General features: G+C 60.8%; 58 protein-coding genes and 1 tRNA gene (1 of these 59 cut by a window edge). 38 read left to right on the top strand and 21 right to left on the bottom strand.

Annotated features, from left to right (window positions below):
• A protein-coding gene (locus tag FEF26_RS05670) for a threonine/serine exporter family protein (RefSeq protein WP_166432927.1) crosses the window boundary here: on the top strand, positions 1 to 1,214 show its 3' portion. 772 nt of this gene lie to the left of the window's left edge; only the last 1,214 of its 1,986 coding nucleotides appear in the window; its start codon lies off the left edge, out of view; it ends in the stop codon at positions 1,212 to 1,214.
• A 19-nt stretch (positions 1,215 to 1,233) separates the two neighbouring features.
• Here the strand turns inward: FEF26_RS05670 and FEF26_RS05665 are convergent, their stop codons facing one another.
• A complete protein-coding gene (locus FEF26_RS05665) occupies positions 1,234 to 1,932 on the bottom strand; it encodes a uracil-DNA glycosylase (protein ID WP_243730435.1) in 699 nt (232 codons plus the stop codon).
• Positions 1,933 to 2,016: 84 nt separating this feature from the next.
• Between FEF26_RS05665 and FEF26_RS05660 the strand changes: the two genes are divergently transcribed.
• On the top strand, positions 2,017 to 2,670 hold the full coding sequence (locus FEF26_RS05660) for a LytR C-terminal domain-containing protein (RefSeq protein ID WP_138252567.1): 654 nt from the start codon (positions 2,017 to 2,019) through the stop codon (positions 2,668 to 2,670).
• A gap of 279 nt (positions 2,671 to 2,949) precedes the next feature.
• Positions 2,950 to 4,596 carry a chaperonin GroEL gene (gene groL, locus FEF26_RS05655; protein ID WP_138252566.1) on the top strand — a complete coding sequence of 549 codons (1,647 nt, stop codon included), beginning with the start codon at positions 2,950 to 2,952 and terminating at the stop codon, positions 4,594 to 4,596.
• Positions 4,597 to 4,652: 56 nt separating this feature from the next.
• Here the strand turns inward: groL and FEF26_RS05650 are convergent, their stop codons facing one another.
• From FEF26_RS05650 to FEF26_RS05635, 4 genes are all read right to left on the bottom strand, one after another.
• Complete coding sequence (locus tag FEF26_RS05650; protein ID WP_138252565.1) at positions 4,653 to 4,943, bottom strand: WXG100 family type VII secretion target; 291 nt, start codon at positions 4,941 to 4,943, stop codon at positions 4,653 to 4,655.
• Between the two features lie 205 nt (positions 4,944 to 5,148).
• Positions 5,149 to 6,738, bottom strand: a complete 1,590-nt coding sequence (locus tag FEF26_RS05645) for a sensor histidine kinase (RefSeq protein ID WP_138252564.1) — start codon at positions 6,736 to 6,738, stop codon at positions 5,149 to 5,151.
• Between the two features lie 74 nt (positions 6,739 to 6,812).
• Positions 6,813 to 7,553 carry a response regulator transcription factor gene (locus FEF26_RS05640; RefSeq protein ID WP_243730434.1) on the bottom strand — a complete coding sequence of 247 codons (741 nt, stop codon included), beginning with the start codon at positions 7,551 to 7,553 and terminating at the stop codon, positions 6,813 to 6,815.
• 89 nt (positions 7,554 to 7,642) lie between these two features.
• The gene (locus FEF26_RS05635; protein ID WP_138252562.1) at positions 7,643 to 7,867 is read right to left on the bottom strand and encodes a hypothetical protein; all 225 of its coding nucleotides are present in this window, start codon (positions 7,865 to 7,867) and stop codon (positions 7,643 to 7,645) included.
• A gap of 66 nt (positions 7,868 to 7,933) precedes the next feature.
• On the opposite strand from FEF26_RS05635, the gene FEF26_RS05630 reads away from it, so the two are divergent.
• Positions 7,934 to 8,317 (top strand): cold-shock protein, encoded by a 384-nt coding sequence (locus tag FEF26_RS05630; protein ID WP_138252561.1) that lies wholly within the window; start codon positions 7,934 to 7,936, stop codon positions 8,315 to 8,317.
• Positions 8,314 to 8,661 (top strand): DUF3027 domain-containing protein, encoded by a 348-nt coding sequence (locus FEF26_RS05625; protein ID WP_138252560.1) that lies wholly within the window; start codon positions 8,314 to 8,316, stop codon positions 8,659 to 8,661. Before FEF26_RS05630 ends, FEF26_RS05625 begins: the two co-directional genes overlap by 4 nt.
• Here the strand turns inward: FEF26_RS05625 and serC are convergent.
• Positions 8,643 to 9,761, bottom strand: coding sequence for a phosphoserine transaminase (gene serC, locus FEF26_RS05620; protein ID WP_138252559.1), 1,119 nt, complete (start codon positions 9,759 to 9,761; stop codon positions 8,643 to 8,645). The genes FEF26_RS05625 and serC overlap by 19 nt on opposite strands.
• Before the next feature lie 136 nt (positions 9,762 to 9,897).
• On the opposite strand from serC, the gene FEF26_RS05615 reads away from it, so the two are divergent.
• From FEF26_RS05615 to FEF26_RS05585, 7 genes are all read left to right on the top strand, one after another.
• Positions 9,898 to 10,620 (top strand): iron-dependent transcriptional repressor DtxR, encoded by a 723-nt coding sequence (locus tag FEF26_RS05615; RefSeq protein ID WP_138252558.1) that lies wholly within the window; start codon positions 9,898 to 9,900, stop codon positions 10,618 to 10,620.
• Positions 10,621 to 10,874: 254 nt separating this feature from the next.
• Entirely contained in the window at positions 10,875 to 11,804 is a 930-nt protein-coding gene (locus FEF26_RS05610) for a C40 family peptidase (RefSeq protein WP_138252557.1), read from the top strand.
• 232 nt (positions 11,805 to 12,036) lie between these two features.
• Positions 12,037 to 12,888 (top strand): C40 family peptidase, encoded by an 852-nt coding sequence (locus tag FEF26_RS05605; protein ID WP_243730438.1) that lies wholly within the window; start codon positions 12,037 to 12,039, stop codon positions 12,886 to 12,888.
• A gap of 176 nt (positions 12,889 to 13,064) precedes the next feature.
• Positions 13,065 to 13,568: an HNH endonuclease gene (locus tag FEF26_RS05600; protein WP_138252555.1), complete on the top strand. Its 504-nt coding sequence runs from the start codon at positions 13,065 to 13,067 to the stop codon at positions 13,566 to 13,568.
• A 213-nt stretch (positions 13,569 to 13,781) separates the two neighbouring features.
• A complete protein-coding gene (locus FEF26_RS05595) occupies positions 13,782 to 13,991 on the top strand; it encodes a cold-shock protein (RefSeq protein WP_138252554.1) in 210 nt (69 codons plus the stop codon).
• Positions 13,992 to 14,118: 127 nt separating this feature from the next.
• Positions 14,119 to 14,424, top strand: coding sequence for a hypothetical protein (locus tag FEF26_RS05590; RefSeq protein ID WP_138252553.1), 306 nt, complete (start codon positions 14,119 to 14,121; stop codon positions 14,422 to 14,424).
• A gap of 119 nt (positions 14,425 to 14,543) precedes the next feature.
• Entirely contained in the window at positions 14,544 to 14,822 is a 279-nt protein-coding gene (locus FEF26_RS05585; RefSeq protein ID WP_138252552.1) for a hypothetical protein, read from the top strand.
• Between the two features lie 8 nt (positions 14,823 to 14,830).
• On the opposite strand, the gene FEF26_RS05580 is transcribed toward FEF26_RS05585, so the two are convergent.
• A complete protein-coding gene (locus FEF26_RS05580; RefSeq protein WP_138252551.1) occupies positions 14,831 to 15,337 on the bottom strand; it encodes a MarR family winged helix-turn-helix transcriptional regulator in 507 nt (168 codons plus the stop codon).
• Between the two features lie 113 nt (positions 15,338 to 15,450).
• Here FEF26_RS05580 and idi point away from each other — a divergent pair, with 113 nt between their 5' ends.
• The 7 genes from idi to FEF26_RS05550 all read left to right on the top strand — a co-directional run bounded on the left by idi (position 15,451) and on the right by FEF26_RS05550 (position 21,233).
• The gene (gene idi, locus FEF26_RS05575; protein ID WP_138252550.1) at positions 15,451 to 16,017 is read left to right on the top strand and encodes an isopentenyl-diphosphate Delta-isomerase; all 567 of its coding nucleotides are present in this window, start codon (positions 15,451 to 15,453) and stop codon (positions 16,015 to 16,017) included.
• The gene (locus FEF26_RS15685; protein ID WP_166432926.1) at positions 16,014 to 16,907 is read left to right on the top strand and encodes a phytoene/squalene synthase family protein; all 894 of its coding nucleotides are present in this window, start codon (positions 16,014 to 16,016) and stop codon (positions 16,905 to 16,907) included. Before idi ends, FEF26_RS15685 begins: the two co-directional genes overlap by 4 nt.
• Complete coding sequence (crtI, locus tag FEF26_RS15680; protein ID WP_166432925.1) at positions 16,904 to 18,466, top strand: phytoene desaturase family protein; 1,563 nt, start codon at positions 16,904 to 16,906, stop codon at positions 18,464 to 18,466. The genes FEF26_RS15685 and crtI overlap by 4 nt, the downstream gene beginning before the upstream one ends.
• Complete coding sequence (locus FEF26_RS05565) at positions 18,456 to 18,794, top strand: lycopene cyclase domain-containing protein (protein ID WP_279536476.1); 339 nt, start codon at positions 18,456 to 18,458, stop codon at positions 18,792 to 18,794. The genes crtI and FEF26_RS05565 overlap by 11 nt, the downstream gene beginning before the upstream one ends.
• Positions 18,791 to 19,129, top strand: a complete 339-nt coding sequence (locus tag FEF26_RS05560; RefSeq protein ID WP_138252549.1) for a lycopene cyclase domain-containing protein — start codon at positions 18,791 to 18,793, stop codon at positions 19,127 to 19,129. Before FEF26_RS05565 ends, FEF26_RS05560 begins: the two co-directional genes overlap by 4 nt.
• Positions 19,119 to 19,976 carry a prenyltransferase gene (locus tag FEF26_RS05555; protein WP_138252548.1) on the top strand — a complete coding sequence of 286 codons (858 nt, stop codon included), beginning with the start codon at positions 19,119 to 19,121 and terminating at the stop codon, positions 19,974 to 19,976. The genes FEF26_RS05560 and FEF26_RS05555 overlap by 11 nt, the downstream gene beginning before the upstream one ends.
• Before the next feature lie 66 nt (positions 19,977 to 20,042).
• Positions 20,043 to 21,233 carry a ferrochelatase gene (locus tag FEF26_RS05550; RefSeq protein WP_138252547.1) on the top strand — a complete coding sequence of 397 codons (1,191 nt, stop codon included), beginning with the start codon at positions 20,043 to 20,045 and terminating at the stop codon, positions 21,231 to 21,233.
• 70 nt (positions 21,234 to 21,303) lie between these two features.
• Here the strand turns inward: FEF26_RS05550 and FEF26_RS05545 are convergent, their stop codons facing one another.
• Positions 21,304 to 23,439 (bottom strand): MMPL family transporter, encoded by a 2,136-nt coding sequence (locus tag FEF26_RS05545; RefSeq protein WP_243730433.1) that lies wholly within the window; start codon positions 23,437 to 23,439, stop codon positions 21,304 to 21,306.
• A gap of 108 nt (positions 23,440 to 23,547) precedes the next feature.
• A complete protein-coding gene (locus FEF26_RS05540; RefSeq protein ID WP_138252545.1) occupies positions 23,548 to 25,257 on the bottom strand; it encodes a sensor histidine kinase in 1,710 nt (569 codons plus the stop codon).
• Between the two features lie 76 nt (positions 25,258 to 25,333).
• On the opposite strand from FEF26_RS05540, the gene FEF26_RS05535 reads away from it, so the two are divergent.
• A complete protein-coding gene (locus FEF26_RS05535) occupies positions 25,334 to 26,164 on the top strand; it encodes a response regulator transcription factor (RefSeq protein ID WP_208012846.1) in 831 nt (276 codons plus the stop codon).
• 10 nt (positions 26,165 to 26,174) lie between these two features.
• Here FEF26_RS05535 and FEF26_RS05530 read toward each other — a convergent pair whose 3' ends face one another.
• From FEF26_RS05530 to FEF26_RS05515, 4 genes are all read right to left on the bottom strand, one after another.
• Positions 26,175 to 27,599 carry a glycosyltransferase family 2 protein gene (locus FEF26_RS05530; protein WP_243730432.1) on the bottom strand — a complete coding sequence of 475 codons (1,425 nt, stop codon included), beginning with the start codon at positions 27,597 to 27,599 and terminating at the stop codon, positions 26,175 to 26,177.
• Positions 27,600 to 27,937: 338 nt separating this feature from the next.
• Positions 27,938 to 28,010, bottom strand: a tRNA-Arg gene (locus tag FEF26_RS05525).
• Between the two features lie 37 nt (positions 28,011 to 28,047).
• Positions 28,048 to 28,524 carry a hypothetical protein gene (locus FEF26_RS05520; protein ID WP_138252544.1) on the bottom strand — a complete coding sequence of 159 codons (477 nt, stop codon included), beginning with the start codon at positions 28,522 to 28,524 and terminating at the stop codon, positions 28,048 to 28,050.
• 189 nt (positions 28,525 to 28,713) lie between these two features.
• Positions 28,714 to 29,481 (bottom strand): aminoglycoside adenylyltransferase domain-containing protein, encoded by a 768-nt coding sequence (locus tag FEF26_RS05515; protein WP_138252543.1) that lies wholly within the window; start codon positions 29,479 to 29,481, stop codon positions 28,714 to 28,716.
• Positions 29,482 to 29,558: 77 nt separating this feature from the next.
• On the opposite strand from FEF26_RS05515, the gene FEF26_RS05510 reads away from it, so the two are divergent.
• Entirely contained in the window at positions 29,559 to 29,813 is a 255-nt protein-coding gene (locus FEF26_RS05510; protein ID WP_138252542.1) for a hypothetical protein, read from the top strand.
• Positions 29,810 to 30,241, top strand: coding sequence for a TA system VapC family ribonuclease toxin (locus FEF26_RS05505; RefSeq protein ID WP_138252541.1), 432 nt, complete (start codon positions 29,810 to 29,812; stop codon positions 30,239 to 30,241). Before FEF26_RS05510 ends, FEF26_RS05505 begins: the two co-directional genes overlap by 4 nt.
• A gap of 242 nt (positions 30,242 to 30,483) precedes the next feature.
• On the opposite strand, the gene FEF26_RS05500 is transcribed toward FEF26_RS05505, so the two are convergent.
• Entirely contained in the window at positions 30,484 to 31,716 is a 1,233-nt protein-coding gene (locus tag FEF26_RS05500) for an MFS transporter (protein WP_138252540.1), read from the bottom strand.
• A 225-nt stretch (positions 31,717 to 31,941) separates the two neighbouring features.
• Between FEF26_RS05500 and FEF26_RS05495 the strand changes: the two genes are divergently transcribed.
• The 4 genes from FEF26_RS05495 to sucD all read left to right on the top strand — a co-directional run bounded on the left by FEF26_RS05495 (position 31,942) and on the right by sucD (position 37,983).
• Entirely contained in the window at positions 31,942 to 33,222 is a 1,281-nt protein-coding gene (locus FEF26_RS05495) for an endo-1,4-beta-xylanase (RefSeq protein WP_138252539.1), read from the top strand.
• A 40-nt stretch (positions 33,223 to 33,262) separates the two neighbouring features.
• Positions 33,263 to 35,731 carry a DNA helicase PcrA gene (gene pcrA / locus FEF26_RS05490; protein WP_138252538.1) on the top strand — a complete coding sequence of 823 codons (2,469 nt, stop codon included), beginning with the start codon at positions 33,263 to 33,265 and terminating at the stop codon, positions 35,729 to 35,731.
• A 65-nt stretch (positions 35,732 to 35,796) separates the two neighbouring features.
• Entirely contained in the window at positions 35,797 to 36,960 is a 1,164-nt protein-coding gene (sucC, locus tag FEF26_RS05485; protein ID WP_138252537.1) for an ADP-forming succinate--CoA ligase subunit beta, read from the top strand.
• Positions 36,961 to 36,978: 18 nt separating this feature from the next.
• Positions 36,979 to 37,983: a succinate--CoA ligase subunit alpha gene (sucD, locus tag FEF26_RS05480; protein ID WP_138252536.1), complete on the top strand. Its 1,005-nt coding sequence runs from the start codon at positions 36,979 to 36,981 to the stop codon at positions 37,981 to 37,983.
• An 81-nt stretch (positions 37,984 to 38,064) separates the two neighbouring features.
• Here sucD and FEF26_RS05475 read toward each other — a convergent pair whose 3' ends face one another.
• Positions 38,065 to 38,517, bottom strand: a complete 453-nt coding sequence (locus tag FEF26_RS05475; RefSeq protein WP_138252535.1) for a pyridoxamine 5'-phosphate oxidase family protein — start codon at positions 38,515 to 38,517, stop codon at positions 38,065 to 38,067.
• Positions 38,518 to 38,656: 139 nt separating this feature from the next.
• Here FEF26_RS05475 and FEF26_RS05470 point away from each other — a divergent pair, with 139 nt between their 5' ends.
• From FEF26_RS05470 to FEF26_RS05455, 4 genes are all read left to right on the top strand, one after another.
• Positions 38,657 to 39,532, top strand: a complete 876-nt coding sequence (locus FEF26_RS05470) for an inositol monophosphatase family protein (protein WP_138252534.1) — start codon at positions 38,657 to 38,659, stop codon at positions 39,530 to 39,532.
• A 127-nt stretch (positions 39,533 to 39,659) separates the two neighbouring features.
• Positions 39,660 to 40,772, top strand: a complete 1,113-nt coding sequence (locus FEF26_RS05465) for a VIT1/CCC1 transporter family protein (protein ID WP_138252533.1) — start codon at positions 39,660 to 39,662, stop codon at positions 40,770 to 40,772.
• A gap of 30 nt (positions 40,773 to 40,802) precedes the next feature.
• On the top strand, positions 40,803 to 42,269 hold the full coding sequence (locus tag FEF26_RS05460) for an MFS transporter (RefSeq protein ID WP_138252532.1): 1,467 nt from the start codon (positions 40,803 to 40,805) through the stop codon (positions 42,267 to 42,269).
• A 68-nt stretch (positions 42,270 to 42,337) separates the two neighbouring features.
• On the top strand, positions 42,338 to 43,495 hold the full coding sequence (locus FEF26_RS05455) for an App1 family protein (protein WP_138252531.1): 1,158 nt from the start codon (positions 42,338 to 42,340) through the stop codon (positions 43,493 to 43,495).
• Positions 43,496 to 43,568: 73 nt separating this feature from the next.
• Here FEF26_RS05455 and FEF26_RS05450 read toward each other — a convergent pair whose 3' ends face one another.
• A complete protein-coding gene (locus FEF26_RS05450) occupies positions 43,569 to 44,792 on the bottom strand; it encodes a glycosyltransferase family 4 protein (RefSeq protein ID WP_138252530.1) in 1,224 nt (407 codons plus the stop codon).
• A gap of 220 nt (positions 44,793 to 45,012) precedes the next feature.
• On the opposite strand from FEF26_RS05450, the gene FEF26_RS05445 reads away from it, so the two are divergent.
• Positions 45,013 to 46,305: a cell division protein PerM gene (locus FEF26_RS05445; protein ID WP_138252529.1), complete on the top strand. Its 1,293-nt coding sequence runs from the start codon at positions 45,013 to 45,015 to the stop codon at positions 46,303 to 46,305.
• On the opposite strand, the gene FEF26_RS05440 is transcribed toward FEF26_RS05445, so the two are convergent.
• A complete protein-coding gene (locus FEF26_RS05440) occupies positions 46,306 to 46,773 on the bottom strand; it encodes a hypothetical protein (protein ID WP_138252528.1) in 468 nt (155 codons plus the stop codon).
• An 86-nt stretch (positions 46,774 to 46,859) separates the two neighbouring features.
• Between FEF26_RS05440 and purN the strand changes: the two genes are divergently transcribed.
• Entirely contained in the window at positions 46,860 to 47,450 is a 591-nt protein-coding gene (gene purN / locus FEF26_RS05435; protein ID WP_138252584.1) for a phosphoribosylglycinamide formyltransferase, read from the top strand.
• A 9-nt stretch (positions 47,451 to 47,459) separates the two neighbouring features.
• On the opposite strand, the gene FEF26_RS05430 is transcribed toward purN, so the two are convergent.
• Entirely contained in the window at positions 47,460 to 48,455 is a 996-nt protein-coding gene (locus FEF26_RS05430; RefSeq protein ID WP_138252527.1) for an exosortase/archaeosortase family protein, read from the bottom strand.
• A 58-nt stretch (positions 48,456 to 48,513) separates the two neighbouring features.
• Here FEF26_RS05430 and FEF26_RS05425 point away from each other — a divergent pair, with 58 nt between their 5' ends.
• Entirely contained in the window at positions 48,514 to 49,179 is a 666-nt protein-coding gene (locus FEF26_RS05425) for a histidine phosphatase family protein (RefSeq protein ID WP_138252526.1), read from the top strand.
• A gap of 91 nt (positions 49,180 to 49,270) precedes the next feature.
• On the opposite strand, the gene FEF26_RS05420 is transcribed toward FEF26_RS05425, so the two are convergent.
• Complete coding sequence (locus FEF26_RS05420; RefSeq protein ID WP_138252525.1) at positions 49,271 to 50,197, bottom strand: C40 family peptidase; 927 nt, start codon at positions 50,195 to 50,197, stop codon at positions 49,271 to 49,273.
• Positions 50,198 to 50,477: 280 nt separating this feature from the next.
• On the opposite strand from FEF26_RS05420, the gene FEF26_RS05415 reads away from it, so the two are divergent.
• The 5 genes from FEF26_RS05415 to FEF26_RS05395 all read left to right on the top strand — a co-directional run bounded on the left by FEF26_RS05415 (position 50,478) and on the right by FEF26_RS05395 (position 54,944).
• A complete protein-coding gene (locus FEF26_RS05415; protein WP_138252524.1) occupies positions 50,478 to 51,182 on the top strand; it encodes a response regulator transcription factor in 705 nt (234 codons plus the stop codon).
• Positions 51,179 to 52,297, top strand: a complete 1,119-nt coding sequence (locus tag FEF26_RS05410) for a sensor histidine kinase (RefSeq protein ID WP_138252523.1) — start codon at positions 51,179 to 51,181, stop codon at positions 52,295 to 52,297. Before FEF26_RS05415 ends, FEF26_RS05410 begins: the two co-directional genes overlap by 4 nt.
• Before the next feature lie 164 nt (positions 52,298 to 52,461).
• Complete coding sequence (locus FEF26_RS05405; RefSeq protein ID WP_138252522.1) at positions 52,462 to 53,553, top strand: DUF418 domain-containing protein; 1,092 nt, start codon at positions 52,462 to 52,464, stop codon at positions 53,551 to 53,553.
• Between the two features lie 127 nt (positions 53,554 to 53,680).
• On the top strand, positions 53,681 to 54,292 hold the full coding sequence (locus FEF26_RS05400; RefSeq protein ID WP_138252521.1) for a DUF305 domain-containing protein: 612 nt from the start codon (positions 53,681 to 53,683) through the stop codon (positions 54,290 to 54,292).
• A 58-nt stretch (positions 54,293 to 54,350) separates the two neighbouring features.
• Positions 54,351 to 54,944 carry a CueP family metal-binding protein gene (locus FEF26_RS05395; protein ID WP_138252520.1) on the top strand — a complete coding sequence of 198 codons (594 nt, stop codon included), beginning with the start codon at positions 54,351 to 54,353 and terminating at the stop codon, positions 54,942 to 54,944.
• 50 nt (positions 54,945 to 54,994) lie between these two features.
• Here the strand turns inward: FEF26_RS05395 and FEF26_RS05390 are convergent, their stop codons facing one another.
• Together FEF26_RS05390 and FEF26_RS05385 are read right to left on the bottom strand one after the other, a co-directional pair.
• Positions 54,995 to 55,306 carry a metal-sensitive transcriptional regulator gene (locus tag FEF26_RS05390; protein WP_138252519.1) on the bottom strand — a complete coding sequence of 104 codons (312 nt, stop codon included), beginning with the start codon at positions 55,304 to 55,306 and terminating at the stop codon, positions 54,995 to 54,997.
• Positions 55,307 to 55,356: 50 nt separating this feature from the next.
• The coding region (locus FEF26_RS05385; RefSeq protein WP_138252518.1) for an HAD-IC family P-type ATPase at positions 55,357 to 55,930 on the bottom strand (574 nt) is incomplete at its 5' end.

The raw sequence follows: 55,930 nt of genomic DNA, 5'->3' as shown, positions 1-55,930 counted from the left end.
ACGGTGCCGGTGCGCTTGAGGTGGAGACCTCCATCATCGCTGTCACCGCGGCGTTCGGTATGAAAAACACTGACGTGGACATCACCAACCAGTCCATCAGCCTCAACTGGGCGCCTGAAGCGAAGATCCCATACTCACGCGTGCGAGTGGTCCGTTCCTGGTCGCAGAACTTTCAGGCACTCGCTGCAGTGCACCAGCTTGTCGCCGATGTCACCTCCGGGAGGTTGACCCGTTCTGAGGCGGAGGCTGAGTTGAAGGACATCACTCGCCAGCCCAAACCGTACCCGCGGTGGATGGTGACGGTGTGCGGAGCTTTATTCGCCAGCCTGTTCGCCAGCTACCTGGGGGCGCCAATTCTTGATGCCACTGCAGGGTTCGCTGCGACCTTGCTGGTGATGTGGACGACCAAAACGCTGACGACCTGGCGAATTCCGGAATTTTTCGCGCTCGCCGCTGGAGGCTTCGCGGCCTCGGCATTCGCGATGACCGCCTTCGCGCTCGATGCCGATATCACCCCGTCGATGGTCACAGCGGGGGGCCTGATGATCCTGCTCCCTAGTGTGCGGATCGTCGGCGCCATCCAGGATGCCATCAACGGTTTCCCCATGACGGCGGCTGGTCGGCTGGTCTCGACTCTGATCGCCTTCGCAGGTATGACTGCCGGCATTATGGCGGCAGTTGTCGGTGCAGATTTGTTGGGGATCGTGCAGACCGAATTGGCACAGGGCCTGACGCGCATCTACCCGGCTCCTGTGCTCATCATCTTGGTGTTCTTCGCCGGCTGCGCCGCCGCGATTGTGGAACAGACTCGGCCAGGGCTCATCCTGCCCACGGGCGCTGTGGCTGCCTTGGGTTTCTGCGCGCTCTACATGGGCGAGCTGGTCGGCCTCGGAGACCGCTTCACACCGGTGATCGGAGGCTTTCTGGTGGGAGCCTTGGGCCGAGTGGTCGCGCTCAGGCTTGGGGCACCTCAACTGGTGGTGGCGGTGCCGGCCATGATGTTCATGCTCCCAGGGCTGATGGTCTTCCGCGGGATGTACCAGATCGCCATTGAGAACACGGCGGGGTCCATGATGGGTGGTCTGTTTGAGCTGTTCAACGCGCTGATCATCATTATGGCCATCGCCGCAGGAATCGTGCTGGGCGATGTCGTGATGCGGCGCTTCACCTCCAGCCTGCAGTCCAATGAGCGGTCCAACGCGCGTCGCCGCTAGCTCACCTGTGCTAGGACAGTCACCCAGCCGGTGGCAATGTCCAGTCGATCGGGTCTGCCCCAAGCCGCTGGAGCGCTTCATTGGTTCGGCTGAAGGGCCGGGAGCCGAAGAAGCCGCGCGATGCAGACAGCGGCGATGGATGTGGTGAGACGATGACCTCGGTGTGCGAACCAGCATTGAGGATCGGCTGCAGCTGCCGCGCCTGTACTCCCCAGAGAATCGAGACCAAAGGCTTCCCGGACTCAGCGAGGGCGCGCACCGCGGTCTCTGTCACGGCCTCCCAGCCGATTCCCCGGTGGGAAGCCGGTTCACCCGCCTGCACAGTGAGCACCCGGTTCAGCATCAGCACGCCCTGCTGTGCCCAGTGGGTGAGGTCACCGTGAAGGCTGGGTGCAATCCCCAGATCACTCTGGAGCTCCTTGAAGATATTGCCCAGAGATCTGGGAAGGGGTCGGACATCTGCTGCGACCGCGAAAGACATCCCAATCGGGTGCCCAGGCGTGGGGTAGGGGTCTTGGCCGATCACCAGCACTTTGACCTCATCGAACGGCTGGCGGAAAGCCCGCAGCACGTTCTCAGGTGCAGGCAGGATCTGCTCACCCTGGGCGCGGCGCCGCTTCAGCTTCTCGGCAACAGCAGCGAACTGCGGTTCTGCCGGGGCCAGGGCGCGTTCCCAGCCGGGGTCTAGCGGATCAACTAAGTTCTCAAAGACACTCACACAACCCCAGGGTAGACGACGCACTGGTGTTGGCAGTGTGCGGATATTCCGCTGGCGCGGGTGCCTCGCCCGTAGTATGGGGGCATGAGCCAGTTCCCCCATGACGAGTTCGACGAGGTTCAGCCCTACCGGCCGGACGAAGTTGGTAAGCATCGCGCCCCCGGCGCACCCCCCGTAGCTGCTGCTGGGTCCTCGGGCATGATGAAGTGGATCGGTCTTCTGGTCGTCGCGGTGGTCGTGATCGTGGCTGTCGGCTGGTTCGTGACCAGGGATGGTGACGATGACGACGCCGCCCCAACTGCCGATGAGCAGCAAGCCGAGGATGACGCCGACGCCGAGGCCGATGGTGAGAACGGTGGCGAAGATGGCGACGGCGACGCCGAAGACGGCGAAAACGGCGAAGGCGGAGAAAACGGCGAGAATGGTGAAAACGGAGAGGACCAGCCTGCCGGTGGTCTCAGCGATGAGTTCCCGGTCCGGGCAGTCAACGCTGGTGCTCCCGACGGATCGGCCGGGCAGCTCAGCTCAGAACTTGAAGAACTTGGGCTCGATGTCCAGCAGTCCATCGACTGGGACTTCGGCAACTGGGGAACTCCCAATACCCCACTCGTGATTTACCCTAGCCAGGATCAGCAGGAACTGGCTGAAGCTGTTGCCGGAGAACTCGGTATCGAGACGGTCTCTCAGGATGAGAGCTGGGCGACCATTGTGGTGGTCGTCGGACCCGAATACGAGTAGGTCGGGAACAGCGGCCTTTCTTGCACTCTCGGCCACAGAGTGCTAAAAATTGTCTTAGCACTCTCGCGTTGAGACTGCTAAGACGAACCCATCAGGTGAGGCCCTTTTGGCGCCTGGGGTGACACCCGGGCGTGGGCCGTCCGTCGCGGGCATCTGACAAGGTCCGTCCCTGACGTGGCCCGCACGAACGCTGCCGCGTTTGCACGGGTTGCTGGTATCAGGGACCCAGACGCTAATACCGTCCGAATCTACTCACGTCCAGGAAGGACATGTGCCGATATGGCTAAGACCATTGCATTCGACGAAGAGGCCCGCCGCGGCCTCGAGCGAGGCTTGAACAGCCTCGCTGACGCCGTCAAGGTCACCTTGGGCCCCCGCGGCCGAAACGTTGTGCTCGAGAAATCTTGGGGCGCACCAACAATCACCAATGATGGCGTCTCCATCGCCAAGGAGATCGAGCTCGAGGACCCCTTCGAGAAGATCGGTGCCGAGCTTGTCAAAGAGGTCGCCAAGAAGACTGACGATGTCGCAGGCGACGGTACGACCACCGCAACTGTGCTCGCACAGGCTCTTGTCAAAGAGGGCCTACGCAACGTAGCCGCCGGTGCTGATCCGATGGCCCTCAAGCGTGGCATCGACAAGGCCGTAGATGCTGTCACCAAGGAACTGCTGAGCTCGGCCAAGGAAGTTGAGACCACGGAGCAGATCGCTGCTACTGCCTCAATCTCTGCAGCAGATCCGCAGATCGGTCAGCTGATCGCTCAGGCTCTCGACAAGGTTGGCAAAGAAGGTGTCATCACCGTCGAGGAGTCCAACACCTTTGGCCTAGAGCTGGAGCTCACCGAGGGTATGCGCTTCGACAAGGGATACCTCTCCGGCTACTTCGTCACTGATGCGGAGCGTCAGGAGGCGGTGCTGGAGGACCCCTACATCCTCATCGCCAACTCTAAGATCTCCTCCGTCAAGGACGTTATCGGCATCCTCGAGAAGGTCATGCAGTCCGGCAAACCCCTGCTGGTCATCGCAGAGGACGTTGAGGGTGAAGCTCTGGCCGCACTTGTGGTCAACAAGCTCAAGGGCACCTTCAAGTCTGTCGCTGTCAAGGCGCCAGGGTTCGGCGACCGTCGCAAGGCGATGCTTGCTGACATTGCCATTCTCACCGGTGGTCAGGTCATCGCAGAGGAAGTTGGGCTCTCCCTGGAGAACGCAACTCTTGATCTGCTGGGCACCGCCCGCAAGGTTGTTGTCACCAAGGACGAGACCACGATCGTGGAAGGTGCAGGAAGCGCCGACGAGATCACAGGTCGCGTCAACCAGATCAAAGCGGAGATCCAGAACACCGACTCCGACTACGACCGCGAGAAGCTCCAGGAGCGTTTGGCTAAACTGGCCGGCGGCGTGGCCGTCATCAAGGCTGGTGCGGCTACCGAGGTCGAGCTCAAAGAGCGCAAGCACCGCATCGAGGACGCAGTGCGCAACGCCAAGGCTGCAGTGGACGAAGGAATCGTCGCCGGAGGCGGCGTTTCGCTCATCCAGGCCGGCGCACGAGCATTCGAGTCTCTCTCCCTTGAGGGCGACGAGGCGACCGGCGCGAACATCGTGAAGTTCGCCGTCGAGGCACCTCTGAAGCAGATTGCTGTCAATGCAGGCCTGGAAGCTGGTGTGGTGGCCGAGAAGGTGCGGTCCCTGCCCATCGGCCACGGGCTCAATGCAGCAACTGGCGAGTACGAAGACCTGCTGGAGGCCGGTGTCGCTGATCCGGTCAAGGTCACACGCTCAGCTCTGCAGAACGCAGCATCCATCGCTAGCCTGTTCTTGACCACCGAGGCAGTCGTTGCCGATAAGCCGGAGCCGCAGCCAGCCGGTGCCGGTGCCGGTGGCATGGACGAAATGGGCGGCATGGGTGGCATGGGCGGCATGATGTAAGCCCAATCCCGAAAGAAAAACCCGCAGGCACCGTGCCTGCGGGTTTTTCTTTGCCCTTACCGGCCGAACATTCTGGCGTTGGCCAGCTCTGTCTCCTCGTAGTGAGATGATGCTGCAGACATCGCTTGACGAACGCTGGCGAGGGATTGTTCCACCTGCACCTGCGTAGCACGCCACTGAGTGAGTACGTCCTGGAATGCACCTGAGGCAGAGCCTTTCCAGGTTTCCTGCAGCTGACGCAGTTGACCCTCCATGGAGCTGACATCCGATTGGATACGGCTCAGTGTGGCCTCTACGGTCCCCGACTTGGCCATGAGGTCACCGGTGTCTATCTGGAAAATTGCCATGGCGATACTCCCTTCCTTGTCTGTGTGATGCGGAAGAACTGGGGAAGTCCTTTCCGCATCTCACGCTAGGGAGTAAGTGCGAAGCCAGGTTGCCGGGCAAGGTCACGTGGGGAGTGCATGGCGTGTCGGGCGGCGATGCTGGTCCCTGGGGAAAACACCAGAACACTTTGCGGTGACCAGCCCAGGCCCTGAGTGCCGCTGCCGCTCAGCCGTCCTGGTGGCCTCGGGCGGCCACCCTGAACTGCTCCAACTCCTCCTCGGTCAGGTCAACTTCATGCTCATCGTCGGAATCGAGGGTATCGTCCGTGGGGAGCCGGAGAGTCATCGTGGCGCCTCCGCCGGGAGTCTCCGAATGACGGACGCTGCCGCCGTGTTGGGCGGCTATAGCCGCGCATATGGCCAGCCCCAGTCCGGTACCACCGGTTTCGCGCTGACGGGAGTTGTCAGCCCGGTAGAACCGCTCAAAGATCTTTTCGGCATCTTCAGGGTCAATACCTTCACCATGGTCACGGACCTCCAAGACGGACTCAACTGCGCCCTCAACAAGACTGTCAGTGCCCACCGCAAGCTCCATGGGAGTGCCCTCCGGGGTGTAGCGCAGAGCATTCGTCACCAGGTTCGTGACGATTTGGCGGATCCGGCCCTCGTCGCCGATGACCGGGGCAGGTGACGGCGAGCCTCCGTCGAGTCCAATGACCTTAACCTCACGGTCTGGCGCATTGACCGTCATATCCATCACTGCCTCATGGGCGATGATGTTCAGATCCAGGGGCTTCTGCTCCAGAGCGCGCTGCTCGTTCAGGCGAGCCAATGTGAGCATGTCTTCGACGAGCTGACCGAGCCGGGTAGCCTCCGACTCGATCCGCCCCATAGCTGTGCCCACGGCCTCTGGGTTGTCGTTCAGGCCGCCCTGACGGTACAGCTCAGAGAATCCCCTGATTGTGACCAGTGGGGTGCGAAGCTCGTGGGAAGCATCCTGAATGAAACGGCGCATTTTATCTTCCGAGGCTTCCTTCTGCGCGAAGGCCTGCTCAATATGCTCCAACATGACGTTGAGCGCCGTGGCCAGACGACCGATCTCTGTTTCCGGTGGCGCAGTGGTATGGACGCGCTGAGCGAAGTCACCCTCAGCGATTGCCGCTGCAGTCTTTTCCACCCGGAGTAAGGGCCTGAACGCTCTCGTAGTCAGCGAATAGGCGATGATCGACGCGCCAAGCGTGGCTAAGAGGCCGATCGTGGCCACCAGGAAGCTCGCGCGCTCCACCGAGGTCTCAACGTTTTCCAGAGGTAGGGCAATAATGACGGTTTCTTCCCCGTGCATCAGGGGGTGAGCCTGAACTCTGAAGCCTCGGGAGTTTTCCAGTGTGCCCGGAACATTGAACGACTCGGGACCGAGCTCCGCTGCTTCTTCGGGGGTCACCTGAGGTATCTGCGGAACATCTAAGGATTCGCTGTTGCTCGTCCGTAGAGACAGTCCCGGTATGGGTGCGCCCTCATCGTCAAGCATCCATCCGTAGAACCGGAAGATCGACTGGAACTCAGCCCAGGTGGGCCGAGGCCCTTCGGCCTCCTCGAATTCATCACTGCGGATGTCCTCGAAATAGTAGGCCAGTGCTTGGGCGTTGCTGCGCAGATCCTCGTCCACACTTCGCAGGAGCTCCTGCCTGTAAAGCGAGGCGGAGACGAACGTGGTCACGACAAGCGTCAGAAGTAATAGACCTGAGGTGATGGTGACCAGTTGGCTTCGCAGAGAAGTTCTCCGCCAAGCTCGCGAGATCGCGGAGAACAGACGCATAGACAAAAGTTTAGGCCCTCAGTGCAACCCGATGTGACTGAACCCGGGCGGTAAAGCGTCGTCGTGCTTTGAGGTTATGACGAGGTGGTGGCACCCTGAGAGCGTTGACGGCGCTCCCAGGTCTGCAGCACATAACCTACTCCGCGTTTGGTCTGGATAGCCGGCGCACCTTCGGCACCTGATTCGATCTTTCGGCGAAGATACGAGATGTAGGACTCCACGATGGAGGCATCGCCATTGAAGTTGTACTCCCACACATGGTCCAAGATCTGCTGCTTGGACAGGACCCGGTTAGGGTTCATCATCAAATAGCGCAAGAGTTTGAACTCCGTGGGGGAGAGCTCGATGATCTCACCCTCGTGGCGCACCTCGTGCGCGTCGTCGTCGAGCTCGAGATTATCGATTCGGATGACCGCGTCTTCGTCATCGTATGGAGCGGTGCGCCGCAGCACAGCTTTGATGCGAGCAACGACCTCGTCAAGCGAGAAGGGTTTGGTGACGTAATCATCGCCACCGACTGTGAGACCGGTGATCTTGTCGTCGGTGTCATCGCGTGCCGTGAGAAACAGCACCGGGAAGTGTTTGCCTGAGGCGCGGAGTCTGCGGGTGACGGTGAACCCATCCATATCAGGCAGCATGACGTCCAAGACAGCCAGATCCGGCTGGAACTTCTCAGCGATGTCGAGGGCTTCACGCCCGTTTGCGGCAGCTGCTACATCAAAACCAGCAAAGCGAAGGCTCGTGGCGAGCAGCTCGCGGATATTGGGCTCATCGTCGACGACGAGCAACTTGGCTTCCGGAGTTTTATCAGTCACAAATTCCAGTATCAGCCCGCTCCCTGGAAGGCGGCTGGACATGCGCTGCATGAAACGTTGGCTGTCCTGAGGGTTGAGGTGGGGCGAGACTATTGGGCCCGGCGGCGTCCCAAGTTGATCAGAAGGTAGACGCACATCAGGACGAAGCCAAGTGGAAAACCCCACAGCGCAGCCCAGTACAGTCCTGAGTGGGGAACTGTTCCCGCGAAGTAAAAGCCAAGAATGGTGATAAGGGAGAGGAACGAGGCGCCGGTGATGATGACGCCCAGTATGAGAGAAGCGCGGGAGAGCACACCGGGTGTGGAGGCGAACATCTCCCAATTCTATCGCTGTTCGAATAGGGGTATTCTGGTATTCGCTCAAAAGGAGGTAGGACAGACGTGCCCACGGGAAAAGTTAAATGGTTCGACGCCGATAAAGGTTTCGGATTCGTCACCGGTGACAACGGTGAAGAGGTGTACCTTCACTCCTCAGCGCTGCCATCGTCGGTCAACGCGCTGAAGTCGGGGACCCGTTTGGAGTATGGAATCGCTGATGGGCGCCGAGGCAAACAGGCGCTGAGCGTGCGGCTGCTCAGTGAAGCTCCCTCAATGGTGCGGGCCACCCGGAAGCCCGCTGAAGAAATGGGTGAGCTGGTCCAGGACCTGGTCAACATGCTGGACAACACCACGAGTCAGCTGCGCAATGGCCACTACCCCAAACCCGAGCAGTCCAAAAAAATCGCCGCCCTGCTGCGCCGTGTAGCTGACGATTTCGATGCATGACCATGGTTTCTTATAAGAAGGACCCAGCTCTGGTTGAGGCAGTCAGTGTGGCTCGCGCGGCAATAGACGAGTTCGCGCCCAGCGATCAGATCGGTGAGCACCTTGGCGTTAAGGTCGATGGGGAGCGTCTCATCACGCACCGGTTCGCCGCGCACCGGCCGGGCTACAGAGGGTGGGAGTGGTTTGTGACTCTGGCTCGCGCTCCGCGCAGCAAGAAGATCACCGTCTGTGAGTTGGGCATGCTTCCTGGTGAGGATGCTCTCATTGCGCCGGAGTGGGTGCCCTGGTCCGAGCGGATTACTGATGAGGACAAGGGCCAGGCGGCTCAGGCGTCCAGCACGTAGTCAACACACTTCAGAAGTGCGCTGATGTCCTCTGGGTCGGTCGATACGAAGGTCGCGATCCGCAACTGGTTTCTGCCCAGCTTGCGGTAGGGCTCCACATCGACGATTCCGTTGGCCCTCAAAGTAGTCGCCACCGCAGCGGCATCCACAGCATCGGAAAAATCAACGGTCGTGATGACGTTGGACCGGTCTTCGGGCTGTTTGACGAACGGCGTAGCCAGACGGTGGCCCTCAGCCCACTCATAAACCCTGCGCGCCGATTCAGCGGTGCGGACTGCGGCGAACCCAAGGCCTCCAGAACTGTTGATCCAACGGATCTGTTCCTCCAGGGTGATCAGCGTCGCCAACGCAGGGGTGTTGTAGGTCTGGTTCTTCCGGGAGTTCTCTATCGCGGTCGTCAGGCTCAGGAAGTCCGGAATCCAACGCTGCGATGCGAGTTTCTCGGCTCGCTCCAGCGCAGCAGGGGACATGATGGCTACCCAGAGTCCGCCGTCGGAGGAGAAATTCTTCTGCGGAGCGAAGTAGTAGACGTCAGTATCGGCAATATTCACTGACAGGCCACCGGCGGCGGATGTCGCGTCAATAACCACCAGCGCGCCGTCGTCAGCTCCCTCTATACGGTGTACTGGCGCTGCGACACCGGTTGAGGTTTCGTTCTGCGGCCAGGCGTAGACATCGACACCTGATTCGGCCTGCGGTGAGGGACGGGTGCCGGGCTCGGAGGAAATGATTGAGCTGCGCTCAAGGAACGGGGCAGCATCTGTTGCCTGAGCAAACTTGCCACCGAATTCGCCGAAAGAGAGGTGCTGAGCTCTGGACTCCACGAGACCGAAGCTGGCGATATCCCAAAACGCAGTGGAACCTCCGACGCCGAGAACGACTTCATAGCCTTTTGGAAGTGTGAAGAGCTCACCGAGGCCCTCGCGGATGCTGCCGACCAGGTCCTTGACCGGAGCCTGGCGATGAGAGGTTCCCAATAGCCGCCTCCCGGCATCGGCCAGGGCCCGGACTTGCTCGGGGCGCACGCGGGAAGGACCAGCGCCGAATCGCCCGTCCTGGGGCAACAGTTCGGCGGGTATGGTGATGTTCTCAGGGCTCACATGCACTCCTCGGGTCAGGGCGGGTCTGCATGGACAGACGTATATATAGGGAACCGGATGGTGGAATTCTGTTGCACGGATATGCTGGACCGAGCACACCGTCCATCGGTGATCACAGTACCAAGGAGCGCAGACGTTGACTGATCTCATCGATACCACCGAGATGTATCTGCGGACGATTCTGGACCTCGAGGAGGAGGGGATCGTTCCGCTGCGGGCCCGCATTGCCGAACGTCTGGAGCATTCGGGACCCACGGTTTCCCAGACGGTGGCGCGCATGGAGCGCGACGGGCTGCTCTGGCTGACTGAATCGCGCCACCTAGAGCTCACCGAGGACGGGAGGGTCAGGGCGGTCCAAGTGATGCGTAAGCACCGTCTGGCTGAGCGGCTGCTCTCTGACGTGATTGGCCTGGACTGGCCTTACATCCATGAGGAAGCATGCCGCTGGGAGCATGTGATGAGTGAACGAGTCGAGCGGCGCCTAGTCGAGCTTCTGGATGATCCTGTCGTCTCCCCGTACGGCAATCCAATCCCGGGCTTAGAAGAGCTCGGTGTGAAGGTCGGAGCGCATCCGGCACAGTCAGCGCGTAAGAACCTGCTAGAGGTGGCAAAAGATCACGACGCCGGCACGGGAAGTTCCCTGTGGAAGGTCCAGCGACTTGCCGAATCTGTTCAGGTGGAGCCTGAGGTTTTGGGCCAGCTCTTGGAGGTTGGACTCCGCCCTGGAGTGGCCGTCGAAGTTACTGGGCTGAGCGAGGCGTATGCGGAGCTCGTAGTCACCCATGAGATAGAGGGCAGGCTTGAGGTTGAGCTGCCATTGGAGATCGCTCAGCACATTTTCGTTCACCAAGACGACTGAGACGTTCCGCACAGATGGCGCTCTGCGCTGTCGCGCATTACGGTTCTGTGACAGAATCATGCGCTGAATCCATTGGTTTTCTTAACCTCCGTGACCTAAGCGTGACATTTATATCGATCTGTTATAAAGTCGGTCGCGTGCTTGGGGCAGTTGTTAGAAATGCCACGAAATCCTCTGGCAGGCGCCAACCCTGCATGTCAGCCGGAGGAATGTTCGTATAACTACCGCCCACTGCAGGGAAAGGTTTTATTCACGTGACAGATAACAACACTTTCGTATCGCGTCGTGACCGTCGCGCCCAAAAGAGCGCCGGCTCAAAGACTGCAGGCCGGACCGCTGCTGCAGTGCTGGCCTCCGCGGGCCTCGTCATCGGCACGGGTGTAGCAGCAAGCGCTGATGCATCTGCCACAGAGGGTCGGGCCTTGACCACGATCGACGTGGACGCAGCTACATTGAGCGTCGAGCGCGCCAGTGTCCAGTCGGCTTCCACGGTCAGCGCACCAGCAGAGGTCAGCTTCGACCGCCCCGCTTTCTCCTCAGAGAGCATTCCGGAGCCGGAGCCGGAGCCAGAGCCAGAGCCTGCTCCCGAGCCTGAAGCCGCCCCTGAGCCGGCAGCCGAAGAGGCACCAGCTCAGACCGCCGAACAGCCTGCGCAGGAAGCGCCGCAGACCGGGCAGAGCAGCCAGCCGGCCCAGAGCTCGAACGAGGGTGGCACATCGTCCAGCCAGTCCAGCTCCTCGAACCAGTCCAGCTCATCCTCCTCCCAGCCCGGCTCGTCCAGCCAGTCAGGCTCATCGAGCCAGTCCAGCTCGTCGGGGCAGTCTGCTCCCTCATCGAGCTCAGGAGGACGCGGCGGCGTCGTCTCTGCTGCCTACTCAACACTTGGCACGCCCCACGTGATGGGTGGCACCACGCCAGGCTCCGGAATCGACTGCTCAGGCATGATTCAGTACGCCTACGCTCAGGCCGGCATCAGCGTTCCAAGGACTACCCACGGCATGGCATCACTGCCACGCGTATCGAGCCCGCAGCCAGGAGACATCGTGTTGTCCAACGGCAACTCCCACGGTGGCATCTACGTCGGTAACGGTCAGGTCATCTCGACCACCGCCTCCGCTGGTGTGCGAGTTCACGGAATCAACGATGGCTGGCACAACGTGACCAGCATTCACCGTCCTGGCTAAAGCCGGCAGACCTTAAGTACTCCACGCGTGTGGGGCGCAGCTCTTATTGAGCTGCGCCCCACACGCGTTTCTACACCGAATTCTTAAGTCACAGATCGGCCACGTTGGTCGGCTGACCTGGCCTGAAAGCAGCAGGACAATCAGCTCACGCCCAGGTCTAGTGATGCAAAAGTTACGGACCCCGTGACCTAAATGTGACATCGAGACTGTTCTGTTATAAAGTCTTCCCGTGATGATCGAACAGACCTCAACTCAGACCCGGCGAGAGCGCCGCATGGCTGCTGAAGCCCACGGTCGCCGCACCGCCAAAGCCCGCGCTGCCAAGACAGGACGCAAGGTTGGCGTTGTGCTCGGAACCTCCGGACTGTTGCTGACCACCTCGGTGGCTGCGATGGCCGATGGTGACGCTCAGTCTGAAGGACGCGCCCAGGCAACTCTGGCAGTTGAACCTGCAGGTGGGACCGAGCTGGTGGCCCACGCCGCCCCAGCGGCTGTCACTGCATCAGCCGAGGTGGAGCTGGCCTTCGATCGCCCAGCAGTCAGCACAGAGGGCCCTGAAGAGGCAACCGTCAGCACCGAAACTGCAGAGCCGGCCACCTCTGAGGGCGCCGAGCAGGCTGCTACAGAGACTGCGGAAGCTGCACAGCCCGCTGAAGCACCAGCTGCTGAGACCGCAGAGGTTTCCCAGGCAGCCACCAGCACTGTGGAGGCAGAGCCAGCCCCGGCAGCCAACAGCTCCGTCATCAGCGCCGCTTACAGTGCTATCGGCACTCCTTACCTGTGGGCCGGATCAACACTTGGGGGCATGGACTGCTCCGGATTTATCAACTGGGCCTACGCGCAAGCCGGACAGCCTCTTCCCGGCGGCGCACGCAGTACTCACGGCATGTTGGCTTCTTTCCCCCGTGTGTCGTCGCCACAGCCCGGAGATATCGTTGTGGTGAGTGGCATCCGCAGCCAGTATCACGCAGGTATCTACGTCGGTAACGGACAGATGATCGGCGCACTCGCCGCGTCTGGCGTGACCACTCACGGTTACCATGATAGCTGGCACAACGTTATTGCAATCCTTAGGCCGAGCTAGGTCCGCACGACTCAAAATTTCTATGCCTGTGGGGCGCGACTCAGTTCGAGTCGCACCCCACAGGCATTTCTGATTAACCGCAGAACGTCGGAAGCCACGCAGGGGTTTATAGTGATTTGGGGACAACCCGCCATGAGAGAAGCGCGACACACGGTGAGAAGACCCGAGGAACTGCGATGCGAACCTTGGTGCTCAATGCAGGCTATGAGCCGCTGAACGTGGTGACATCACGCCGCGCGGCAGTCCTTGTCATGCGCGGAAAAGCTAGTGTCCTGGCCGAGGACGGCAGCCCGATTGTGTCTCCATCAGCACTCATTCCCCGTCCAGCCGTGATCCTGCTGCATCAGTATGTGCGAGTGGTCCGCACGAGCCCAGGGGCCCCCTCGCGTCGCGGAATTCTTCGCCGCGACCGCCGGCAATGTGGTTACTGCGGGAGATCTGCCGCCACAGTGGACCATGTGATCCCGAAATCACGTGGCGGAGACTCAAGTTGGGAGAACCTGCTTGCCTGCTGTGGACCGTGCAATGTTCGTAAGGGTGACAAGACTCTCGATCAGCTGGGGTGGAAGCTTCTGATTACCCCTCGAGTTCCACCTCACCATATGTGGCTTCCCGCCGAACTAGACGCGCCACGCGACGTGTGGATGCCCTTCCTCGATCCCTCAGCGCTCTCAGCCTGAAGGCCTTTCTGCGCTCATGCGTCACGGCGAGACGGACTTGAAGGACACGAATATTGGCCTCATCCAATACGTAGCGTAGGCTAGATACATTGAACGTCATTGCTTTACCCCAGTGGCCTCAACAATACTCCACACTGACCTGGCCTGGTTGGTGTGGTCCAGCACCGTGAATCTATCGGTGCATCGCAAGTAACACAGTAGTTAGGAACACACATGGCCACTGGCACCGTGAAATGGTTTAACGCCGAAAAGGGATACGGCTTCATCGCCCCCTCAGACGGTTCGGACGACGTTTTCGTCCACTACAGCGCAATTGAGCCCGGCAACGGTGGGTTCAAGACTCTCGAAGAGAACCAGCAGGTTCAGTTCGAGACTGCATCCGGCCCCAAGGGCCTGCAGGCGGAGAACGTCAGCGCTGTCTGACCCCCACTCTTCCTAAGGACCGGCCCCCGGCCCGCCATTGAGGCGGCACCGGGGGCCGACTCCGTTAAGCCGCTTCCACCATTGAGTATTCTGAAGGTGTACGCCACAGACTTACCGGAGGAAAGACATGCGTATCCGCCAGGGCCCCGACCACAACAGCCTGGAACTGCACAGCGGAACGGCCACGGTTTTCCAGATGGTGTTCGGACTGGGGTTCGGAGTCGTAGGGTTCCTCTTCGCTGCATCGGTCACCAGCACGATCTTCTTCTCTCACCGTGCGACAGGCATGAGCTCTGACCCGTGGTGGGTTCTGCTGCTCCCCCTCATCTTCCTCATCGTCGGTATCTCAGTTGCGGGAAGCGGGGCAAAATCCGCACTCGTCTGCAGAGATTCGGGCCCAGCGAAGTCCACACTCGTCAATGGTTCGGTCTGAAGCGGAATGACGAGACCTTCGATGCCGCACATGGGCACCATCTGGCACTGCATACGGATGAGCGCATCCGGCGCAATAAGAATGGAAGCACCCGGTACCGCATCTCCACACTCGCACTCGTGACCCGTGACGGAGCAGAGGTGGTCATAGGTAAACAGCAACGCAGTGGCCTTGGCGGAAACCAGCCTCTTTTGGAACAGGCTGGGGAACTCTCCCACTTCCTCGGACTGCCTCTGGAGCGGACCGGCTACGGAGCTCCGGTGGGCTACGACATTCCCCCTGATGGGTTTACTGGAGCACCTCAACCGCCCCACTCCGGGTTTCACCACGGGGGCCAGCCGCCGCAAGCCGGCGGTGGATTACCCAATTGGGTGCGAGGCGAGGGCAACCACAGCTGAGCTGCGGTTCAGTCCTGGGGAGCAGTTGCTGAGAGCGCGTCGAGAAACCCGATAACAATTTCTCGTTCCTCCGCGGTCAGTGAGGCTGCCACATTGAAACGACCCGCGTGCGTGCGGCCCACAGCTTTCCTGGCGGCGCTGCGGGTCTCCTCCGTCGCTTCGATAGCAGTGCTCCTGCGGTCCAGCGGGTGAGGGAGCCTGCGAATATGGTCTCGATCAGCTAAACGGTCAAGGACTTTGGTGACAGCAGCGGTTGAGATTCCCAGGTGGTGTGCCAATTCGCTGGGGGTGGCGAGTTGACCATTGACCTGGCAGGCGATGATGTACCGAAGGGCACGCATATCCGTCTCGCCAAGGTCCATATCCCTTCGAGCTTTTTCGCTCATGCTCCGCTCGGCGTTGTGCCAGCGCCTGAGTGATTCCAGCACCCGGACAGTCTGATTCAGGTCATCACTATCGAGCCACCTATGCTTGACCATTTCCTCGCCGGGGTCAAGCAATCGGGGGTCAATCATGGAGAACTCCTCGCCGTTCCCATGCCCTGATCGATTCTTCGCCATAAGTCTTCCCTGGGTTACTATTAGATGAGCACAATGCTAACTAAGTTAACTATAGGGGTGCTGCCTACATGCAGAGCTCAGCAAGTCACGTCGTGCTCCTCACCGACAACGGTGAGCCCTGCGGCACGGAACTCAAAGAGCGAGTCCACTCGGACCAAACACCATTACATCTCGGTTTCTCCTGTCATGTTCTGAACTCTTCCGGAGAAGTCCTGGTCACCCGCCGTGCACTGGAGAAGCGCACCTGGCCAGGGGTCTGGACCAACTCATTCTGCGGCCACCCGCAGCCATCCGAAGATATCCAAGATGCTGTGCGTCGGCACGCGGCGCACGAGTTGGGGATGGACGTGGACGAGGTGTCATTGGAGCTTCCTGATTTTCAGTATCGCGCCACTGACGCCTCGGGAATCGTGGAAAACGAAATCTGTCCTGTATTCACCGCTGTTGCCGGCACCGAGACGAAGCCGAACGCCAGTGAAGTGGCAGAAATGAGGTGGGTGCGGCCAGAAAACCTCGCTGCTGCCGTGGCTGCAACTCCTTGGGCCTTCTCCCCATGGCTGGTCAGCCAACTACCGCAGCTGTCCCTCTACCGGGACGGTGAAGGCGCACCGTCGATCGGCCGGAGCCAATTGTGAAGGAGCCTCAGTACTCCACACATTTGGGCCAGTACTCACGCACTGCCGAGCGAGCCTCCTCTCGGGTAATCCGTGAGTACTCCACCTCTTTCGGTCTGGCCACACGACTGCTGCCGGCCAGTGCCCGCGCTGGTATTTGCAACGTCTACGCTCTGGTCCGTATCGCCGACGAGATTGTGGACGGAACTGCGGAGGAAGCCGGTCTCGATGGCACTCTGCGCCGCGAGGTGCTGGACGCACTCGAAACGGAGACCCTTTCAGCCCTTGAGTGTGGATTCAGCTCGAATCTCGTTGTTCACTCCTTTGCTCTCACCGGCCGTGAGACCGGTATTGAGGACGCTTTGGTGCGCGCTTTTTTCCGCTCCATGCGGCACGACCTCGATCCAGTGGTGTCGTTGAGTGAAGAGCAGTACAAAACATACGTCCATGGCTCAGCAGAGGCCGTGGGCCTGATGTGCTTGCGAGTCTTTCTCCAGGATCATGAGGTCACTGAGGGTGAACTGGTGCGTTTGGAGGCAGGCGCTTCGCGGCTGGGGGCCGCATTCCAGAAAATCAACTTTCTCCGCGACTTCGCCGAGGATTCGCAACGCCTGGGTCGTACGTACTTTCCGGGGACCGCACCAGGTGAACTCAATGACCACAGAAAGTCTGAGATTATCGCCGACATCGATGCTGATCTCGCAGAAGCTCGCAGAGTTCTGCCGTTGCTTCCCCCTGGACCGCGTCGTGCTACCGCACTGGCCGCGGCCCTCTTCACGGAGCTCAATGAACGACTACGACGCCTCGATGCTGAAGCGTTGCGCCACTGCCGAGTCTCCGTTCCCAACCGTGTCAAAGCGCGCATTCTTGCCGAGACTCTCATCCCCCTGACGTCAGGACGAGTCTCATGAAGCCCGGACACGCAACAGCACGCACCGCAGTAGTCATCGGAGGCGGATTTTCCGGGTTGGCCACAGCCGCCCTTCTGGCACGCGACGGGCTAGAGGTCACTCTGCTGGAAGCCCGGGATCAGCTCGGAGGACGGGCTGCAGAATGGAGTCATGACGGTTTCCGCTTTGAAACTGGTCCCTCCTGGTACCTGATGCCTGAAGTTTTCGAGCATTTCTTCAAGCTGTTCGGAACAACAGTCGACGAGGAACTCAACCTCCAAGAACTCGATCCCGCCTACCGGGTGTTTTTCGAAGGCCGGGAAGAAGCCTTCGACCTTCCAGCCCATGGAAGCCGTGAGGCACTGCTGTCTCTCGGTATCTCAGCCGAGGCGCTCGACAACTACCTAGCCTCAGCCGAGGAGACATACGAGCTGGCCACCCAGAGGCTGCTGTACTCGACATTCTCCAGCGTGGGCGCATTTCTAGACCCCGTGCTGCTGCAGCGACTGCCACGCTTGCTGCGCCTGCTCACCGAGCCGCTCGACTCGTTCATCACACGGCATAGCAGCGATGATCGGCTGCAGAAGATACTCGGTTATCCCGCGGTGTTCCTGGGGACTTCGCCATCCGATGCACCGAGCCTCTACCACCTGATGAGCCACCTGGACATTACTCAGGGGGTGCTCTACCCCGAGGGCGGATTCAGCGCCGTGGTGGGGGCCGTGGCGCGTATGGCCGAGCAGCAGGGTGTCACCCTGCGCACAAGCAGCAGAGCACAGCACATCACCACGTCTAGAGGTCGCACCACCGGCGTTCACTTCACGGATGAGAACGGAACCCGTAAATTCCTCTCCGCCGATGTTGTCGTCTCCAGCGCTGATATGCACGTCACGGAGACCAAGCTGCTCTCACCACGTGACAGAACGCGGTCACAGCGCGCGTGGGAGGGCAAAGATCCTGGTCCCAGCGCCGTTCTGGCGCTGCTGGGAGTCAAGGGCGAGCTCCCCGAATTGGCCCATCACACGCTGCTGTTCACAGATGACTGGCAACAGGGCTTTGACGAAATCGCGGGAAAGATCCCACCAGCTGGTCCGCCACGGTCGATCTACGTGTGCCGTCCCAGTGCAACGGACGACGTCGCCCCCTCAGGTCACGAGAATCTGTTCGTCTTGGTCCCCTTGCGCGCTGATACCTCACTAGGATCCGGAGGAACGGACCGGGGCGGTGATGAGGCTGTGGAACGCATCGTCGATGAGTCTGTGCAGCAGATCTCTCAGTGGGCAGATATCCCGGATTTGGCTGAACGTATCGTCGTCAGGCGAAGCGTCGGGCCTCAAGACTTCGCCCAAGAGTTCGGTGCATGGCGAGGAGGGGCACTTGGCCCTGCACACACTCTGCGTCAGAGCGCCTTCTTCCGAGGCCCCATCACATCGCCGAAAGTCACAGGACTCTTCTATGCCGGATCGACGACGATGCCGGGCATCGGCGTGCCCATGTGCCTGATCAGTGCCGAGCTGGTTCTGAAGTCTGTGCGGGGAGACAAGAGCACGGGACCGGTGGAGGCTCTGCGTGCCCTTTGAGCCGACGAGCCTGCTCTACTTGGCGGCCCTGCTGATCTCAGCGGGGTGCATAATGCTCATCGACTGGCGCCACCGACTGTTCCTCTTCCGGGAGCCGCTGCGCGCGGTCATCATCCTCATCATCGGGGCAGTATTCTTTCTCCTGTGGGACGTCGCCGGGATCGCGCTGGGCATATTCTTCCAAGGCACAGGGCCGTACATGACAGGCATCATGCTGGGACCTGAGCTTCCCCTCGAAGAGCTAGTCTTCCTGCTGTTTCTCTGTCATGTCACCATGGTGCTCGTACTGGGGGCACAGCGAGTGCTGACGTGGAGGGCCACAGCATGACCTACGTCATTCTCTGTCTTGGGTTCCTTGCAGTAGCCGGTGTCATCGGGCTCTGGGCCCTCGCAGTTCACCGTCGCAGCAGGAAAGGCTCAGACTTCTCCTGGCAAGCAGTCCTAGCCGCTGCAGTGGTACTGCTGCTTCTGACGGCCGTCTTCGATAACGTCATCATCGGTGTCGGGCTCGTGGACTATTCTGACGAGCAGATTTCCGGTGTCAGGATCGGAGTGGCGCCGATCGAGGACTTCAGCTACTCGATTGCCGCTGTCATCATGCTTCCAGCGCTGTGGGTGCTCCTGGGACGTGTGCAAAGCCGCAGGAGCACTCATGCTCAGTGACATGCTTCGGTCCTCGCGCCCGGTGAGCTGGATCAATACCGCCTATCCGTTCGCTGTGGCTTACTTCGTAGTTGCGCAGACAGTGGATGCTGCTCTCATCATCGGCACCGTTTTCTTCCTCATTCCGTATAACTTGGCGATGTACGGCATCAACGACGTTTTCGACTACGCATCCGATAGTGCGAATCCCAGGAAAGGCGGGGCCGAGGGCGCCCTGCTCGCACCTCGGCTGCACAAACCAGTTCTGGTTGCCTCTGCGGGTGTATGCCTTCCATTCGTGGTGGCGTTGCTTCTGCTGGGGACTTGGCAGTCCTGGATGGTCTTGGGCATCAGCCTCTTCGCCGTTGTGGCCTATTCGGCGCCTCCGATGCGGTTCAAAGAGGTCCCGTTCCTGGACTCGCTGACCTCGAGTGTGCACTTCGTCAGCCCGGCTGCATATGGGCTTGTCTTGGCCGGAGCCAGCGTTGAGGCAGCGGTATTCGGCGTGCTTGGAGCTTTCCTGCTCTGGGGGATGGCCAGTCACGCATTTGGTGCCGTTCAAGACATCGGTCCGGACCGAGAAGCGGGAATCAGCTCCATCGCTACCGCGTTGGGCGCTCAGCGCACCGTCCGGCTCGCCCTGGGACTGTGGGTTGCAGCGGGCCTCCTCGTGGCGAGTGCAGGGTGGCCGGGGGCCCTGGCCGGCCTCTTGGCTCTTCCCTATCTTGCGGCGGCCGCACCCTACTGGAACCTCAGCGATGATCAGGCGCAGCGAGCCAACGGCGGGTGGAAACACTTCCTGTGGATCAACTACGCAGTCGGTGCGGCCCTGACTCTTCTCCTGATCGTAATATTCGGTTCTCCATGATGTGGCAGTTCACCGCGCGTGACTGTCTAGACCCCAACCCCTCGACATGCAGAAAGGAAACTGAGCATGACTAAGACAACCCAAAGTGCTTCAGAAGTGTTGCACGCGAATGAGGCTTCGGCGGCGGGACTGCCGCACGTTCCCAAGCCACAGGAGTACGATGCCATACTGCTGGCTGGCTTCGGCGGGCCTGAGGGTCAGGATGATGTCATCCCCTTCCTCCGCAATGTGACTCGGGGCAGAGGTATACCCGATGAGCGCTTGGAAGAGGTGGCCACGCACTACCGTCACTTCGGAGGTGTGAGCCCGATCAACGAACACAACCGCCAACTTCGCGAGGCGTTGGTGGAGGAGCTTCGTTCACGCGGCATGAAGCACCCGGTCTACTGGGGAAACCGCAACTGGGATCCCTACCTTGAGGATGCTGTCAAGGAAGCGGCAGCCAATGGGCACACTCGCCTGTTGGCGTTTGCCACAAGCGCTTACAGTTCCTACTCAAGCTGCAGGCAGTACCGTGAGGACTTCGCCAGAGCGATTAATGACACCGGTCTTGCCGGAGTGGTGCGCATCGACAAGATCCGGCAGTTCTTCGACGTGCCGGGTTTCGTCCAGCCCTTCGCTGAGGGAGTTGCCGCAGCACTGAAAGAGTTCTCCTCGGAAGGCATTGCCGCCGAAGAGATCCGCGTTCTTTTCGCCACTCACAGCATCCCCACCGCAGATGCAGAACGTTCAGGTCCACGAGAGCTCGGGCTCGGTGAGGGCGGCGCCTACGCAGCCCAGCACAAAGCAGTAGGGGCCCAGATCATGGAGCAGCTGACGGAGAACGGGCAAGCCGCACCCGAGACCAAATGGGAGCTGGTGTACCAGTCCCGGTCCGGCCCCCCTTCGCAGCCATGGCTGGAGCCTGATGTGTGTGATCGTATCGCCGAGCTGCCAGCAGAGGGCGTCAAAGCCGTCGCTGTTGTGCCTCTCGGGTTCCTCAGCGACCATATGGAAGTTCTCTGGGACCTTGACAATGAGGCACTGGAGGCTGCTGAAGAAGCCGGACTGAAGGCAACCCGGACACCGACCCCTGGTGTTCACCATGCATTCGTCAGCAGCGTCGTCGATCTTCTCCAGGAGCGGATGGCTGCAGTTCCACCGGAGGACCGGCCCCATGTGACCGATTTGGGCCCATGGTTCGATGTGTGCCGTCCGGGATGCTGCGAAAACGTCCGGTTGGGCTTCCGCCCTGCCGCCGCAGGAGTCGCCCCCTAGGCACTCAAACATTGCGCCCAATCAGCGCGAGGATGGGCCGGTGGACCACGTGGTCTGCCGGCCCATCACGCTAGACCCTCTCCGGGACCTTTTCTGTGACTTTCTCAGCCTGAGCATCCTCGTAGGGCTTGTAGATCCGGGAGGGCCACCAGAACCACCGGCCCAGATCCACTCCGAGTGCAGGAATCAGGAGTGTCCTGACGATCAGCGTGTCGATGAGCACACCGAATGACACCAGGAAGGCGAGCTGGACCATGAACATCAGCGGCAGCACCGCCAGGGCAGCGAACGTCGCGGCCAGCACCACACCGGCACTGGTGATCACTCCACCGGTGATGACCAGCGAATGCAGAAGCCCTTCACGCGGTCCCCGCAAGGGTGTTTCCTCCCGCGCTCGGGTTGTGAGGAAAATGCTGTAGTCCACACCGAGCGCGGTGAGGAACACAAAGCCGAACAAGGGCACTGTCGGATCGGCGCCGGGGAATCCAAAGACATAGTTGAAAACCAATGCGGAGACACCCAGGGCTGCCAGGTATGACAGCACGGTCGTCACCAACAAAATGATCGGCGCTACCAGGGCCCGCAGCAGAACCACCAGGAAGATCAGAATCACTGCCAAGACGAGAGGGATGATGGTGAGGAGATCGTCCTGAGCCGTCTCATTGGTGTCCAACTGAGTGGCGGTCGTACCGCCGGTGAGAGCCTGACCGTCCAAGTCTTGAAGCTGTTGCCGCATCTCCCGAATGGTATTCTCCGCCTCCAGCGAGTCACCTGCACTGGTCAGTGTGACGGAGAGCTGAATGAAGCCCTCCGCCTCAGCGGCGTCTGATGCCGACGACGCGGGGGAGCCCTGCTCAGAAACAGCGTAGGCTTCCCCGACGCCGTCGATGGATTGCACAATGTTCAGCGCTTCGTCACCTTCATCTGCAGGAACGAAGACATCGGTGGGGGCGCCCGTGCCAGCATCGAAGTGGCGTTCCAGCATCTCCTGACCAGCTTTGGCGTCGGTCTCTGTGAGGACCAATTCCGACTGCGCGACACCTTCAGCCCTGAGATCAAGTACGCCCGCTGAGCCGCCGAGCAGCAGCAGGGTGACGACTATCCACACAGTTCGCGGACGACGGCGGACCAGGTTGGCTGCCGCGGACCACAACCGCGCTTGTTTCCGTTCCTGGCGGCGCTGGCGCCGGCTCGGTTCAGCAGCAGCGCCTTCCGTGACGCGGGGTGTTTTAGGCCAGAACACGGGCCGACCAAGCAGAGCGAGCATGGCAGGCAGAAAAGTCAAGGTCGCAATCATAGCGAACACGATCCCCGCGCTCGCCACGGGGCCCAAGGCCCGATTGGAATTCAGATCGGAGAACAGCAGGCACAAAAGAGCAACGGCAACTGTGCCTCCGGAGGCAAGAATGGCCGGCAACGACCGGCGCCAAGCCTGCCACAGGGCAGAGAAGCGGTCCTGGCGGTGCAGAAGTTCCTCACGATAGCGAGCTACCAGCAGGAGCGAGTAGTCAGTAGCAGCACCAATAACAAGGATCGACAAGATGCCCTGGGCTTGGCCGTTGAGCTGGATCCACTCCATCTGCGCCATTTGGAAGATCACGACGATCGCAGCACACAGGGCAGCCATAGAGGAGAGCAGCACAAGGAAAGGAAGCAACACTGAGCGGTAGACCAAAATCAGGATGATGAATACTGCAATCACGGCGACGAGCAGCAGAAGGCCGTCAATGCCGGAAAAAGCTTCCGCGAAGTCATCGGAGAGGGCCGCAGGGCCTGTCACATGCGCCGTCCAGTCGCTGGCCGGCAGGAGATCATCCACTGCAGCCCTGAGACCATCCACGGCACCTTCTTCGACCGCCTGATCATCCATCAGGACCAGGATTTGGGCGGCTTCCTCATCCTCGGAGACCTGCGGAGGCAAAACCTGGACGACGCCGTCCAGATCAGTGAATTCCCCCGAAGCAGCCTCCAAAGCGGAGATCTGCTGCTCGCCAAGGTCGCCTGTGGTCGGTTCGGTGATCACCGTGGCGGGGACGGCGTCGTCATCAGAAAACTCCTGGCTCAGCTCCAGAGCGAGAGTGGACTCCGCATCAGCGGGCAGAAAGGTGGTCTGGTCATTGGAGATCACTTCCGAGACTTTGCCGAAGGTCTGACCGCCCACTGCGGTGATCGCCACCCAGATCAGGACCGCCAAAGCGGGTAGCACGACCCGCAGTACACGACGGGCGCGGCCGCCCTCACGCCGAGTTTTCAATTGCTGCCTTTCGGTACGTGGCCAATGGGTGCTAAGTCTACGGTCATCAGCAGGGGAACCCTATGCGGACTGAGGCTGCCCGTCAGAGTCAGAACGTGGCTCGCTGGCGGGGATCGAAACGGTGAAGGTGGTGCCGCGGGAAGGGGTGCTGTCGACCATGATCGACCCATGGTGAGCGTCAATGATTTGCTTGACAATTGCCAGACCGAGCCCCACGCCAGGAATCGCCGAGTCGCGCACGTCGGACGTGCGGAAGAATTTCTCGAAAATCTGTCGTTGATTGCCGCTAGAGATGCCTCGGCCAGTGTCTGAGACTTTCAGGTGGAGACAGCCAGAGTCATTCCACGCATGTGCTGTGACAGAGCCCCCGGAGGGTGTGTATTTGATGGCGTTGGAGAGCAGGTTATCTATTACTTGATGCATGCAATTAGGGTCGAACCGCCCGGGAAGCGGTAGCGTGGGTTCACTGATGATGGTGATCCCTGCGGCTTCAGCCTGGGGGAAAGCCGAGGCCACACTTGATCGAACAACATCAGCTAAATCCGCGGTCTGGAGCTTCAGCAACGGTTGTGAAGCTGTGGTCAGAAGGTCGCTGACAAGATGCAAGAGCCGGTCGGCGTTCCGTTCAGCAACTCGCAATTTTGCGCAGAGGTGTTCCGTCTCAGGGAACCGTTCAGCTTCCTCCAAGACCAGATCTATGTAGCCGAGGATAGATGTTAGAGGGGTGCGCAGTTCGTGAGAGACCCCTTGTAGGAATTCGTCTTTGACCTCAAGAGCCTCAACGAGCTCGGTGACATCACTGAAGACTGTGACTGACCCGGCCGGATTGCCCACGTGGTCCTGAATCTGATTCGCCGAAACGGATAGGGCTCTGCGCCGTCGGTAGTCGCCGAGCCAGATGAGTTGGTTCGTGAATGAGGCGCCGTTGATAGCTTGCCGCACGGGGCGTTGGTCAGCCGCCAGTGGAGTGACTTTGTCTTCACCGAAAACCAACAGTTGATCTTCACGGGGATCTGGCACATCGTCGGGAATGCCCATTTGGTGCATAGCGCGCTGTTGGCTATTCATCATGAGGTCATTGCCCTCGGCGTCGACGACTACCACGCCCACGGGCACGGTTTCGATGATGGTGTCGAGCAGTTGGGCGTGGTGGCGGCTCGCTTCGGCGACTGTCCTTAGTTCCGCGTCTTTGTTCAGGAGTTCCAGCTGTTGGGCATCAATGCTGCGGCTGACATTCGCTGCGAACACCCCGATGACAGTCAGTATTACGGGTACCACTAGGGGTGTCGCCAGTGCCTGCAGCGATAGCGGTGTCTCGGTGGCAAACAGGGGGAGTGAAACAATTATCAAAGTGGCGGTGAAGTTCACGAGATGAACTCGCCATGAATTTGGCATAAACCACGCTAGCCAGATTACGGGGAAGCAGGCGACGAGGCTCAAGCCGACCAAATAGCCTTCACTGCCTGTCCGGAGGGCTGCAATGGCACCGAACTCGAGCAGCGGGATCGTCCAATAGAGAACAGATGAGTGCTTCTTCCAAGACAGGAGTGCACCTGGCAGAGCACTGAGCACAACCAGTCCTAGTCCGATGAGGAAAAAGGTATTCGTGAAAGTTTCAGGAGAAATTGTTAAGGCTAGAATGCAGACAAATCCGATAGCGAATAAGAATGGCCGCTGATTGCTCATGGCTCTTTGGTGCTCTTCCAGTGCATCGAGGCGCCTGTCAGCACCAACTACTCGGCGAATGATGTGCGGCAGTCTGCTCTTCATTAAGCATCCCCTCTGACTGGATAGGTATATGCGATAGTCTGCGGGAGAGAATCTTCCAAATCAAAGGACGGGCTCCGTGCAGCACACATATGATGCGCAGGCCAACCACCTCAGCGTGGCCGTAGTGATTGAAGATGATCCAGATATTCGTGATCTCATCATCACAGTTTTTGAGCAGGCAGGTTTTGCTGTTCACAGCGCTACGGACGGTGAAACTGGCGTGAAACTGGCGCGGGAGCACTTTCCCACTCTTGTCACCATTGACCTTGGGCTTCCAGGTATTGACGGTTTTGAAGTAGCCCGCCGAATTCGCGCCGGCAGTGAGTGCTACATCATCATGATTTCGGCAAGGACTGACGAGGCTGAAACGCTGATGGGTTTGGGGGCAGGAGCCGATGATTTCATCACCAAGCCGTTCCGCCCCAGAGAGCTTCGCGCACGCATAGATGCAATGATGCGCCGCCCCCGGGCCTTCAGCCCAGCCAGCCCGGCCGTCGCGGCGTCGCCCGCTCCTGCAACTCCTCCGCCCGCAGGGACTCAGGGCCCCGCTGCGCAGTTCGCTCCCGTGACTGTTACAGCTGAGATGTACGAGCACAATGGACTGAGCCTGGACCCGGCCACCCGGTCTGCCCGCGTGAATGAACAGGTGCTGAACCTCACGCGCACTGAGTTCGACTTGTTGCAGACGCTGATGAGCAGTGGCCGCCGGGTACGCACCAAGGCGAACCTGGTTCGGCACCTGCGAGCTGATCATGTGGGTGCAGAGACCTTCGTCAGCGAGGCCGATGAGCGCGCCGTGGAGGTGCATATTGGGAACCTGCGCCGGAAACTGGGCCAGGGTGGTCATGAACCGATGTGGATCGAGACGGTCCGTGGTGTCGGCTACCGTATGGCAGCTGAGCAGTAAGCTGCTCACCTCATACAGTGAATCCGTGGTGCCGGCGCAGCGCTTTACGGACCATGATCAGTGTCATCGCGATAGTGGTGATGTAGAGGATCGGCCAGCCCAGTGAGAGAATAGCCGACTGAATTGCTGCCGATTGCTGGAACCACGCGTACATGGCTCCACTGACCACACCCACACCCACCAGGACAGGTGTAAGGAAAGCCATTCCCCGTCCACGTTCCGCTTTGGCCTGAGCAGCCCAGTTATCCGTCTGAGCTTTGCCGAAGAACTTGCTCCATGCACGTATGAAGTGCCCCATGCGCATCCAGAGGTAGATCTCCGCTGGGAAGAACAGCAGGGCGAACCAAATGTCACGGGCTCTGCGTCCCTTGATGGAAAGAGCAATGCGCAGATTCAGCAGGGTCGCGACTGCCGGCGGAATGAGCCACCACGGGCTGAAGACGAATGCGTCGATGCTCAGTGAAGCTGCCAGCAAAAGAATGAATCCCAGGCGGATACTGATGTTGAAGAGCATGGAGAGGTTTTCAATCCAGCGCAGTCTCAGATTTGGGTGCAGCGGCTGCCCGGCTGTGGTGGACCGCTGGCCTGGCCACATGAGGTCGATCGCGCCGACGTTCCATTTCACCTGTTGGCCGTCGAGTGCCCGGACCGTGTGCATCCCACCTACGAAGGCTCGCGCGGTGGCGCTGACCTTGGTGGCGGCGCCAATGTTGCGCAGCTGGAGAGAGAGTAGGGAGTCTTCGACTTCGCTGTCGCTGACCCAGGGTGTGGCCTGCCGGTTGGCGACCATGACGTCTTTGAGGGCTTGGATGGAGAACAGCGAGCATTGGCCGCCCAGCACTGCCATGTTGCGCCCGCGCAGCAGGTTGTCCATGGTGAAGGCGGCGAACTGGGCGCGCTGACCTGTGGTGAGGAAGGAAGATACGACGCCGCGGCTTGCGTCGGGATCGACGGTGTAGATAGCGGAGATGCCGCCAATGCGGGGTTCAGAGCGCGCTTCGGCCTCGAGCCGCTCCACGGTGTCCGGTTCAAGGATTGTGTCTCCGTCGACGCCGAGGAGGTAGTCGAAGTCTTCGGCGACTTTGGTGAAGCCGTAGTTCAGGGCGCCGACCTTCTTGTCCATGTTTTTGCCGATGTCGTGAATGAATACGTACGTGGTGAAGATGTCGTCGTGGTGGGAGTGGACGTGTTCGCCGGCGTAGCGACGGGCGATGTAGAACGTCTCATCAGTGGTGTTGTTGATGACCAGGTGAATCACATCCGGAGGCCGGGTCTGGGTCAGCAGTGAGTCGAGAACCTGTTCAATGGTCTCTTCTTCGTTGTATGCCGGGATGACGCAGGCGACAGTGCTACGGCGTTGAGCTTTTGCGGCTTCATCCTGCAGCGAGACTGTCACGAACCCACTGTCAGTGGTCGTTGTCATAGTGGTCGTCACGTTCTGCTCCCATCTGCCCTCCAGGGTGGAAGGCTCCTACTAATAATTCTCGAGCCACCAGCTCAAGGACTATCTCTGGGAAAGCGCAAGATTTGGGCAATTTTCTGAAAGGAATTGGGCAGAACTGTTCCTGGGGCCGACTTACGGGGCAGCGGAGCCTATCGTCTGGTTCGACGCTGTTGGTGTCCTCGCGGAACTCGGCAGGGCAGCGTCTAGGGCTAGCGGAACTCGGCGCGGTAACCGCCCAGGAAGCCGGCGAGAAAGAAGGTGCGCACGCAGGTATTGGAGCTATTGGGCTGGTTGCCCGCGACATTCAGCTACGGCTAGCCAGGTTTTCGTGCCCCAGGCAGGATTCGAACCTGCGACACCCACTTTAGGAGAGTGGTGCTCTATCCCCTGAGCTACTGAGGCTTGCGGTGCCGGAAACGGCACCCGTCTATGGTAGCCGCTATGGGCCCTTCTGGCGCGGTTGCTTCCCGGTGAGGATGAAATCTCGCAGGATCACCGCCAGGACTGCGGCGCCAATCACTGCAAGAAGGGCCCAGCTGAGAGTTGTCATCGCTGAGCTGACCGCCACGGCTTCCGCGTCGACGGGTACCTGGGTCACAATGTCGTCGATCAGGAAGTTCTCGGTGATATCCACTGCGGCGAAGACCACGGCCCCAGCTACCACAACCCAACGCCACCAGCCGCGGACCAACAGCCCGAGGGTTGCCCAGGCCGAGAGCAGGACTGTGACCGGGAAAATGATGCCCGCCGTCTTTTGCAGGAAGTTCAGCTGACCCTCAGCGTCATCTTCAAAGGCCGCCTGAAGTGCTGTGATGTCGGCGACGTCGTACCCAGTGACCCGGGTGCCTGGCATAGACAGGCCATTGGCGAAATAGGTCAGCTGCGGCATCGCGTAGGCGTACAGGTACAACCCCATGAACAAAGTGATGCCCAGCAGCGCGTAAACCAGAATGCGTGGTGAGCCCTCATCCTGTGGAGTGGACCTAGGCGTACCCCGATTGGGCCTGGGGGGTACAGGGTCGCTGCTACCTGTGCGCTGCGGGTTTCCCCGGTTCTTTTTCCGCCGCTTGGACATACCTCCATCTTCCCAGACACGGCAGAATCGTCAGCGGCAGATTGCCGAGACTAGTCGCTGAGCGAGAGACTCGACCCGGTCCCGGTGGGCGGGCCAGTCCACAACTGATTGGCCCAGGTACTCTGCCGCAGCGGCCTCCATAAGGCTGCCATCCTCCGGTGGAAGTTGCGCAGCGAGCCCGTGTGCCGCCTGGTCCTTCGGGACGATCTCTCCGGTTTCCAGTGTGGTGACCATTCGAGCCAACGTGAGCAAGGCGTTACGTTCATCCCCGGGGAGCTCCTGCAGCAGTCCCGGTGCACCTTCACGGCAGGCCAAACGAACCAACTCTGCAGGCGGGGGATCCAGCAGTGCGTACAGTGGTTCCCCGAATAAGGTGACGTGATTTTGACACGCATCGGCGATGAAAGCCACCAGATCCGGCTCGGGCTGAGACTCCAGCACAGCTCCAGCCATCAGCTCAGACCGCAACCATTCCCCGAACTGAAAGTCCAGCCGCGGCGGATAAGGCCAGTCGACGACGTCGCCACGCACCACAGCGGTGAACTCCAGGGGTTGCCTATTTGCGGCTTCGGGGAAGTGCTCGGCATGGCCGGACCACCCGGAAAGCGTCAACAGGCAGGCGACCAACTGCCGGCGCTCTTGGTGGGTGATCGATTCCTGCAGCACAGCCAGCAGGTCAAGATCGCTATGCGGGCCCTGCGCCCCGCGAGCCGCCGAGCCGCACAGGTAGAGCCCGAGGATCCCAGTGGGTAGTGATGGCTCCAAGTTCTTGAGCAGAGTGGCTGGATCCGTTCGCACATTCGGAGCCTACTGCAGGGGCTCGCCCTGATGAGTGTGTACTGGATTCACGGACCATGAAGCAGTATTATGTTTTTATGCGCACCACCGTGGATCTCCCCGATGAACTCATGCGAAAGGCCAAGATGCGTTCAGCTGAGCGCGGAGAGTCTCTGAAGGAAATGTTTGCACGCGTCCTGGAGCGGGAGATCAATTCGCAGGTCTCCCCGGGCAGTCGGCACCGCATGCAGCTCCCCTTGATCGGTGAAGCCGAACAGCCCCAGGTAGATCTCAGCAACGAGGATGTTGCTGGGATCCTTGATACCGACGATGCGGACCACCTGGACTTATGAGCTATCTCCCAGATGTCAATGTGTGGTTGGCGGCCATGTGGGGCAGGCACATCCATCATGCAGAGGTACGGCGATGGATAGATCAGGTCGAAGAACCGATAGCTCTGTGCCGAGTGACCCAGATGGCCGTCCTACGGCTTATTAGTAACCCGCGGGCTCTTGGGAAAGATGCGGTGTCCCGCGCTGAGGCCTGGCGTGCTGTAGATGACATTGAAGCTGACTCCCGGGTGGTCTGGAGCCACGAGCCACCTGGAACTGGTGCAGTATGGCGTGCAATGTCAGCCCGTCGGGATGGGAGCCATAAGCTCTGGACTGATGATTACCTCTCGGCCTTCGCTCAGTCCGGGAAGTTCACCCTTGTCACTCTGGACAAAGCGTTGGGTGATCGGCACCCCTCTGTAGAAACGCTGGTGTTGTCCTCTTCCTGAAACCCGGCCCGTGAGGTAGTGCCGGCTCCAGTTGCTTCAGCAGGCTGGCCGGATTCGTTCGCACATTCGGAGCCTACTGCAGGCATCTCTGCTGAGAGCATACGGCCCTGGCGACGGCGAGGACGTCAGCATGTGCTGACTCTATGAAGACAGCGGTGCCGTGACAGTGCCTCCGCTGGAGGTGAAGGATTGATGATGAGCGAGGCGCAAGCCAGAAACGGCCCCGCATCTGCTGGCCGGAGCTAGCCTCGGCGACGCCGCGCTGCCACCATCAGCAGGCCCAGGGTCAAGACCAGCAGTGCCGCAAGTAGTGCGATTCCACCGGAATAGCCCAGTGGGGTCTCGGCCAGCCAGCCCACCACCGCCGGCCCGGCTGCCCGGCCTAACGCGATGGCCACCGCCTGAACCCCCATCAGGGCCCCAAACCGGGTCCCGGCGTACCAGTCACTCATAATGACCGCACGTAGCGGGATGAAGGCCCCGAACAGCAGGCCGAAAATGATGAAGTGCCCATGCATCTCCCAGGCTTCGGTTCCGCGGATGGCAAGCCAGATGGCAGGCATGATCAGCACTGTCAATGTCATGTAGAGCTTGGCCGAATCGAATCGATTAGCCAGCAAAGGCAGCAGGAATCGTGCTGGAAGGCTCAACAGTCCGACGGCCGCAGCCCACCACGCGACCACCGTGGGGTCAAAACCTGTGGCTTCAAACCGCGCGATACGGTGCACATTGAAGGCCTCCAGTACTGCCATGGTGAGCGCCACTGCGACTGTCAGTGGGACAAAACCTGCCGGGGTATTCCGCCATCGGGAGGTCGAAGGGTTAGAAGGCTCGGCGGGGGACTTCGCAGGTGTCGCCTCGGCGGGCGCGCGTGCAGGCGGAGGCGCTGTGCGTAACGCCCACCCTGCAGTCAGCCAGGAGGCGAGCAGCACGCAGGTGCCCAACAGGATTGCGGTGACACGCCACCCCACAAGGTCGGTCATGTATGAGGTGGACGGGATAAAAATTGGTCCGGCAAGACCAGTGATCAGCGTCAGGGTTCCCGCCGCACGGTTACGGCGTTCGCGGTCGAACCACTGCTGGATCGCCACGAATGCCGGTTCGAACAGCACCATGGCGCTGCCCGGACCCACCAAGAGCCACCATGCGGCAAGAACTTGCCACTGAGAAGTGCTGGCTGCGAAACCTAAGAACCCCAGAAACACCAGGATTCCGCCCAGGGCTACCATTCCGCGAATCCCATGCCGATCAGCGCGACGCCCCACATGCACCGCCACCGCAGCTCCAGTCAGTACGGAACCGGAGAACGCCGCAGAAAGCAGCCCCACAGAGAAATCGGCACCTGCCGCGCCAGACGTAATCAAAACTGAGGTGCCGTAGAGGATGGCACCGAAGCTGACCCCCACACTGAATGCCAGAGCGAAAACCAGACGGCGGAAAGGCGGAAAATCGGAAGGAAACGAGGGTGACCTCATGAAAACCTCTCAATCAGATGACGGCATGACAACATGCCGACACTGCTCCTGGAGGTTTCTATCCCGTAAGATCCGTGCCGCCTAGGGCGGCACATCGCGGCGCTCGACCCAGTCCCGGCAAATGCCGGCGGAACCCTAGCCGCCTGTGCTGGTCGGTTGTGACCACCCTACAATCATCCCCAGAAGCCAACCCAAAGCGTGACTGAAGTCACTTAGGCTGGTGCGATGACCTCACTGTTCACACCGCCCGCCGGTACCTACACCTCTGACCCCACCTTCGCCCACCGCAAAACACAGGCTGTGGTCACTCTCACCGACCACCACGGGGACCCCGTGCAGGACCGCGAGGTCACAGTCAGGCAGTTGCGGCATGACTTTAAGTTCGGCTGCATCGGGTTCGAGCTCATCGACTGGGTCAACGGCCGTTCAATAGACCCGGAGTACGACGGCGCGCTCGCCGAGCAATGGCTGGGCCTGTTTGACACTGCCACCCTCCCCTTCTACTGGGGGACTTTTGAACCGGATCAAGGAGCTCCGAAGACTGAAGCGCTGCGCCGGACCGCCCAGTGGTTCGCCGACAAGGGAATCCGGCTCAAGGGCCACCCACTGGTGTGGCACACCGTCTGCGCCCCCTGGCTTTTGGAGAAGTCTCCCGCAGAAGCCGAGCGGCTCCTCAGAGAGCGGATCCGCCGCGAAGTCAGTGACTTCTCGGGTCTCATCGACACCTGGGATGCGATCAACGAGGTCGTCATCATGCCGGTCTTCACCGCGGAGGACAACGCCGTGACGCGCATCGCACACACCAAGGGCCGGGTCGAGATGATGCGGATCGCCTTCGATGAGGCGCGCACGGCCAATCCTCACGCCACCCTCCTGCTCAACGACTTCGACATGTCGACCGCCTACGAATGCCTGATCGAAGCGGCACTGGAAGCGGGCATCACCATTGACCGGCTCGGCCTCCAATCCCATATGCACCAGGGGCCCTGGGGGGCGGAAAAGACCGAACGTGTCCTGGAGCGATTCTCCCGCTACAACATCCCCATCCATTTCACAGAGACCACGATCCTCTCCGGAACCCCCGTGCCCCCGGGACTCTCAGACCTCAACGATTGGCAGGTCACCCCGGATCAGTGGCCCTCCACCGAAGAGGGTGAAGAGGCCCAGGCACAGGAGGTCGAGGCTCACTACAGCCGTCTGTTCGCTCACCCCGCGGTCGAGGCGCTGACCTATTGGGGCCTGCCTGACCGCAACATGTGGCTCAACGCGCCTGGTGGCTTGATTCGCCGCGACGGCACACCCAAGCCCGCCTACAATCGCCTGAGGGACCTCATCCGGGGTCAGTGGTGGACTCCGGAAACTACGCTGCGCAGCGACGCGAACGGTGAGGTGAGATTCTCAGGATTCCTGGGCGACTACGAGCTTTCGGTGGCAGACACCTCCACGGAACTTCAGCTGCGCGCCGCCGGTGAAGATCACCAGCAGCTGACCATTAGCGGCTTCTGACCCTCCGCGTCTCCAGCCCCGCACGTAGACTGGTGGGGATATGGAATTCCTCTTCACACCTCCTTCTGAGAGAAGTACGACGACGCCCCAGGCCCCACGTGTGCCTCAACCCTCCTTGGGTGAAGAGACGCCGTGGGATGCACCGGGTGCCCCCGGGCTGCAGGGGAGTGAGGCGTCGTCGTCCTCGGCTGAAGCCACGGCGGGGCTGAACCCGCAGCAGCAGGAGGCAGTGCTGCACAGTGGCGCACCGTTGCTCATCGTGGCGGGCGCTGGCTCCGGAAAGACTCGGGTGCTCACGCGCCGGATCGCGCACCTGATCCAGACCGGGCAGGCGCGCCCGCACGAGATCCTGGCCATCACCTTCACCAATAAGGCCGCCCGGGAGATGAAGGACCGGGTCGCAGAGCTGATCGGCCCGACTGCTGACCGGATGTGGATCTCCACGTTCCACTCCTCCTGCGTGCGGATCCTGCGGGCAGAGGCGCCCACCATCGGCCGGAAATCCACGTTCACCATTTACGACGCCGCCGATGCGCTGCGCCTGGTCACCCAGATCAGCAAAGAGCACCAGCTGGACCCCAAGAGGTTCAACCCCCGGGCTCTGCGCAATAAAATCTCCGCACTGAAGAACGAGCTGGTCGACGCCGAAGAATTCGGGATCAAAGCCCCCAATGAGCCGTTCAGTGAGGCCGTCGCCACGGTCTACCGCGAATACACTCAGCGGTTGCGCGCAGCCAACGCCTACGACTTTGACGATCTTCTCTGCGAGACCGTCTACATGCTGGAAGCCTTCCCCGCGGTGCTGGATAACTACCGCCGGCGGTTCCGGCACGTGCTGGTGGATGAGTACCAGGACACCAACCACGCCCAGTACCGTCTGATCCGTCTACTCACCGGCACCGACGCTGAGGTCGACACCCCAGCAGCCCAGCTGACGGTGGTCGGTGACTCCGATCAGTCCATCTACGCTTTCCGCGGCGCGGACATCCGCAACATCGTCGAGTTCGAACGTGACTACCCGGCGGCCTCGACCATCAAACTGGAGCAGAACTACCGCTCCACCCAGAACATCCTCTCCGCGGCCAACGCCGTCATCAGTCAGAACCCCGCCCGGGTGGAGAAGAAACTCTGGACAGACAACGGTGCCGGAGCCAAAGTCACGGTCCACACCGCCTACTCAGAGTCCGACGAGGCGGAATGGATCGCGCGGACCATCGACCAGCTCGGAGACGACCACGGGGTCAGGCCCGCAGATGTGGCAGTGTTCTACCGGACTAACGCACAGTCCCGTTCCCTCGAAGAGCGGCTGATCAACAGAGGCATCCCCTACCGAGTCATCGGCGGCACCCGCTTCTATGACCGCAAAGAAATCAAAGACGCCCTGGCCTACCTTCACGTGATCAACAACCCTGATGATGACGTGAACCTCCGCCGGATCCTCAACGAACCCAAGCGGGGCATCGGGGACAAAGCCGAATCCACCGTGGCCGCGCTGGCAGCGCGGGACCGCATCCCATTCTTCGAAGCACTGCGCAGAGTTGAGGACACAGGGCTAGGGCCCCGAGCAGTGAAAAGCATCGACTCCTTCGTGCGGATGATGGACGACGTCGCCTCTCTCGCCACCACAGAGAAGCCATCTGTTGTGCTGGAAGCAGCCTTGGAACAGTCCGGCATGATGGCCGCGCTGCGGGAATCCAAAGACCTACAGGACGAATCCCGGGCCGATAACCTCGGCGAACTCGTAGCTGTCCTTAAAGAATACGAGGCCAAACAGGAAGAGCCCGGACTGGCCGACTTCCTGGAACAGGTCAGCCTGATCGCAGACGCCGACGCGATCCCAGACAACGGCGACGCAGAGTCCCGGCGCCTTGCCGCCGAACAGGGACAAGTCACGCTGATGACCCTGCACACCGCCAAAGGACTCGAATTTCCCGTGGTGTTCCTCACAGGCATGGAACACGGTGTCTTCCCCCACCAGCGCTCCATGGGTGACTCTGAGCAGATGTCAGAGGAACGGCGGCTCGCATATGTAGGACTCACCCGAGCCGAGCAGCGTCTCTACCTGACCCGTGCCGAATCACGCAGCCTATGGGGCCAAACTCAGCACAACCCGCCCAGCCAATTCCTGGCCGACCTCCCAGAAGAGCTGGTCGAAGTCAGCGGTTCCGGGTCAACAACATGGTCCCCGCTGGGCTCTCCGCGCCGCGGATCCGCGGGCCAGGGACGTTCGGCCGATACCGGCTGGGGATCAGAACCCACCCTGACCGGAAGCTCCCCAAGGGACGTAACATTCAGCCCCGTGGCCAAACGCGCTCCCCGGTCCCAGGTCAACCCAGAGCGGGAAGTGCCCGCACTGGTCCCCGGTGACCAGGTGCAGCACGCCAAGTTCGGCCGCGGTGAAGTGCTCTCAGTAGAAGGCTCTGGTGACAAATCAGTAGCTAAAGTCAGCTTCGCCGGCTCAGAGAAGCGGCTTCTCCTGCGATATGCTCCAGTTGAGAAGGTCAGCTAGGGCACAGATCCGCCCTGGCGGCACTCGATAAGTGAAGTTGACTTCGACGCAGAAGGACACCACACGTGGACCTGTATGAGTACCAGGCGCGCGATCTGTTTGAGGCACACGGCGTACCCGTGCTCGCCGGAATCGTGGCGCAAACCCCAGAAGAAGCAAAGGCAGCTGCTGAGCAGATTGGCGGCGTCGTCGTCGTCAAAGCTCAGGTTAAGGTGGGAGGCCGCGGCAAAGCCGGCGGCGTGAAACTCGCCAAAACTGCAGACGAAGCCTACGAGCACGCGAAAGCCATCCTCGGCATGGACATCAAGGGGCACACTGTGCACCGCGTGATGATCGCCCAGGGTGCAGAGATCGCCGAGGAGTACTACTTCTCAATCCTGCTGGACCGAGCCGAGCGCAACTACCTTGCAATGTGCTCCAAGGAAGGCGGCGTGGAGATCGAACAGCTCGCCGTCGACTCCCCGGAGAAGCTGGTCCGGTACAACTTTGATCCCAACACCGGTATCGACGCTGATGTCGCCGCGGAGATCGCCACCCAGGCAGGTTTCTCCTCCGAGGAGGTGCCCGCACTGGTCGACGCTTTCCAGAAACTGTGGGGAGCCTTCTCCGCTGAAGACGCCACCTTGGTAGAGGTCAACCCACTGGTCAAGACCGGCGACGGCGCCATCATCGCCCTAGACGGCAAAGTCACCATTGACGAGAATGCCGCCTTCCGCCAGCCAGCTCACGCTGACCTAGTCGATGAGTCCGCAGAGGACCCGCTGGAGGCGAAGGCCAAAGAAAACGACCTCAACTACGTCAAGCTCGATGGTTCCGTAGGGATCATCGGCAACGGTGCAGGACTGGTCATGTCCACCCTCGACGTGGTGGCCTACGCAGGTGAGGCTCACAACGGAGTCACACCGGCCAACTTCCTGGACATCGGAGGTGGCGCATCAGCTGAAGTGATGGCCAACGGACTCGACGTCATCCTCGGAGATGAGCAGGTCAAGTCTGTGTTCGTCAACGTCTTTGGCGGCATCACATCCTGTGACGCTGTGGCTACAGGCATTGTCAAGGCCCTCGAGATCCTGGGTGACACTGCCACCAAACCACTGGTGGTCCGGTTGGACGGCAACAACGTAGAAGAAGGCCGCCGGATCCTCAAAGAGGCCAACCACCCGCTGGTCATCACCGCTGACACGATGGACGGCGGCGCCGACAAGGCCGCCGAGCTGGCTAACAAGTAAGGACTGAGGCTCACACACATGTCTATCTACCTGAACAAGGACTCCAAAGTCATCGTCCAGGGCATCACCGGCGGTGAGGGCACCAAGCACACCGCACTGATGCTCAAAGCAGGCACCAACATTGTTGGCGGCGTCAACGCTCGTAAAGCCGGCACTACCGTTGCTCACAAGGATCAGTCCGGCAGTGACATCGAACTGCCTGTCTTCGGCTCCGTCACTGAGGCCATGGAGAAGACCGGGGCAGATGTCTCGGTCGCATTCGTGCCGCCGAAGTTTGCCAAGGACGCCGCAGTGGAGGCCATCGAGGCCGAAATCGGTCTGCTGGTGATCATCACTGAGGGAATCCCGGTGCAGGACTCCGCTGAGCTGTTCAACCTCTCGCTCACCAAAAAAGGCCACGACGGTAAGCCCCTCACCCGGATCATTGGCCCCAACTGCCCAGGCATCATCACCCCCGGCGAATCGTTGGCCGGTATCACCCCCGCCAACATCACCAATAAAGGTCCAGTCGGCTTGGTCTCCAAGTCCGGAACCCTGACCTACCAGATGATGTACGAACTGCGTGACATCGGTTTCTCCACCTCCATCGGCATCGGCGGTGACCCAGTCATCGGCACCACCCACATCGATGCGCTGGAAGCCTTCGAAGCTGACCCGGACACCGAGGCCATCGTCATGATCGGTGAAATCGGTGGTGACGCTGAAGAGCGCGCCGCGGAGTACATCAAGGCCCACGTCACCAAGCCGGTTGTCGGCTACGTGGCAGGCTTCACCGCGCCAGAGGGCAAGACCATGGGCCACGCAGGCGCCATCGTTTCCGGCTCCTCCGGAACGGCTGAGGCTAAGAAAGAAGCTCTGGAAGCTGCCGGTGTCAAAGTCGGCAAGACCCCTTCTGAGACCGCGCAGCTTCTGCGCGAGATCTACAAGGGCAGCGGATCTTCACCGGTCGCAGGCGCAGCGGAGACCGTCAAAGAGAAGGCTGAATCACTGGTGGACAAAGTGAAGGACACCTTCAAGAAGTAGTTCACTGCATACAGGAAGCCGCCGTCCCGGGCAGATGGGGCGGCGGCTTCCTGCGTCAAAACTCATTGTCAGCGCGTACTCTCATCCGCCCTCTGAGCCTTCGCCGAGTTCCGCATCGCGGTAGGGGCCGAACTGGAAATGCCGACCAGTGATTTCAGCGGGCGTGACTTCCACGAACTGTTCTTTTGGTCCTGGAACCCATGGCCTGAGGTCCAGTGTCTCGGCCACAGCGATTTCCCGGGAAGTTTGTAGGAGTCTCGCCGAGCCCCGCACTACTACCGACCATGCCTGATCGGAGAGGATACCGTCAGCCTCGATCAGAACATGGTCGTTGATCGCCACTTCGGCCAACTTTGTGCCGGGGGCTGTCCGGAAGAACACGTGGCGGTCACGGACAGCTATGTTGACGGGGAAGATGTCAGGTCGCCCACCGACTACGCCTACCAGTCGCCCGTGCTGAGTTCGTTCCAGAAGCGTCCAGGACTGGTCCTCAGTCAGTTTCAGCACCGGATCGTTGTTGGGATGATCAAACATCGTGAAGTCGCTCCCTTAGAGTCGTCTACCGGGCCGAATTGCTCGGCACTGTCAGTCTACTCGCGGCGAATTGCCCCGCCAGAGGCGAGCCCTGCAGAAATGTTTCTGTCCTTAACAGTTCCAGCTCTAGAGTGGATGCATGACTCACTCGCGCGCACCTCATCCTTCCGCTGCCGAATTGCGCAGTATCGCCGTCACTGCCGCACATACCGCCGGGGCGCCACTGAAGACTGCCTTCCGCTCGCAGATGGATGTGGAGCTGAAAGCCTCCGCGCATGACCTGGTCACCGTCTGGGACACCCAGACCGAGACCACGCTCATCGATCTACTCAGCAACGCGGTCCCGGACTCTCGTTTTACGGGGGAGGAGGGCGGATCTCATGGTGAAGGCCGTGTGGAGTGGATCATTGACCCGATCGACGGCACCTCCAATTTCGCCCACGGGTTCGCCATGTTCAGCGTCTCGGTGGCCGCGGCCGTAGACAATGTGGTGCTTGCCGGGGTGGTCTATGACCCCATCAACGAATGGACCTTTTCCGCGGACGACGCCGGCGCCTACCTCATCAACCGCGATGGGAAGGAGACTGTCCTCAGCCCTGCTTCGAAGGACGGAGTGGCAGAGGAGAACCTGGCTCTGCTGACGAACTTCCCGGGTGCCTGGGGAGTGGAGAAGTACGGGGCTGAGGCGTTGGAAGCGTTCGGAACGCTGGTCACCACCTATGCCACTGTGCGCAGGGTCGTATCCGGTGCCTTGGAGCTCTGCCATCTGGCGGCAGGCTGGTCCGATGTGGTCATCAACTGCCGCACCAGTCCGTGGGATGTGGCAGCCGCCCAGCTGATTCTGCGTCGGGCGGGCGGAAACTACCTTCCCTACGGTACTCGCGGCGAACAATCCTGGAACGGTTCCGTGACAGAGGACTTGCACTTAGCTCCCGGTTACTTGGGCCTCGGTCCCGGGGTGCAGGCGCCTACTTCAGCAGACGTCGTCGCGCGGTTCGTCCGCCACGGGTCCTAGGGCCGTTATCAGGGGCTGTAAGACCTGCTTCATGAGGCGACTAGTTTAGGCAAGGCAAACGCTTAGGCGTGCTGAATAATCGTCACACCCTGTCCAATAGGCCCGGGTTGGCGTGGGGCACGGCAGTATGGAGTGCGTGAACACTGAAGCCGACCACGCGCGCCCGCAGCCGCGGCCCAAGCAGATTCGGCGGTGGAGAAAATACCTCGCTGACGAAATCGCAGAAGCCAAGCTCTATGAACAACTGGCCAAACGCAAGACCGGACAAGAGCGGCAGATCCTCCTCGGACTAGCTGCTGCTGAGCGCCGTCACCAAGCCCACTGGCAAGACCTTCTCGGTGACAAAGCGGAGAACCTCCCTTCCCCTTCAGCGCACCGGGTGATGCTCGGCTGGCTTGCGCGCATCTTCGGTTCCGTGTTCGTTTTGGCATTAGCCCAGAGGGCTGAGAGCGAATCGCCCTACGAAAGTGACCAGGATGCGACGCGCCGGATGGCAGCCGACGAAGAGGTCCACGAAGAGGTTGTCCGGGCGCTCGCTGCCCGTGGCAGGCAAAAGCTCTCCGGGGGGCTCAGGGCCGCCGTATTTGGCGCCAATGACGGTTTAGTGTCCAACTTTGCGCTGATTATGGGCATGGGCGGCACAGGTGTCGGAGCGACCGTGGTGCTACTGACCGGCATTGCCGGACTCCTGGCGGGTGCACTGTCCATGGCTGCTGGAGAGTTCATCTCTGTGCGGAGTCAACGTGAGCTGCTCGACGCCACCCGCCCCACCCAGGCCACTATCCGGGCCGCACCCGACCTCGATTTCGACCACAACGAGCTTGTGCTCGTGTACCGTGCCCGGGGGCTGAGCACAGAGGACGCCGAACACCGCGCACTGGAGCGGCTCGGCATGTTCGACTGCGACTGCCGGCCGGAACGTTCCTACAAGCCGGAAGACGAAGTGGACGAGCACCGGGCCGTCGGCTCCGCCTGGACCGCCGCCGGATCCAGCTTCTGTTTCTTCGGCGTAGGTGCCTTGATCCCGGTTCTGCCGTATCTGTTCGGCGCCGTCGGCTGGTGGGCGGTGGGGCTCTCCACGGCAATGGTGAGCATCGCCCTACTGTGCACCGGTGCCATTGTCGGCCTGCTCTCAGGTGCTTCTCCCCTGAAGCGCGCGCTGCGCCAGCTGGCCATTGGGATCGGTGCCGCCGCCATCACCTACCTGTTGGGAACGCTACTCGGTGTGGGTGTTGCATAGCTGTGAGGTGAACCGTAAACTAGTTCGCAAATGCAACTAAAATCTCGTTCTCGGGCTGCGCAGGGCAGTCTTCCGGACGGCATGACCCGCCGAGACCTCGGCTGGGCCATCGCCGGCATCCTCGCAGTCTTCTTCGCCGCTATGGTCTCGATGAATGTGGTGGTCACCGCGCTTCCGGTGATCTCCCAGGAGCTCGGCGGCACGCAGATACAGTACTCCTGGGTGGTCACGGCCACCCTGCTGGCGAACGCGTCGTCGACCCCTGTGTGGGGAAAGCTCGCCGATATGATGAGCAAGAAGGTCCTGTTCCAGGTGGCGAACGTGATCTTCTTCCTTTCGTCCCTGGGCGCGGGGTTCGCGCCCAATATGGAGACCCTCATCGCGGCACGGTTCGTCCAGGGTGTCGGATTGGGTGGTTTGGGCGCATTGGCCATGGCGATCATGGCCTCGATCGTCTCCCCGCGCGAGCGCGGAAAGTACGCCGGTTACATCGGCGCGTGCCTGGCGTCAGCCACCGCGCTGGGCCCACTGATCGGCGGCATCACCGTTGACACCCTGGGCTGGCGTTGGTGCTTCTTTGTGGGTGTCCCACTGTCAGTGTTTGCCATGATCATGGTGGCAAGAACCCTCCGGGTGCCCGTCATTCGGAGCCCAGGTCGCATCGATTACTTCGGTGCACTGCTGCTGGTGATCGCCTCCGGTCTGCTGCTGATCTGGCTTTCATTCGCGGGTACACCTGAGTTCTTCGCCTGGCTTTCCTGGCAGTCAGCGGGTTTCTTGACTGCGGCTCTGGTTCTGCTGTCTGTCTTTGTCTTGGTGGAGAGCAAGGTGCATAACCCGATCATTCAACTGCGCATGCTGATCGACCGCACGACCTTCCTGGCAGCGGTCTCCTCAGCCTCCATCGCGGTGTGCCTGTTCGGCATGCCCGCTTTCCTCGGTCAGTACTTCCAGATCGGCCGGGGCCTCAGCCCCACAGAGTCCGGGCTCATGATCCTGCCACTGGTGCTGGGTAACCTCATCGGCTCTCTTGTTACCGGGCGGCTGATCACCCGCTACGGCCGCTGGAAGGTCTACATCGTCTTCGGGTCGTTCATTATGAGTTCCGGCATGTTTGCCCTTGCCACAGTGGGTCAGGGCACCCCCTACCCGCTCGTGCTGACATACCTGCTGGTGGTGGGTCTGGGTTTCGGTTCACAGATGCAGAACCTGATGCTGATTGTCCAGAACACGGTCTCGGTCACCCGGGTCGGTCAGGCCAGTGCGCTGATCGCGTTCTTCCGCGTGTTCGGGGGCGCGGCAGGGACCTCCATCCTGGGGTCAGTGATGGCCCTGCAGGTGGTGGGAGTGTCTGTGGCTGAGGTCAATGTTTCTGCGCCTTCACCGGTGTACGCCGATGCCACTGGCACCATGTTCCTGGTTGCTGCTTGTCTGACTCTGCCGGCGGTGATCACCAATCTCCTCATCAAAGAAACGGCCCTGCGCACTACCATATGAACTTCCAGTACGACGCCGCATTGCTGGAGTGACTCAGCCCGCTCCCGAGTTCATTAGTATTGGAGACGATGAGGACTGAAAAGCCCCAGCCCACCGAGATCCGTCAGGACTTGGCAGCGGTACGGAAGCACTACTCGCATTCGGCGCGTAACCGTGCCATGAAAATTGAAGACCGCTGGCACCAATTCCGACTGAATCTGGCGCGGGACCGTGGCCAACACGTGACGGTGCTTTCGCTGGCCGGTTATGGGTCGCCGCGGTGGGTGAGGGTCTTTTCGCGCATTGTCATGGCGCCGAGCTCGGACTTTGAGAACGGCAGGCGGGTGGCCAAGGTCATCGCCGATGGGGTCCGCGGTTGGCGCAACTTCGTCTCCGCGCCGGTGCCGTTCGCTGAGGTCACCGCGAAAGTTGCCGGACATACCTTCAGAATGTCAGCTGACCGCGGCGGAATCGTGGACCAGGTGCTCGAGCTGCCCGCCGACGCTCACCTGGAGCCCGGGTGGCAGGAGATCACCCTTGAGGCTGCCGGAGCTGAGCAGACCAAGGCCGAAGTGCAGATTGTTGGTGACAACGTCACTACCGGTGTCATCTGCGATATTGACGACACTGTGGTCGTCACCAAACTGCCACGGCCTTTCCTCGCCGCGTGGAACTCTTTTGTGCTGGACGAGCACGCCAGGACCCCAACTCCCGGTATGGCGGTCATGATGGAGCGCCTGCTGACCAAGAATCCAGGATCAGCTGTCATTTATGTCTCCACAGGGGCGTGGAACGTGGCGCAGACGCTGACCAGGTTCCTCACCCGTAATCTGTATCCGCACGGTCCGCTGCTCCTGACTGATTGGGGCCCCACTCAGGACCGATGGTTCCGGTCCGGCAAAGAACACAAAGTGGAGCAGTTGGCGCGACTGGCCGAGGAGTTCCCCCAGGTGAAGTGGATCCTGATGGGCGATGATGGCCAGCACGACCCTATGATTTACGCTGACTTCGCTCGCCGGCATCCTGCTTCGGTTCGGGCGGTCATCATTCGCGAACTCACCTACTCCGAGGCTGTGCTTGCCGGTGGCCGCGCTGAGCACCCGGATAGTGAGCAACTCATGAGCGTCTCCGCCGATGGTGAGCATCTTCCGGGTATTCAGCAGGTCGGCGAGCACCGCATCCCCTGGATCTATGGTCCTGATGGTAAAGACATCGCGACCACTCTTGCCGGCTACGGGCTCTTGTAGTGCATTTCCGATTTATTTGCGGCCGCTTGGCTGGGCCGGCGCACCCGTGTCTGGAGCTGTGAGCAGAACGAGATCAGTTCGTGCCCGGCAACAGGGCACGGGAGGCCCAGTTGGACGTGATGTACTGCCGTGCGCGGTTCGCCTGGAGTCTGTCGTTGACATCGACAGCTCGGGCGTAGTGCCCGATCAGCTGATTGCAGATCGCCTCCCAGGTGCGCCCCTGAACTTCCTGGTGAGCTTCAGCGGCGGCGCGTGAGCGGGCGTCGTCGTCCGTGATGAGATGCTCAACGGCTGCCCGCATACCTTCGAGATCGCCGGGCTGGTAAAGCCACCCCGTGCGGCCCGGGTCCACCAGATCCAAGGGGCCACCGCGGCCTACGGCGACGACCGGCACGGCGGCCGCGAAAGCCTCCTGGATGGTCTGGCAGAAAGTCTCCGCTTCACCCGGGTGGACGAACACATCCAGGCTCGCCACATGGGACCCGAGCCCATCCCCAGATTGGAAACCCGCAAAGTAAGCATTGGGCAGCTTCCGGCGCAGCATTTTTTGCTCTGGACCGGTGCCGATGATGACCAGTCGAGTCCCAGGCATGGTGTCCAGAACTGCGAGGTCTTCGATCTGCTTCTCTGCTGCGAGCCTTCCGACAAACCCGATGAGCTTCTCCCCGTTGGGGGCGATCCGTGTTCGCAGTTGTGCAGATCGTCTTTCGGGGGAGAAGAGTTCCAGATCCACTCCACGCCGCCAGGTCTTGAGCCGGTGGATGCCACGTTCACGCAGCTGGGTCTTGCAGAATGAGCTGGGCACCAGGGTCAGGGTGGAGGCATTGTGCATCCGTTCCACGTGCTGCCACATCAGTTCTTCAGCCCTGGGGACCCGGTAGCGGGCCGCGTATGTGGGGACCTCAGTCTGGTAGATCGACACGGTCGGTAGGCCCAGCGCATCGGCTGCCTGGATGGCTCGCCACCCCAGGACGAACGGTGAGGCCACATGCACCACATCTGGTTGGAGCTGCTCCAACAGGTGACGGATGCGCATCACGAACCCGGCGGCGACCCGGACCTTCGGGTAGTCCGGCAGCGGGATGGAAGGCACCCTCACTACGGGGAAGCCTGAGCAAAGTTGCGGCTGCTGCGGCGGGTGTTCTGCCAGCGGGTTGGATTCGAGGAAGGAGTCAGCGGGAGCAATGACGGTCACATCATCACCGCGGCGGCGCAAATGGGCGAGGACTTTGAGAACGGAGTTGGTGACTCCGTTCATATGGGGCAGGAACGATTCTGCGACTACTACGACCTTCACATCTTCATAGTGGATGTTCAGGGTAGCCGTGGGCCGACATGTTGGTACGAACCGGGTGAACAGTTCGTGAACGTTTATGGACCCTGACAGTTCACACGCAATCAGCGGAAGGTGAGCGGGGTTTCCCCGCCACCGGGACTAGCGGGGTGAAGGTCGTGGCTGCTGTACACGGCCGAGAGGTGAGCGGGGTTTCCCCGCCACCGGGACTAGCATGGTGTCGATGCGTAAACTTCCCCCTCCGCCGTTGTGGCTTTTCGGTCTCTTCGAGGCTATCCAGGCGGTTCTGGCCACTGCTCTGCTGGTGGCCGTCCCGGTGCTGGGTGTCGGCCTGGTGCGCAGTTGGGGAGATTTTGATCCGCAGGCTACCGCCGAAGTCGCCGCCCAAGCGTGGTTGGTGATTCACGCGGTTCCGCTGAACCTTGCGGAGAATGCTGACTCCGGGTGGTTCCATCTGGTGCCGTTGGGTTTCACCCTGGTGCCTTTCATGTTGTCCTGGCGCGCTGGCCGCCGCCTGGCTCAAGGGGCGTACCCTGTCCAGCTGTGGCAGGGGCTTTCCATTTTCGCGTTGACTTATGCGGCAGCAGCGGTGGGGATTGCTCGCTTCGGAGTTGATGACCCGGGAACATTGGTGTGGGCGGGTGTCGCCGCCGCGGTGCTGACCGGGTTGGGCTCCTTGGCGGGCTGCTACGTGGAGGCCCGCAGCGCCACCCGCATGATTGGGGTGGACCTGGAGTCCTGGGTGGAGGACTTTTCCCAGCGGCTGAAATGGGCTGGAGCGTACGCGTGGGCTGTGGTGCGCGGTGGGATGGTCGCAGCAGCCACCGCTGTCGGTCTTTCTGCTCTGCTGCTGGCCGGCTGGGTGGGTTGGCGTTGGATGGATGTGGCCAATGCGTACCAGGAGCTTGATGCCGGAATCTCTGGTGGTGCCGGGTTGACTCTGCTGCACCTGGGCTTGGCGCCGAACCTGGTGCTGTGGGCTCTGGCGTACTCCACCGGTGCCGGGTTCAACCTTGGGTCTGGTTCTCCGGTGGGACCTTTTGAAACCGAGCTGGGCATGGTGCCGGCGGTACCGCTGCTCGCCGCGCTGCCAGATCAGGTGTATGAGTATTCGCTGGCTACTCTGTGCCTGCCCGTTCTGGCGGGTGTGGTGGCTGGGTGGTGGCTGATGCGCGAAGGGGAGAATCACTTTGATGACTGGTGTCAGCTCAAACTGAAGCTTCGCCCGCTATCGCTGGCAGTATCTACGGTGACGCTTGCGGCGATCACCGGCGCGGTGGCGGGCCTGCTGCTGATTGGCCCGCTCTGGTTGTCCCATATTTCTCTGGGGATGGGCCAGCTCAATGATGTCGGGCCCCACGCGGCGCTCACCGCGGGACTTCTGGCCGCCTGGGTGGCGGCAGGAACGGTGGTTGGCTATCTGGCTGCCCCTGCCGCAAGGCTGCTGGTGCCTCGGCGCCGTTCTGAAGATCACGACGACGCCGAGGAAGATTCCTTCTCCGCAGAGGCTAAGTAGTCAGCGCAGCCCGGGGATTGAGTCGAGCATGTTGTGCTCGTAGTTTTCGTAGCAGCGCTGGGTAGATCTTTCTGTCACGGCACTTCGCAGACATTCATCGAACTGCACAGATGCGTCCCAGAAGATCGCTTGGAAACCTGCGGAGAAGAGTAAGAACGCGAAGCATGTGATGAAAATGAGCGCGCCGACCATGATCGTGATCGGCAGCTTCTTCCGGATGGCCCGCACCAGCAGGAAGACCGCCACGCTGACCCCGACCAGGGAGGCAGCGATCGTGACAAGCCGCCAGGGGAGCGGCATCTGCAGGCCCGCGTAGGCGACAATCAAAGCCAGAACGAGCCAGCCGATGACCCTCGAGTAGAAGCGGCGGGTGTCGTCGTCAAGCTCGGGCCGGTCCTTTTTGGATGGCGGGACTGAGGTGGGCGTCGGCGGTGTGGTCGGCTGGCCGGGGGGAGGGGTGGCGCTCATGGTGAGTACTAGCTTATAGGCTTGCACGGAAGCGAGCCGGGCATCCGGCTCAGTAAGAAGAGATGAGACGCAGGAGCGTGCGAACGATGCGAATTGTGGTGCTGGTATCCGGCTCGGGGTCCAACCTGCAGGCAGTGCTCGATGCCGCGCAGTCCGGGCAGCTGGATGTGCAGATCGCCGCCGTGGGCTCAGATGTTGACGGCTGCGGGGGCCTGCAGCGCGCCGAAGCCGCCAGCATCCCCACCTTTGCCGTGCCTTTGGAGCGGGGTGCGTCGCCGCAGCGCCGGGCGGAATGGAACCGAGAGCTCTGTGCGGCTGTGCGCTCCTACGAGCCGGAACTGCTGGTGACCTCAGGGTTCATGAAAATTCTGTCTGAGCAGTTCCTGACATCGGTCGGCGCCCCCATCATCAACACCCACCCGGCACTGTTGCCCAGCTTCCCCGGCGCACATGGGGTGCGGGATGCGCTGGCTCATGGTGTGAAGATCACCGGCTGCACCGTGCACCAAGTCGATGCCGGTGTGGACACCGGTCCAATTCTGGCCCAAGCCGCAGTTGAGGTCAGAGAGCACGACGACGCCGCCTCGCTGCACGAGCGCATCAAGGTCCAGGAACGCCGGCTATTGGTCGAGACCTTGTCCGCAGTAGCGAGCGGGCAGATTCACTTAGGCGGCTAGTTCGGCCCCCTAATGCTGGGCGGGGTTGTTGTAGTACCCGCTGCGGCTGACCTCTTTTTCCCATTTGCGGTGACGAATGTACTTACTGGACGCAGGCAGCCACATGAAGACAATCGCCGCGATACTCAGTGCCACTGTGACAAAAATGATGCCGTAGGTGATGCCGTCGTAGCCAAGGAAGAAGAACAGAATGCTCAGTGCGGCCCATATGGTGGCAAGAACGCGCCCTGCGTTGCCGGCCATGGATCCGAGGAACGCAGTGGTGACGTAGAGCGCCAAGAGGATGAACGCCCAGATCAGCGCAATCACGCCGATGCCAAGGAGCGTCACTTCCTCCATCTCCTGTGCGCTGAGGTTCTGCAGCTCTGGGTCCTGGGCCGACTGGCGTTCCATCTCCTCGACGAACGCATCGGAGAAGCCGCCCCCGAACACTTGGTCCATCGTCTGCGTTGGAAGTGTGACGAACACGTAGATGCCCCAGATCAGGGATGTCATACCCGCTGCCAGAAGTGCGGCCAAGACACCCCAGAGGGTCCCGGGCCGTTTGGGCCGCTCCGGGGCAGCGTATGCCTGCGGAGGGTAGCCACCCTGTTGAGCGGTGGGCTGTTGAGAATCGCTGGACTGCTGCCACCCGGACTGATTGTGGGGGTCGCCATAGGGACTGCCTGAGGGATTTTGGTATCCCTGTTGCCAGCCTCCGGACTGCCACCCTGGGGACTGGCTGCCGTGAGTTTGTCCGCTGTCTGGTTGGCCAGACCCAGATTGGCTAGCCCCTGATTGCCCCCACGTGGGCTGCCCGTAGGGGTTGTACTGGCTTCCTGACTGCGGTGCGCCGCCGGACTCGGGTGCGGACTCGGCGTGAGGTTCGGCTCCCGAGCTGCTTGGCCCGTCATTCGGCGCATAGGCGCCATAGCGAGGTTGAGGCCTCTTCTCAGACGACTGTTCCGGAGTGTCGTCTCCGTGTGGACTTTGCGAGGCGGCGTCGTCATTCGGCGTAGTACTCATGAACGCCACTTTAGCGCCAGGCTCTGAATTTTCTCTAGAAACTGCAAGACTGGCCTCTATGGCTGACACCGTCACTGTTCATCTTGTCCGGCACGGCGAAGTGCACAACCCTGACAAAGTGCTCTACGGCAGGCTGCCCAGTTTCGGGCTCTCCACATTGGGCCAACAAATGGCTGAGGGCATCGCCGACCACTTCGTCCAGCGCTCCGAGCGCGGGCATCCGGTGCACCTGCTCGCAGCCTCGCCGCTGCAGAGGGCGCAGGAGACTATTGCGCCACTGGCTGCGAAGCTCAGCCTACCGGTGACCATTGAGGACCGGGTTTTAGAGGCGGAGAACGCATTCGAAGGTCTTTCCAATGTCAGGCGACACCTCCGAACTCCCAAGTACTGGCCGTTGCTGCGCAACCCCTTCCGGCCATCCTGGGGCGAGCCGTATAAGCACCAAGTGGAACGCGTCCTTCAGGCCGTGAAGGATGTAGCTGACCGGGCACTTACAGAGCACGGCGATGGTGCTGAGGCGGTCATCGTCTCTCACCAGTTGCCGATCTGGGTGACCAGGTTGTGGGCTGAGCAGCGTCCTCTGTGGCACGATCCTCGCCAGCGCGAATGCACACTGACCTCCGTTACGAGCCTGCGGATCGGCCCCACCGGCGTGGAATCGGTCAGCTACACCGAACCCAATAAAGAGCTCAGCAAACAGGCTCTGGCACTGCCGGGAGCGTAGATCCGAGGAAATCGAGAGAAACTCAAAAACGTAGGGGCGTGACCCTGTCGGATCACGCCCCTACGTTGTAGAACTTTCAGTGAGAACAGGTTCAGCCTCCGGGGCGCAGGATCGCGTTGACCTGGTGCCATCCGGCATCGATGTCGTGAACAGCGATGCCGTTAGAGACGGTGGCGGAAATGACCTGACCGTTGCCGACGTAGATGGCACCGTGACTGCTGTTGTTGGCCAGAACGATGTCACCGGGCTGCGGGCTGGAGACTCGCGGAAGAGATGCTTCCATCCCGTAGGTGGTGCGGGGTAGCCCGCCCTGACCCGCGCGGTTGTAGGCCCAGTTGATGAATCCGGAGCAGTCGAAGCCGGAAGTGGTGGTCCCTCCCCACTGATACGGCACTCCAAGCCCGGCGTAGGCCGCGCTGACTACAGAGCTGCTGCCACCACCGTCGTTGGAGGGGCGGTCTTGGGTGCCCCCTGAGGTGGCGGGGCCGGTGTTGGACTGGCTCTGCTGCTGAGGCTCCTGCTGCTGCGGCGCGGAAGACTGCTGAGATTCGGCGCTCGCCTCATCGACCGGTCCCTGAGCAGGTTCAGGGGCAGGCTCCGGCTCCGGCTCCGGCTCTGGCGCTGGTTCCGGCTCCGGTTCTGGGGCAGGCTCTGGCTCTGGCGCTGGTTCCGGCTCTGGGGCGGGCTCGGGTTCAGGTTCTGGAGCGGTCTCAGACGTCATGGTGGGACGTTCAAACGTCAGGTCCATGTCGGGGGCGGTCGACACCGCCTGTGGAGCAACATTGGAGGCACGTTCGACACTGAGCTCCGAGGCGCTGAGCTCAACCGTAGCGGAGTCGCGGCCCTCCTCAGAGTCGGTGTGGGCGCTAGCGGCTACACCAGTGGTGATCACCAGGCCTGAAGCGGCCAGGACGGCTGCGGTTGCACGTCCAGCTGCTGCCGTATCGGCACCGACCCGAGTCTTGCGGGCTGCGCGGCGGCGAGCACGGCGTGTGTCATAAGAAGTTGTGTCAGTCACTTGTCGAACCTTCCCTAGGGGTTTGCGGTAGTTCAGCGAATGCCCGTCCAGGGTTGATACGGGCTTCACCGGACCTGCAACAGAGTTGGACTTCTCTGCCAAGCACGGGCCCGACTCTATAACAAATCCATATACTTGTCACAATTAGGTAACGGTGAAGATCTTCGGGCCCAGGTCACTTCGGCCCGCAGGTGGATTATCGCGGAAGTCTGGTGCGAAGTGTTCGAACAATCGTCGCGCCAGTGACGTCGCGTGCGGGAACCTCCTCTAGGGTCGAAGAATGGTTCCAAGAAGAGTAGCGGCACTTCCAACTGTGCTCGTGGTGGACGACGAGGCGCCTCTGGTGCGCTTAATCGGTGAGTACCTGCACCGGGAGGGGTTTTCAGTAGATGCCACTGATGACGGTAGCGAGGCCGTGCAGATGGTGCACGATCTTGAGCCTGCCGTGGTCATTCTTGATCTGGGTCTACCTGGGATGGACGGGGTGGAGGTCTGCCGGCGGATTCGAACATTTTCGGATTGTTTCGTCATTATGCTGACCGCCCGTGCCGAAGAGGTGGATCGCCTCATTGGGCTCTCCGTGGGTGCTGACGACTACGTGACGAAACCATTCAGTCCGCGAGAGCTCGTGCTGAGGGTTCGGGCTATGTTGCGCAGGTCACGGCCGGGACATGAAGGTCGGAGGCACAGGGTGGGGGACCTGGTCATTGACGCCAATGCGCGCGAGGTGTGGCTCGAGGATAGGCAAGTGGAGGTGACTCGGACCGAGTTCGAGCTGTTGGCCGCCCTCATCGCTGAACCCGGGACCGCCAAGTCGCGCCGCGAGTTGATCACTCAAGTGTGGGGTGACGAATGGATAGGGGATGAACATCTGGTGGATGTCCACATCGGAAATCTCCGGCGAAAAATACAGGACGACCCCGCTGAGTCGCGCTTCATCCAGACAGTGCGTGGCGTGGGATACAAATTACGGATGCGACCATGAAATCTGGTACGCCACCGTGGGACGACCGGCTCGGAGTCCGGATATTCCTCGGAGCGGTTCTCGTCCTAGGCGTAGGGGCTGTGACAGCTTGGGCTGTGGCACTTCTTACCGGACCGATCATCTTTCATGAGCACATGCTCCTGGTTGAGACTCCTCACCCGGACCCAGAGGTGGTGAGGCACGCTGAGGAGGCCTTCGATGCATCGTGGCAGCTCACACTCCTACTAGCGCTGATAGCAGCTTGCGTGGCGTCCGTTTTGGTCAGTGTCTTTCTCGCCCGCCGAATAGCGCGACCTCTGAATAAAGTGCGCAGCGCTGCGATGCGGGTGGCAGCTGGAGATTACAGTGCCCGAGTGCCAGAGGGTGCCATGGGCGCGGAGTTCACGGAGATGATTTCGGCGTTCAACCGGATGGCCGCAGAACTCGACGAGACAGAACACACTCGCAAGCGGCTGCTGTCTGACTTGGCCCACGAGGTGCGAACACCTCTCGCGACGGTAGACGGCTACCTGGAGGCGATGCTCGATGGTGTCGCGGCCGCCGACTCCGAAACTCTGAGCATGCTGCGTGTGCAGACCGACCGCCTGAAGCGTCTCGCGGAAGACATCTCATTAGTGAGCTCTGCAGAAGAACATCGATTGAGTATAGAGACCCAAGCCGTTTCGGTCGCCGACCTCATCACCGCTGCGCAGGGACAAGCACGCAGCTCCTATGCAGCACGTCATGTCGCTCTGGAGGTTGATGAAGCGTCCGAAGGCGCCGTGGTGCTGGGGGACCGCGATCGTCTTTCCCAGGTTCTGACGAACCTGCTGGACAACGCTCTGCGACACACGCAGCAGGGTGACCAGGTCATATTGCGGGCTTGCAGCGATTCCACAGCAGTTTTCCTGAGTGTTGAAGACTCGGGGCGTGGCGTCGCGTCAGAGCACCTTCCTCACCTGTTCGAAAGGTTCTACCGGGTCGATACCGCCCGTGATCGCGCCCACGGTGGTTCCGGTATCGGGCTGGCCATCGTGCGTTCCATTGTTGAGGCCCACGGTGGCAACGTGAGGGCCGAAAGCTGCGGCCTTGGGCATGGAGCCAGCTTTACCGTGGAGTTGCCGCGCCACGGCTGAAACACATCCATGCTCAGCAATTACCGGAATCTGACGAAGATGCGATAAAGATTCGGTCAAGGAGCTGTCGTTTGGTCAGTACAGCAGGGGGATTGGTTTAGCCTAGAGAGTCGCGAGAAAAGATCGCGTCTACCGAAGACCGCATCACCCCAGGGAGCGCGACATTGGCACCTCCGATCGCGTCCTCACTCGAGCAAAACGACAGGCCGAGCCCGGGGCGGCTCGCCGCACTGGACGCGGCTCGCGGACTTGCTGTGGCGGGCATGATCATCGTCAACGTGGGACCTCGCGGTGGAGACAGCGTGGCCGAGGTGCTTTACCGCCTTCCCTACGGACGCGCTTCGCTACTCTTCATGCTGCTAGGGGGAATAGGATTCTGTCTCTTGACCCGGCGCGCTCGTAGCGGAGAAACGCGCATACCGGCGGGCGCTATTTTGTGGCGGGCATCGGTGTTGTTTGTGGGTGGACTGGCTCTCCAGGCCTTGGACCACGGCGTCTCGGTGATTTTGGTGACCTATGCTGTGCTGTTCACGGCGGCGCTCCCGCTCACTCGAGCTCCCGCGTCCGCCCTGCTCGTTATCGCCGGATTGAGCGCCTCGCTCGGACCCATAGTGTGGATCACAGTTCAGAGAAACGCTGATAGGGCTTTTGCCCGTGACCCGCTCAGTGTCACTGACTCCCCTGGCGAACTGCTGCTCGGTATTTTCCTTACGGGACCATACCCGGTTGTTGTATGGGCTGCACCGTTTCTCGTCGGGATGTGGCTTGGACGGCGGGACCTGACCAGTCGGCTTTTGAGCACTCGGCTCATCGTCTGGGGTGCGCTCGCCGCCTTCGCAGCGAGGACCATCTCGTTTGCGCTCATCAATTTCCTGGGGGAGCCCACGAGTCATCAGGGGTGGCAACGGCTCATAAGCTCCGTTGCACACTCGCAGATGCCTCTGTGGCTGATTGAAAGCACCGGAGCGGCCGTCGTCATATTAGGGGTGTGTCTGAAGATTCGCACCTGTGATCACGTATGGCTGCAACCGCTCGCGAAGCTGGGGCGGTTGGCCTTCACCAGCTATGTGGGTCATTTGATCATTCTTGCTATTGTGGTCAGGCCTGGGCCAGCGAGTCTCGCTGAAGGATTGTTGGTCAGCGGCATGGTTATTGCCTTACTGATGACTCTCTCGTTTTTCTGGCTTCGGTTCGCTACCCATGGGCCGCTGGAAGTTCTTCTCCGCCCGCCGCAGCTGCGACCTAGGAACACGTGACTGCTCAGTGCATCTTCAAGTCCACTTATACCTTTGGTAAAGATCCTCTGAAGGACCCTCTGTGGGTGCGACTGACAGCTTCACCCTCATGTTTACTTGGGGGAGCCGATTCGGAGGAGATCACGTCATGAAGAATAGAACCAATGCAATCGCGGTAAGTTTGTTCGCAGCATCTGTTGCACTTGCTGCCTGTGGGGACCCTGGCACCGAGGCCGAAGATTCTGCCGCACAGGAAGAACAAGCTGAGGCCGCTGATACAAACTTCAACGATGCCGATATCGAGTATGCCTCCGGGATGATTGCCCATCACGAGCAAGCGGTGGAAATGTCAGATATTTTGCTGCAGACCGATAATGCTGACTCTGAGGTCTCCGCTTTGGCAGAAGACATCCGAGCCGCTCAGCAGCCTGAGATTGAGCAGATGGAATCGTGGCTGGAAGCGTGGGGGTACGAGCCGAACGACGACGACCACGGCGATCACGGTGACATGACGGACGACGGTGGTCACGAAGGTATGATGAGCGAAGAGGACCTGGCAGAGTTGGAGTCTGCAGAGGGTGACGAGGCGTCCCGCATGTTCCTGGACCAGATGATTATCCATCACGAAGGTGCCGTGAGCATGGCTGAAGAGCACCTCGAGGCTGGAGAGAGTCCAGAGGCCCTGGAACTCTCAGAGAACATCATCTCTGATCAGAGCGCAGAGATTGTAGAGATGGGAGAATTGCGCGACAACCTCTGAACCGAAACCGGGCTTTCCAACAAATTGCCGAACTACCCAGTGCCGAGGAGGCCTGACTATGAATCGGAGCAACCACGCCGGACGCTTCAGGACAACCGCCGCAGCGTTTGCCGTGATGGTGCTTATCGCGGGATGTGCGTCGCAAGACCCCTCATCACCTTCTGGCGCCAGCGACACTCCGCTGTCAGCCTCGGGATTGGAGGACGCCTCCGGGCGGGAAGTTGTCGAAAAACTCGAAAGGTTGCCGTTGGAGGAGCGCCCCACCGATTTTGTCGCATCCGTTGAAACTGAAGCGGTGGTGATGGTCGATGATCAGGGCAACGAATCCTGGGTCCCCCTGCCCGAGGATGAGTTCTACGTCTCGGTCGCGCCCTATGTAGACCAGACCCACGAGTGCTTCTTCCACAGCTTGACGACATGTGTCGGAGAGATGAGCAATGAAGAGTTGGAAGTGACGGTGGTTGAGGAAGGCACCGGGGAGGTCCTGGTCAACGAAACTGCGCGAACACACGACAACGGGTTCTTCGGGCTGTGGCTTCCCCGCGACATAGATGCCGAACTCACCATTGAATACGATGGCCTGACATCGACCGCACCGATCTCAACCAGAGAAGGCGATCCGACCTGTCTTACCACCTCTCAGCTGACCTGAGCTGGTTGACTGCACTACTTACCTGAAAGGCAGTGCATATATACCGAGGCTCATTTTCGCACCAGGCGGGCAATGGCGTCAGAGGCTTCTCTGATCTTCGCGTCTGCCTCAGCGCCGCCGCCCTGTACCGCTCCAACAACGCAGTGTTTGAGGTGGTCATCCAGCAGGCCAAGGGCAACGTTGTTCAGTGCGGACGTGATCGCGCTGATCTGGGTGAGGATGTCGATGCAGTAGGTGTCTTCGCTGACCAACCGGTGGATGCCGCGGGTTTGACCTTCGATGCGCTTAAGTCGGGCGAGGTAGCGGTCTTTGTCGCTGATGTAGCCATGGTCTCCGGTGGCCGAGTCGGTAGTAGCGGGCATTGGGTTTTCTCCTTGTGGGTGGGGTTTTTGGTGTGAGGAATGTGCCGGTGCTAAACGCGCTTGATGAGCCGGTCGGTGCTGGCCTGCGGGGTGAGGTCTAGGCGACGCAGCAGTTGAGCGTTCAGGGCGACGACGACTGTGGAGGCGGACATCAGGATGGCGCCAACGCTCATCGGAAGCACGAATCCGATCGGAGCCAATACGCCAGCGGCCAGTGGCACGGCGGCGATGTTGTAGCCGGCAGCCCACCACAGGTTTTGCTTCATCTTGCGGTAGCTGGCACGGGAGAGCTCGAAGACTGAGAGCACCGAGCGGGGGTCGGAGGAGGCCAGGATCACCCCGGCTGAGCCGATGGCCACGTCGGTGCCGGCACCGATGGCGATGCCGACATCAGCTTGGGCCAGGGCGGGGGCGTCATTGACGCCGTCGCCGACCATGGCCACTTTCTTGCCTTCGTCCTGCAGTTCAGCAACTTTGGCGGCCTTGTCCTCAGGGCGGACTCCTGCGAAGACTCGGTCGATCCCGAGATCTTTGGCCACGGTTTCTGCCACGGCCTCGGCGTCTCCGGTGATCATCACCACCTGGACATCATTGGCGTGCAGGGCATCGACCGCATCGCGAGAC

This window comes from Nesterenkonia salmonea (assembly GCF_005771525.1).
GTDB lineage: Bacteria > Actinomycetota > Actinomycetes > Actinomycetales > Micrococcaceae > Nesterenkonia > Nesterenkonia salmonea.
This window is presented reverse-complemented; position numbering and strand designations above follow the sequence as displayed.

Excerpts from the sequence above, each read along its gene's own strand:
- FEF26_RS05660 (WP_138252567.1), top strand. The coding sequence starts at position 2,017 with ATGAGCCAGTTCCCCCATGACGAGTTCGACGAGGTTCAGCCCTACCGG.
- groL (WP_138252566.1), top strand. The coding sequence starts at position 2,950 with ATGGCTAAGACCATTGCATTCGACGAAGAGGCCCGCCGCGGCCTCGAG.
- FEF26_RS05650 (WP_138252565.1), bottom strand. The coding sequence starts at position 4,943 with ATGGCAATTTTCCAGATAGACACCGGTGACCTCATGGCCAAGTCGGGG.
- FEF26_RS05645 (WP_138252564.1), bottom strand. The coding sequence starts at position 6,738 with ATGCGTCTGTTCTCCGCGATCTCGCGAGCTTGGCGGAGAACTTCTCTG.
- FEF26_RS05635 (WP_138252562.1), bottom strand. The coding sequence starts at position 7,867 with ATGTTCGCCTCCACACCCGGTGTGCTCTCCCGCGCTTCTCTCATACTG.
- FEF26_RS05625 (WP_138252560.1), top strand. The coding sequence starts at position 8,314 with ATGACCATGGTTTCTTATAAGAAGGACCCAGCTCTGGTTGAGGCAGTC.
- FEF26_RS05605 (WP_243730438.1), top strand. The coding sequence starts at position 12,037 with ATGATCGAACAGACCTCAACTCAGACCCGGCGAGAGCGCCGCATGGCT.
- FEF26_RS05600 (WP_138252555.1), top strand. The coding sequence starts at position 13,065 with ATGCGAACCTTGGTGCTCAATGCAGGCTATGAGCCGCTGAACGTGGTG.
- FEF26_RS05595 (WP_138252554.1), top strand. The coding sequence starts at position 13,782 with ATGGCCACTGGCACCGTGAAATGGTTTAACGCCGAAAAGGGATACGGC.
- FEF26_RS05590 (WP_138252553.1), top strand. The coding sequence starts at position 14,119 with ATGCGTATCCGCCAGGGCCCCGACCACAACAGCCTGGAACTGCACAGC.
- FEF26_RS05580 (WP_138252551.1), bottom strand. The coding sequence starts at position 15,337 with ATGATTGACCCCCGATTGCTTGACCCCGGCGAGGAAATGGTCAAGCAT.
- idi (WP_138252550.1), top strand. The coding sequence starts at position 15,451 with ATGCAGAGCTCAGCAAGTCACGTCGTGCTCCTCACCGACAACGGTGAG.
- crtI (WP_166432925.1), top strand. The coding sequence starts at position 16,904 with ATGAAGCCCGGACACGCAACAGCACGCACCGCAGTAGTCATCGGAGGC.
- FEF26_RS05560 (WP_138252549.1), top strand. The coding sequence starts at position 18,791 with ATGACCTACGTCATTCTCTGTCTTGGGTTCCTTGCAGTAGCCGGTGTC.
- FEF26_RS05555 (WP_138252548.1), top strand. The coding sequence starts at position 19,119 with ATGCTCAGTGACATGCTTCGGTCCTCGCGCCCGGTGAGCTGGATCAAT.
- FEF26_RS05550 (WP_138252547.1), top strand. The coding sequence starts at position 20,043 with ATGACTAAGACAACCCAAAGTGCTTCAGAAGTGTTGCACGCGAATGAG.
- FEF26_RS05540 (WP_138252545.1), bottom strand. The coding sequence starts at position 25,257 with ATGAAGAGCAGACTGCCGCACATCATTCGCCGAGTAGTTGGTGCTGAC.
- FEF26_RS05520 (WP_138252544.1), bottom strand. The coding sequence starts at position 28,524 with ATGGGGTTGTACCTGTACGCCTACGCGATGCCGCAGCTGACCTATTTC.
- FEF26_RS05510 (WP_138252542.1), top strand. The coding sequence starts at position 29,559 with ATGCGCACCACCGTGGATCTCCCCGATGAACTCATGCGAAAGGCCAAG.
- FEF26_RS05505 (WP_138252541.1), top strand. The coding sequence starts at position 29,810 with ATGAGCTATCTCCCAGATGTCAATGTGTGGTTGGCGGCCATGTGGGGC.
- FEF26_RS05500 (WP_138252540.1), bottom strand. The coding sequence starts at position 31,716 with ATGAGGTCACCCTCGTTTCCTTCCGATTTTCCGCCTTTCCGCCGTCTG.
- FEF26_RS05495 (WP_138252539.1), top strand. The coding sequence starts at position 31,942 with ATGACCTCACTGTTCACACCGCCCGCCGGTACCTACACCTCTGACCCC.
- pcrA (WP_138252538.1), top strand. The coding sequence starts at position 33,263 with ATGGAATTCCTCTTCACACCTCCTTCTGAGAGAAGTACGACGACGCCC.
- sucD (WP_138252536.1), top strand. The coding sequence starts at position 36,979 with ATGTCTATCTACCTGAACAAGGACTCCAAAGTCATCGTCCAGGGCATC.
- FEF26_RS05475 (WP_138252535.1), bottom strand. The coding sequence starts at position 38,517 with ATGTTTGATCATCCCAACAACGATCCGGTGCTGAAACTGACTGAGGAC.
- FEF26_RS05470 (WP_138252534.1), top strand. The coding sequence starts at position 38,657 with ATGACTCACTCGCGCGCACCTCATCCTTCCGCTGCCGAATTGCGCAGT.
- FEF26_RS05465 (WP_138252533.1), top strand. The coding sequence starts at position 39,660 with ATGGAGTGCGTGAACACTGAAGCCGACCACGCGCGCCCGCAGCCGCGG.
- FEF26_RS05460 (WP_138252532.1), top strand. The coding sequence starts at position 40,803 with ATGCAACTAAAATCTCGTTCTCGGGCTGCGCAGGGCAGTCTTCCGGAC.
- FEF26_RS05455 (WP_138252531.1), top strand. The coding sequence starts at position 42,338 with ATGAGGACTGAAAAGCCCCAGCCCACCGAGATCCGTCAGGACTTGGCA.
- FEF26_RS05445 (WP_138252529.1), top strand. The coding sequence starts at position 45,013 with ATGCGTAAACTTCCCCCTCCGCCGTTGTGGCTTTTCGGTCTCTTCGAG.
- FEF26_RS05440 (WP_138252528.1), bottom strand. The coding sequence starts at position 46,773 with ATGAGCGCCACCCCTCCCCCCGGCCAGCCGACCACACCGCCGACGCCC.
- purN (WP_138252584.1), top strand. The coding sequence starts at position 46,860 with ATGCGAATTGTGGTGCTGGTATCCGGCTCGGGGTCCAACCTGCAGGCA.
- FEF26_RS05430 (WP_138252527.1), bottom strand. The coding sequence starts at position 48,455 with ATGAGTACTACGCCGAATGACGACGCCGCCTCGCAAAGTCCACACGGA.
- FEF26_RS05425 (WP_138252526.1), top strand. The coding sequence starts at position 48,514 with ATGGCTGACACCGTCACTGTTCATCTTGTCCGGCACGGCGAAGTGCAC.
- FEF26_RS05415 (WP_138252524.1), top strand. The coding sequence starts at position 50,478 with ATGGTTCCAAGAAGAGTAGCGGCACTTCCAACTGTGCTCGTGGTGGAC.
- FEF26_RS05410 (WP_138252523.1), top strand. The coding sequence starts at position 51,179 with ATGAAATCTGGTACGCCACCGTGGGACGACCGGCTCGGAGTCCGGATA.
- FEF26_RS05400 (WP_138252521.1), top strand. The coding sequence starts at position 53,681 with ATGAAGAATAGAACCAATGCAATCGCGGTAAGTTTGTTCGCAGCATCT.
- FEF26_RS05395 (WP_138252520.1), top strand. The coding sequence starts at position 54,351 with ATGAATCGGAGCAACCACGCCGGACGCTTCAGGACAACCGCCGCAGCG.
- FEF26_RS05390 (WP_138252519.1), bottom strand. The coding sequence starts at position 55,306 with ATGCCCGCTACTACCGACTCGGCCACCGGAGACCATGGCTACATCAGC.